Below are 57,671 nucleotides of genomic sequence, written 5' to 3' on the forward strand. Positions count from 1 at the left end.
ATTTTTGTATATCCTTAGACAAAAATTGTGCCTTGGAGAAATCTAAAAGTATTGTTATTCTTTTTATATGTTATCTATTTCTAAATTGCTTTACAGAATTTGTCATGCACATAAAAGATGATACTTCATCATTGTTCTACGCAATCATTCTTGTTTATCATACTTATTAGCGACAATAGGTTTGATAGACACAGATTGTTAGCAGCCGATTCATAAAGATATCGGTTTTTAGAGAGTTTTAGAGAGTGTACCCATTTCATGATACAGTTATCTACTGTTACAATGGATTTAAATAAAAATTAGGAGAAAAAAACATGGTTAATCAAAATTTGTTGAAGTTCGAGGACGCTTGGGATATAGTGAAGCACGAACCAACGGTATGGGAATTCATTGAAATCAAAAATGATTCTTTCTACTACAAAATAAATCAGGAAGAACTGTTTTTAAGTAGTTTTAAAAGTAAAAATCTACCGTCATCTCCTTATACATTAACATTTTTGGGCAAAGTACTGACAAAGTTGAGTCCTTTAGCGAATATCATGTCACGACGCCCAGGAACAGAAGAAGTTACTTTTTATGTTTTACTTAATACACCACAGTCGGGTCTTTTTGGAAAAAAAGTAGACAAAAAAATGTTAGAGGTTGCCGCTCCACCTCTTGTTTGGAGGAGACAACAAATCAAAGAAGGAATAAGGGAAAATATCAAAGAGTACATAGAAAAAAATGAATCCTTCTATTTTCTTGATATTGGCTCAGGAGCAGGTTTTGATAGTCTAGAGATTGAACGCCTAATACATAGAATCAATGACTTAACAAATAATTGCTTTAATAAGCCTTATGGAAGTCTAAATATCGATATTGACTCAAAATGGTTGGGAAATAATCAATTAATAGCAGAAAAATTATTTGGTTCGAATCATTTTATAACAAGAGAAAATATATCTATTTTTGATTTTTGGGAAAAATATCCAAAGGCAATGCTTGGACAATATGATCATTTAATTATTTCTTGTAATGGTTTTGCGGAATTTTTATCTGACGTAGAACTTCGAAATCTATATGAAAAAATATTTCTGTTTGCACAAACATTTAATGGAACTGTTGATATTATCTTGCCTTTTGCGAATAAAAATAAAAAACAAGAATCTCTTGGGCATAAGATTGGTTTCAAATTCAAGGCAAAAGAGAAACAGGAAATAATCAAGATGATCAAAGAGATTTTTATAAAGTACAAAGTGAAATCTTGTGAGAAATATAGCCATATTGTCATGACTGTACAAAAAGATAGTGATTAATTGAATACATCAAAAGCATGAAATCCAGATCATAGCCTAAGGGATATGTTCTGGATTTTATGCTTTTCTCCATTGTTTTAGTCCATTTTTTACGATCGATTTTAAGATGGAAGTATCAGTGAGAAACAATGGATTAACTTTCACAAATGCTAAACACCGATTTTCTGAGCATTGTTTAACTAGGAAGATATGTAGCATTAAGCTCGAATAGCTTATACTTAAAGTAAGCACCAGAAAATTACTTGAAGACGAGCTGAAGACATTCAGCGAAAGTTCAGTAGCTACAATGATTGTAAAAAGAAATAGCTTTTGTGAAGGAGTGTTCGAATGAATTTATTACTTAAAGAGGTCGACGAATCTAATTGGCGAGATGTAATTGCGCTATCTGTTTCAGAAAATCAACTAAATTTTATAGAAACGAATGCAGCTTCTTTACTGGAAGCCGCCTATGATGTATCACTAGGGTGGCGACCGTTAGTCATGTATGATGGTCAGAAACTTGTCGGTTTTTCGATGATTGGTGCTCAAAAGGAGCAATCTATGTGGTTAGATCGATTGATGATTGAAGCGAGCTCACAGGGAAAAGGATATGGTAGTTTATTTTTGCCTTTACTTATTGACTTGATGAAAGAACAATATGCTGTTGAGCGTATTTATCTAAGTGTGCATGACGAAAACGAAAAGATCATCCCTTATTATCAACGCTTCGGATTTGTTGATAGTCAAAGGTATGATCCAGAAAATGGTGAACGAATCATGTATTTAGATATGTAGGTTAAGACGTTCAAATTTTATTTATTTTTTTGTTAGCTTTTTGATAACGAGTATCAAGGTTAAAATCACTAACACAACTATCAAGAAGGCAAACAACATTTCGAATAGCAGGCCTACTTCGACGATCAAATCACCCATGGGCAGTCTCCTCCTTTCTCTAACAAATAAAAATGAGCTCGACGTGCATTTATCTCTGTTTATACTTAAAATAGCGATACTATGTAAAATCAGAATTTCTTGTTCAGTGATTAGAAGACTACAAGAAAAATGATTTATTTTCCTCTTATCTATTGTTTATGTTTAGAAATTCAATCGATTCCGCATTTTTTAGTAGAAAGTTCCCATTTTGTCCCCACAAAAGATTGCTTAGTAAAAAGTAATCTTTGTGAGGATTTTTGTTTGTTCAGTATTTTCAAAAGTTTAATAGGATGATCAAATTAGCTTTTGTGCTTTTTGCGTATTAGCAAAATGGAGTTTTGCATAATTGGCTAATAAAGGTAGACCCCCTTTTTTTAAAACACGCGCTGCTACGAGATCTGATTTTGAACCGGCACCAGACGGTAAAGTTATTCCAAGTTCAGCAGAAGCTTTATCTAGTTCTTCTAGAAAGCTTGCGCGACTAATGATAGAAGCTGCAGCAACTGCTAGATGATATTGTTCACCTTTCGTTACAAAATATAGTTTTTCTTGAATTTTATTTTTTTCTAGCCGTGCGTATTTTTGGAAATTTGCTTCGGGCGTAAATTGATCAATCAAAATCGCTTCAGGCTTGGTGGGTGAAAGTTTTTGTAAAAGCAAATAAATTGCTTGGTTATGCAATGCAACTTTCATCCTAACAGCATTATATTCAGGTTGTATTTCATTATATTTTTTTGGTGTAAGTACCAATAGTTGATAAGGAATCGTTTCCTTCAAAATTTTGGCTAACTGAATGATTTGAGCATCTTTCAATTCTTTTGAATCTCTGACGCCTAAGTTTCTCAAAATTTCTAAGTGTTTTCGATCAACGTAAGCGGCACAGACAGTGACGGGTCCGAAATAGCTTCCGTTTCCCACCTCATCACTGCCTAGGACGGAAAGCTGACTAATATTATTGGGTAGTGAAGAGGAAGATTTGACCTTCGTTTTTTTTACAGGTGATGACGCATTAGAGGATTCCCAACGACGGGCTTCTTGCTCGGCGTTTGCGCCTTGAAACATGACTTTTCCAGAAGTATAGGCAGTGATTGTTGTACCATTTTTTTTAGCAGAGAAAGTTGTATAAGGGATTTTTTTTTGTAGCAAGTTTGCTTGATAAGCATTTTTCATTTCATCCATTTTTGATTCAGAAACTTTGATTATTACATTACTCATTTTAGTCCTCCACTATTTGCTGTGACCATGAGGTTTTGATACATTGACAGGATCAAGGTGTCCCTGATGAGACATAGCATTTTTTAAAATTTTATCATATAATAGTAAAGTATGTTTAAGAAAAATGTGCGAAGTACACACGTATAAAAACTTCGTGGTACACTAAATAGGAATTTTATTATGGGAAGGAAATGGTTCGTATGGCGCATGAAAAAACACGCTATAAAGCAGTGATTGCCAATCAGACGTATACGATTATTGGTCGTGAAACGAAGCATCATATGGATATCGTTACAAAATTAGTGAATGACCAATTGATGGAATTAAAACAATTATCGCCACAGATGGATAACGAGCAAGCCGCAATTTTAATGGCGGTCAATGCGCTTTCGGATCAATTGAAGAAGCAAGAGAGACTCTTGGAATTAAATGAAGAAGTTGCGCAATTGAAGAAAAAAATGATTAAGTTTACTGAGTTAGAAAATCGTGTGAAACGGATGGAAGCTATCGAAAATGAAGCACGTGAAGTTTTGAAAGAAAATGGTCAACCTGATCGTGAAATCAAAAATCCTGTTGAAGCACAACAAATTTTGAACGAGAAGCGTAAAGGCCAAATCAAGCAGAAGTCTTCTACTTAAGCAGAAGTTTTTGAGTAGAGCTAGAGGAGAAAGGAACATGGCATGCTAAGTTTATTGATTATTCTTTTTTTACTGATTGCCTTTTTTTCTGGTGCGAAAAGAGGATTTGCTTTACAAGTCGTCTATACTGTTGGCTACTTGTTATCTTTTCTTGTCGCACAACATTTTTATAAGCAGTTAGCGAATCATTTGGAATTATACATTCCTTATCCGGCTGTAACGCCAACATCGAAGTTGGTCTTTTTCGATCAAACGATTTCTTTTAGTTTAGATCAAGCATTTTATGCGGGTATCGCATTTCTTCTTATTTTGATGGCAGGTTGGTTGATTACACGTTTTGTTGGCATTTTTGCTCACAGTCTAACTTACCTACCAGTGTTGAAGCAAGTCGATTGGTTAGCCGGTGGTCTTTTGTCAGTTGTTGTAACTTTTGTCATGATTTTCTTGCTTTTAAGCTTGCTTTCATTTGTCCCTGCAGATTTTATCCAAAACCAATTTAGAAATAGTGGACTTGCTCGCTATATTGTTGAAAATACACCAATATTAACAAATAAAATCTATGATTTATGGGTTACGAGAGTGATTGGATAAGGTTGTGACGCAAAGCGTTCAGCTTCAAACAATAAGGTGTACTTTCTAAAAATAGCAGTTAGCTGTATATTTTTGTATTATTTTGAGAAAAAGTTTATGACATAAAAGTTAGTCTCAAAGTGAAAAAACTACTGGCTTTTGAATGTAGCTAGTTGCATACGAGTTAAAATATGTGAACAGTCTGGGGGACTAGTTGATCCCAGACTCCTTTTTATAGTTAAAGTGAAGTAGGTGAAAAAATGAATAAGCGAATTTTAGAAACATTAGAATTTGAAAAAGTAAAACAGATGATCCAGCAATTTGTTGTGACAGCCCAAGGAAAAGAAGAGCTTGCGCGATTAGTTCCAGAAAATCAATTGACAAAGATTAGTAATGCTCTTCAAGAAACAGAAGATGGGCTAAAAGTGCAACGATTACGTGGGGGGATTCCAATTCCAAAATTAGAAAATATTCGACCACATATGAAACGAATTGAAATTGGTGCGGATCTGAATGGATTGGAGCTGGCACAAGTTTCTCGTGTGTTATCTACAACGAGTGAACTAACCCGTTTCATCGATGATTTAAAGGACAGTGAGATTGCGTTTAATCGTTTGTACATGTGGACAGAGCAATTAGTAACAATCCCTGTTTTAAGCCGTCGATTAAAAGAAGCAATTGATGAAGATGGTCGAGTAACAGATGATGCTTCGCCAGAATTAAAAATGATTCGTCAAAATATTCGTCGCAGTGAACAAACAGTCCGCGAACAATTAGATAGCATCGTACGTGGGAAAAATGCCAAATATCTAAGTGATGCAATTATTACTATGCGTAATGATCGTTATGTTATTCCTGTTAAGCAAGAGTACCGTGGTGTTTTTGGGGGTGTGGTACATGACCAAAGTGCCTCAGGACAAACCTTATTTGTTGAACCGAAGCAAATCGTTGATCTAAATAACCGGTTACGTCAATATCAGATTGCGGAACGAAATGAAGTGCAACGAATCTTAAGTGAATTGTCTGCAGAATTAGTCCCATATCGTCAAGAAATCATTCATAATGCGTATGTTATCGGGCAATTGGACTTGATGAATGCAAAAGCACGATTTGGGAAAGAAATCAAAGCAATTGTGCCAACAATCAGTGAAGAAAACTTTGTTGTTTTGAAACAAGCACGTCATCCTTTGATTGATCAGGAAAAAGTAGTGCCAAATGATATTTCCATTGGTGAAGGATATCAGGCAATTGTTATCACTGGACCAAATACCGGTGGGAAAACCATCACGTTGAAAACGCTTGGATTACTTCAATTAATGGGACAAGCAGGTCTTCCAATTCCAGCTGAGGAAGAAAGTCAAATCGGTGTTTTTGAAGAGATATTTGCGGATATTGGAGACGAACAATCCATCGAACAAAGTCTTTCTACTTTTTCTTCTCATATGACAAACACTGTAGAAATTTTGTCAAAAGTGAATGAAAAAAGTTTGGTGCTTTTCGATGAATTAGGTGCTGGGACAGATCCGCAAGAAGGGGCAGCCCTTGCGATTTCAATCTTGGATGACTTGGGTAAAAAGTCTGCCTATGTTATGGCAACGACTCACTATCCTGAATTAAAAATTTATGGTTATAATCGAGCAAATACCATAAATGCGAGTATGGAGTTCAATGTTGATACTTTGAGTCCGACCTATCGGTTATTAATTGGCGTTCCCGGTCGAAGCAATGCATTTGAGATTTCCAGCCGTTTGGGGTTATCATCAGAAGTAATTGAGGAAGCAAAACAATTAATGGATGACGAAAGCCAAGATTTAAACGAAATGATTTCTGACCTAGAAACGCGTCGAAAAATGGCTGAAACGGAATATTTAGAAATGCGCCATTATGTTGAAGAAGCAGAAGCACTTCAAGCAAACTTGAAAGAAGCATATAGTTATTTCTTTGAAGAACGCGAAAAAGAATTGGAAAAAGCGAAGAAAAAAGCAAATGAAGTGGTTTCTGAAGCGGAAGAAAAAGCAGAGAAAATCATTGCTGACATTCGCAAAATGCAACAACAAATTGGACAAACCAATGTGAAAGAACACCAGTTGATTGATGCTAAATCACAATTAGCTGACTTACATCAAGAAGAAACTCTTAGAAAAAATAAAGTATTACGCAAAGCAAAACAACAGAAGACCTTAAAAGTAGGAGACGAAGTTTTAGTTACTACTTATGGTCAAAGAGGAACTTTGTTGAAGAAAAATGGAAATCAATGGCAAGTTCAAATTGGTATTTTGAAAATGAACGTGTCAGAAGAAGAACTAACACCTGTTGCGCCTGAAAAAGAACCAAAACAACGAGTAGTTCACGCTGTCCGTTCTGAATCAAGTAGTCATGTGCCAAATCAGTTAGATTTACGGGGAAAACGTTATGAAGAAGCGTTAAACGAAGTGGATCAATATTTGGATTCAGCGATTTTAGCTGGTTACCCACAAGTGACGATCGTTCATGGAAAAGGAACTGGTGCGTTGCGTCAGGGAATCACAGAGTATTTAAAAAATCATCGTAGTGTGAAAAGCTTTGAGTTTGCACCCGCAAATCAAGGTGGAAATGGCGCAACAATTGTTAAGTTTAAGTAAGACTTACTAATGGTAAGCAAATTATTCGATGGATTGAGTTTCAGGTGTTATACTAGCCAGAGATTAATAAAAAACGGAGGTCTTTTTTATGTCACGTGAAATCACAGATCAAACATTTAACCAAGAAACAGACAAAGGATTAGTTTTAATCGACTTTTGGGCAACTTGGTGTGGCCCTTGTCGAATGCAAGCACCAATTTTGGAACAATTACAAGAAGAATATGATGAAGATGAATTCCGCATTGTAAAAATGGATGTTGACGAAAATCCTGAAACACCACAACAATTCGGAATCATGAGCATTCCAACACTACTTTTGAAAAAAGATGGTCAAGTAGTAGAAAAAGCAGTGGGTGTTCATTCAAAAGAACAATTGCGTCAAATGGTTGATCAATACTTGTAAGAAGTAAACATCAAAATAAACAATTGTGAGAGGTCGGCAAATAGTCGACCTCTTCTTTTTGATGTTAATTGACAAAAGGGGAACTTTTGTTCTTGACAACCATGTTATAATAAATAAAAGAATGACGAAGAGGGGAGTACCTGATGAACGAAAGAATTAAGAACAAATTAGCTTTACTTCCTGACCAACCGGGCTGTTACTTAATGAAGGATAAGAATGGAACGATTATTTATGTTGGTAAAGCAAAAATTTTAAAAAATCGAGTTCGTTCATATTTTACTGGTAGTCATAATACAAAAACAGAACGATTAGTCAGTGAAATTGAAGACTTTGAATATATCGTTACAGAATCAAATATTGAAGCATTGCTTTTAGAAATTAATTTGATCAAAAAAAATGATCCTAAATATAATATTATGCTAAAGGATGACAAAACGTATCCCTTTATCAAAATTACGAATGAGAAGTATCCACGTTTGGTTATTACACGAAAAGTTCTCAAAGATAAAGCAACATATTTTGGTCCCTATCCTGATGTTGGTGCGGCTAATGAAACTAAAAAAATTTTAGATCGATTGTTTCCTTTACGTAAATGCAAACCAAGTCAGACAAAAGAACCTTGCTTGTATTATCATCTGGGGCAATGTTTATGTCCGTATTTTTTTCATGTTGATCCGGCTGTTTACACAGAAATCGTGGACGAAGTCAAACGATTTCTAGGTGGCGACTATGCAGCGATTGAAGCAGAAATCCAGCAAAAAATGGAAATAGCAGCTGAAAATATGGAATTTGAAAAAGCTGCAGAGTATCGAGACCAAATTCGAGCAATCGATACTGTGATGACACGCCAAAAAATGACAAATACCGACTTGAAGAACCGTGATGTTTTTGGTTATGCAGTTGATAAAGGCTGGATGTGTGTGCAAGTGTTTTTTGTTCGTCAAGGAAAGTTGATTGAACGTGATGTATCCATGTTTCCATTTTATAATGAACCAGAAGAAGATTTCTTAACCTATATTGGACAATTCTATCAAGAAAACGAACACTTCATTCCACAAGAAGTGCTTATACCAGATACTATTGATAAACCAAGTGTGGAGGCGTTGCTTTCAACTAAAGTTTTACAACCGCAAAGAGGAGAAAAGAAAAAGTTGGTTGAATTAGCAAATAAAAATGCTCGCGTGGCATTAAATGAACGTTTCGATCTTATTGTTCGAAAACAAGAACGAACAATTGGTGCTGTAGAAAAATTAGGTAATGCCATGAATATTCCAACACCGATTCGCATCGAAGCTTTTGATAACTCAAATATAATGGGAACATCACCTGTTTCGGCTATGGTTGTGTTTATTGATGGAAAACCTGCTAAAAAAGAATACAGAAAGTATAAAATCAAAACAGTTCAGGGACCAGATGATTATGCATCGATGAAAGAAGTGATTTATCGCCGTTATTCTCGTGTGCTGAAAGAAGGCTTACCGCTTCCTGACTTAATTTTGATTGATGGCGGTAAGGGCCAAGTGGATGTTGCCAGAGATGTATTAGCGAATCAGTTAGGTGTTGATATCCCGATTGCTGGATTGGCAAAAAATGATAAACACAAAACAAGTGAGCTTTTGTTTGGTCCTGAACTTTCTGTGATTCCATTAGAGCGAAATTCTCAAGAATTCTTTTTACTTCAACGAATCCAAGATGAAGTACATCGATTTGCGATTACGTTTCATCGACAATTACGCAGCAAAAATAGTTTTGCTTCTCGTTTGGATGGAATTGACGGACTTGGTCCTAAGCGAAAGAAAGCCTTACTCAAAGAATTCAAATCTTTAAAAAATATCACTGCAGCATCAATTGAAGACTTGCAATCAATTGGTCTACCAAAGAACGTTGCTCAAAATGTACACGACAAACTAAGTCAAAACTAAGATGAGGATACTTTACAAACCTTGTAAAGTGTCCTATTATTTTTTATATAAAGAAAAAAATGAATTGAAACAAGTTTTTTTTGACCAATATATTTAAGTCAAGAAAGCTTGTCTCTTTTTGTATCTGCTTTAACTTTTTTTATGAATGGAATGAAAAGCAACACTTAGGGAAGAAAAGGAGTGAAATGATGTTAGAGGTTACAGACTTAGTTAAGACATTTGGCGACTATACCGCAGTCGACCACGTATCTTTTCGGATACCAGATGGAAAAATCATGGGGTTGATTGGACAAAATGGTGCCGGGAAAACGACCACGTTTCGTTTGATTTTAGATTTTTTGACTCAAGATCAAGGAGAAATTTTGTGGAATGGTAAACCCTTAGGGGAAAAAGAATATGATATTATTGGTTATTTACCTGAAGAACGTGGGCTATATCCAAAAGTTACGATTCAAGATCAATTGATTTATTTTGCAGAATTACGTGGGAAAACACGAAAAGAAATCGAACCTAAGATTGATTTTTGGATGGAAAAATTTCAAGTCAAAGGAAAGAAAACCGATAAAGTGAAGTCTTTATCTAAAGGAAATCAACAGAAGGTACAATTGATTGCTACATTGATTCATGAACCAAAATTGATTATTTTAGATGAACCGTTTAGTGGGTTAGATCCAGTGAACGCAGAATTGTTAAAAGATGGCATACTTGAACTAAAAGCAAAAGGGTCATGTGTTATCTTCTCTAGTCATAATATGGATAATGTGGAAAAAATCTGTGATCATTTGATTATGTTACGAAACGGGAAAATGGTTCTAAATGGTAAGGTCCATGAAATTCGCGAATCTTTTGGTCGAACAAAATTATTTTTAGAATCAGATTTAACACAAGCTGAAGTTGCTGAAGTTGAAGGTGTCGAAAAAGTCGTTATACGTGAAGATGATTCACTTGAAATTACTTTGTCAGATCCAGCGGCGGGGAAGGAAATCTTTACTCGTGCGACGCAATTTGGCTATATTCCAATGTTTAATCAACAGCCACCAACGCTTGAAGAGATTTTTAAACTGAAGGCAGGTGAGTTCGATGCGTAAATTTTGGATTATTACAAAAGATGTTTATTTGAAAAATGTCAAATCGATTTCTTTTCTAGTGATGATTTTGGTACCATTTATTATGATGGGGATCATGTATGTAGCTGGAAACTTTGCACAGAATAATAGTGAAGTAAACAAAATCGGTATCTTATCAGAAAATCCTCAACTGAGTGAACAGTTGAGCCAGCTAAAATCAGATGAATTTAGTTTTGAAAAAGTAGATTCTGAAAAGGATGCACAGAAACAACTTGAAGATGAAAAAATTGACGCGTATCTAGTGGTTGCAATTGATAACAATGAGGTCAAAGGAACATTATACAGTGAAAATTCATTGGGACAAAGCACCCAATTGTTGATTCAACAACAATTGACAGGTATTCAATCAACTGTTCGTGCTAGTCAACTTGGCCTTTCTGGAGAAGAAGTGGCAAGTTTAAGTGAAATGGCTGGTTTGACTAGACAAAAAGTGAGCTTCGACGATCAAGGGAAGATGACTACTGGCGAGGATAACTCACTAGTGCAATATGTCGTAAGTTACGTGGTTACTATTACGCTATTTATTATTATTTTGACGTATGCACAAATCATTGCACAAGAAATTGCGTCGGAAAAAGGGACAAGAATCATGGAAGTTATTTTGTCTAGTACCACGGCACAAAAACATTTTTATGGGAAATTAACAGGTGTTTTGTTGGTAGCTTTGACACAGATGGGCTTGTATGGCGTTATCTTTGGGGTAGGGTATCAACAATTTAAAAATATGGATATGGTCAAAGAAATCTTGTCAGGTATTTCTTTAACGAATATCTTTGGTCCATTCTTGTGGTTCTCATTAGCGTTCATGATTTTAGGGATTCTGATTTTCTCTGTGTTGGCAGCATTATGTGGTTCATTAGTTAACAAAGCAGAGGATACGGCAAAAGCTATTCTACCTGTGACTTATCTTTCATTAGGTGGTTATCTTTTGGGCTTGATTCTTGGAGCATCAGATCCTAATAATATTGTGATTCGGATTACTTCTTATATCCCGTTCCTTTCTTCTTACGTTATGCCGATTCGTTTGGCAAATGATACAGTGGGTTTAGGTGGTGCATGGATCTCGTTGATTGTTTTAATCTTAATAACTATTTTCTTAACAATCGTTTCAGCGAATATGTATAAATCAAATGTTCTTGTATATAGTGAAGGTGGTATTTGGAGTTCATTGAAACAATCTATTTCAATTATGAGAAATGAACGAAAAAAAGGGTAATTTATACTCATGAAAGAAAAGGCAGTTCATATTTCTTTAACCGAATGTAAATCAAGACTCAGACAAGTTTGTCTGAGTCTTTTTTTGAATAGACCAATTTTTTTATTTTTATTTATTTTAACTGTTTTAAACTTGTTTAAAAAGATCGTTGGTAATAGAATATGAACTATACCGATTAAGGAGGGCCATTGATGGATCCGTATCTAGAATTATTGTCAGAAAAATTTCCAACGACTGAAGCTATTTTAACTGAAATTATTAATTTGGAAGCAATTTTACAGTTGCCTAAAGGAACGGAATTATTTTTAAGCGATATTCATGGTGAATTTCCGGCTTTCGATCATATTCTGCGAATTGGTTCAGGAAACTTAAAGGAAAAAGTTCGCGAATTATTTGGTAATCAATTATCAGAAGAGGAAAGAAATCAGTTAACTTTGTTTGTTGCTTACCCAGAATACGTGCAACAAACAACTTGGTATACACAACAAGAAAAAGAACGACTAGTTGTACAGTTGATTGATCTCTTAGGATTTACCTCAGTCAAGTATACTCGATCTAAAGTTAGAAAAAGTTTACCTAAAGAATACAGTTACATTATCGAAGAACTTTTATATTTGGATAATCGACTACAGGGAAAAAAGGCTTACGCGCAAAAAGTGATTGAACAACTTGTGCGTTTAGGCGAAGTCGATCGTTTTTTAGAAAAACTTACGTTAACGATTCAAACGCTAGTAATCGATCATTTACACATTGTGGGGGATATTTTTGATCGTGGAACCCAAGCAGCAAGGGTAATGGATCGACTAATGGCACAATCGTCCATTGATATTCAGTGGGGAAATCATGATATTTTATGGTTAGGTGCATTTTATGGATCAAAAGCTTGTTTGTTGACTTTACTTCGTATTGCAACACGCTATAATTATTTGTTTGAGCTAGAAAAAGAATACGCCATTAATTTACGACCATTATTTTCATTTGCCCATCAAACCTATAAGAAAAATCCTGTATTTACCCCTAAAAATAGCGAAAATGTGACTGACTCTGAACGAACGGAACTGGAACAAGTCCATCAGGCATTAGCAATCATGCAATTCAAAGTTGAAGAGCAATTGCTCATGCGACGCCCAGAATTTGAAATGGATGAGCGTCAACTGTTACACAAAATTGATTATGAAAAAGAAATAATCGATTTAGAAGGAGCAAGTTATTCGATTAAAGGGGGATGCTTTCAAACAATTTCTTCCCAAGCACCTGAACAATTGACCAAAGAAGAGGAGCAGATAATCGATAGTCTGATGTATTCCTTTCAGCACTCATTACGAATGAAAAAACATATGGAGTTCTTATTGAAAAAAGGAGCGATGTATCTCACGTACAATGACCATTTATTGTTTCATGGGTGTATTCCAGTGGACGAAAAGGGCAATTTTTTAGCTTTAGAGCAAGAAAAAGTTAGTGGAGGAGTTGAATTGTTAGCATTTTTTGAAGAAAAAATTCGAGAAAGTGCAAAAACACCGGGCATTGGAGAAGACTTAGCAACAGATTATATTTGGTATGCTTGGAGTGGAAGAGTTTCACCTTTGTTTGGAAAAAGCAAAATGGCAACTTTTGAGCGCTATTTTTTAGAAGAAAAACAGACACATGTGGAAAAGAGTAATGCCTACTATCGTTTAAGAAATGAGTTATGGTTTAGTCAAAAGGTCTTGTCCTCATTTGGCATAAAATCAGCTGGCTCAGTTATTATCAATGGGCATACTCCTGTGAAAGTTTGCAAAGGTGAGTCACCAGTTAAAGCGGAGGGAACGGTTTTTGTGATTGACGGAGGTTTGTCTAAAGCATATCAGAAAACAACAGGAATTGCAGGTTATTCACTGCTTTTGAATTCTTATGGTTTCCAGTTAGTTACGCATTATCCATTTGTATCAGTCGAACAGCAATTGGCACAAGCAAATGAAGGAACCTATGTGAAAAAGGTGATCGATCAAAAGGTACCACGTCGTTTAAACCGAAATACGACAAAGGGAAAAGTCCTCCAACAAGAGATCAATCATTTGCATCAATTATTAGCTATTTATTCAATTCGATAACTGACGTAAAAAAAGCCAGAAGCAATTTGTCCATTGCTTCTGGCTTTTTTGATAGAGGATTCAATTTTTTATAATTCATTAACGAAGTAATCAAAGAGACTTTGATCTAGTGGATTGACTTGGTGAGTCAATTCAGGATGCCATTGAACACCCAAAATTTTTTCTTCAGGATTTTTGCTTTCGACTGCCTCGATGATTCCATCATTAGCAATAGCAATTGCTCTCAATGAGGGGGCTAAGTCTTTGATTATTTGATGATGGTAAGAATTGACAAAATAAGATTCTGGTAACAAAGACCCCAGCAGACTATTAGCAGAAACCTTTACTTCATGAGTAGCAAAAGTTGGAACCGTTGGTTGTTGTTCATGTTTGACTGCCCAATTGGGATAGAGGGAAAGGTCTTGATACAAGGTTCCACCTAGTACGACATTCACTAATTGTGTGCCGCGGCAAACAGAAAAAATCGGTTTTTTTTGTTTGATTGCTTCTTTGATCAAGGATTGTTCAAAAAGATCACGACTGATATTTGTTTCTTGTAACTTTGGATGTGGCTCTTCTCGGTACAATCGAGGGCTGATATCTTGTCCCCCGGCTAATAATAATTTATCGATACGGCTGATAAAGGCAGCGGCATAGCTTGGTTCAAGTATAGGAAAGACAAGCGGTAACCCACCTGCTTGTTTGACTGCTTGAACAAAGCCATGTGGGGTGTAGGTAACTTCATTTCCTTGAAAAGTATCTGTTGCTTTATTTAAATGATTACCGGCAATTCCAATAATAGGTTGCATAGTTGTTCCTCCAGACTGTAACTAAATTGATTGTAACAACTTTTGAAAAAAAGTGGAAATACTTTGAATTTTTTTTGTCATCCTGAAACCCTGATACTATTAGGGTTAGTTAGACTTTTTTCGTAAGAAGTCAGTATAAAACGCTCGAAAATGGTTGAACATTTACCCCGTTTTGCTATAATAAAAGACAAATTAAAATAAAAAAGGTTGGGCGTAAGCTTTCAAGGATCAAGTTCTTCAAGGGGTGAGAAGAACAGTTGTTGAAAGTAGCTTGATTACTAGACAGATATCGTTAGAGGTAGCTGACTTTCAATGAACTTGAAAGGCAGCTACTTTTTTTATCGAAAGGATGTGAACGATTTGTTAGAGATTTTAGAAAAGATTCGTAAAGCAGAAGAAAAAAATGAAGAACAGATGCAAGTTTTACGTACTGAGATGCAGGAGTTAACAAAGCAAAAAGAAGACGAGCTTCACACAATTGAAGAAAGAAAGCGCCAAGAACAAACTCAGCTTCTTTCGGAAAAAAAACAAATCAAAGAAGCAACACTTAAAAGCAAACAAAAGCAGCTAGATGAAGAAGTTCAGCAGGTTCAACAAACACTAGCTGAACAGTATGACAAACATCAAGAACAAGCAATTGATCTAATTATTGAAAGGGTGAAAGAATATGTCCGTCACTAAGATGGAAAAAGTCACGCTCATTTCAGATCAAAAGAACCAAGAAACGATTTTACAAGCCATTCAAGGAATCCAACAAGTCGAATTTCGCGATTTATTTCAAGAAACGACAAATAATCATTGGGTCGAAACTTACTTTCCGCAGGTCAAGATTTTTTCTGAGGATACGAGTAAACATGAATTAGAGCAACGACTGCAATCAATACGTGAAGCGGTTCAATTTATTGGACATCATGGTCATTCTCAACAAAAGTTGGTCCATTTAAAGCGGACGGAACTTTCTTTACATGAGTTAGAAGCTGCTTATTCAGAAACTGATTTTTTGAGAAAGTTACAAGAAGTCTTGGACTTGAAAAAACAGTGGGAGAAGCTAAGTGAACAACAAAAAAAACTAATGGAGGAAGAGGAATGGCTTTTAAAGTGGCAATATTTGGATGTCATTCCTGCAACTTTCGATAGTCAAAAAACAGTTCTTGTTTTAGGAAGCATGGGAACGAATAGTTTGGCGCTTTTCCAAAATGCTGTGGCACAATTACCTGTTTATATGAAAGAAATTTATTCTACAACAAAATCTGTTTACTTGGCGTATATTACTTTGCAGGAAGCAGCGGAACAAGTAGCAGAAATCGCCAGTCGACAAGGCTTAACGGTAATGAACTATCCTTATGATGACGTGCCAAGTAAGGTTTTAACTAAAATCAAAGAACAATTGTCAGAAATACAAGTAGCTCAAAAAGAACTGGCCAACAAGATTGGTTCATTCCAAGAATTGATTCGTGAGTTTGAATGGGTGGAAGAAGTGACATTGGCACTGATTGAACGTGAAAGAGTTAAACAACAATTTGTTCGTTCAAAACAGTTACTTGTTCTACAGGGGTGGATTGGAATAGATGCAAAGACAGATTTGATGACTGCTTTAGCCGAAAAACTCCCAGCTTCGGCTGTTCATGTTCAGTTTGAACTACCGACTGTCGAAGAAATCCAGACAGAAGTGCCAACAAAATTAACCAATCATCCACTGATTGAGCCATTTGAATTACTGACAGAGATGTATAGTTTGCCAAAATATGAAGAAGTTGATCCAACTCCTTGGTTCATGCCATTCTATCTTGTCTTTTTTGGCATGATGGTTGCAGACGTTGGATATGGGCTATTGTTATTGATTGGTTCGGTTCTGTTGCAAAAATGGGTTGTTTTGCCACGTGGATTGGCAAGATTTGTTAAATTTTTTGAGATTCTATCTATCCCAACGATTATCTGGGGGTTGGTTTACAGCTCATTTTTCGGGGAGGCATTACCAAAAAGTATCTTTGGTATACCACTGCCATTTCCTATTTTATCAACAACAGAAGATGTGAATACGATTTTGATTTTGTCAGTTATTTTTGGCTTGATTCAAATTTTAGTTGGTTTATTTGTTTCAGCAAAAGAAAATTTGAAAAGAAAAGCGTATTTAAATGCGATTAGCGAAGGCTTTGCTTGGCAAGGTATCCTGATTGGGATCGTTTTTGCTGCAGTCGGGGTAATTGTTTTAAAACAGAAACAATTTTTATACCTTGGTGGCGGTATCGCGATGTTGTCGGCACTTTGCATTGTGATTATTCCAATCATTCAGTCTACTTCAAGGGTAAAAGGTGCTGCTAAAGGCGTATATAACTTATATGGATTAACGAGTTATATTGGTGATCTAGTTAGTTATACTCGTTTGATGGCACTTGGGATTTCTGGTGGCAGTATCGCCGCCGCGTTTAATATGTTGGTAGCATTCATGCCGCCAGTAGCACGATTTAGTGTTGGGTTGCTTTTGATTGTTCTCTTACATGCATTAAATCTATTTTTAACATTGTTGAGTGCGTATGTTCATGGTGCTCGATTACAATATGTCGAATTTTTTGGCAAGTTTTATACAGGTGGCGGGCGAGCATTTCAACCACTTAAAACCGCAGAAAAATATGTCAATATCAATCATCGAAAACGAAAAAAATGAATAATGGAGGAATTTTAACAAATGATGGATTACTTAATTACAAATAATGGTGGAATTGTTTTTGCAGTATTGGCGATGGGCGTGGCTACGATTTTTTCAGGAATTGGCTCGGCTAAGGGTGTTGGAATGACTGGTGAAGCAGCAGCTGCATTGACAACCAGCCAACCAGAAAAATTTGGGCAGGCACTGATTTTACAATTGCTACCAGGAACACAAGGACTTTACGGCTTCGTAATTGCTTTCTTGATTTTTATCAATCTAAGTGGTGACTTATCAGTGGTTCAAGGAATGAATTATCTAGGTGCGTCTTTACCAATTGCATTTACAGGCCTATTTTCTGGTATCGCACAAGGAAAAGTGGCAGCAGCAGGTATTCAAATTTTAGCGAAAAAACCAGAACATGCAACGAAAGGAATTATTTTTGCTGCGATGGTTGAGACCTATGCGATTTTAGGCTTCGTGATTTCTTTCTTATTAGTTTTAAACGCGTAAATATGAAGGAGGAGAATCAATGGATGCCATTGAACAAATCATTAAACAAATGAATGAGGACGCAGCAAATGAACGTGCTGCTTTTGAAGCGGCAGAGCGCAAAAAAATCGAGCAAGACTTCAAACAAAAATCGGAACAACTAATGGCTACTTTTCAGCAACAAGAGCGTAAGCAACTCGAGTCGTTGGAGCGACATTATCGACAATTAGAAAATCGTCAACAAGTTGAAGCTCGACAAGAAATGCTGAATAAAAAACAAGTTTTTTTAGATAAGCTATTTGATGAAGCAATTGAGAAAATGGAAGCGTGGAAACAACAAGATACTCTAGCATTTGTTCAAGCAGCCTTGGATCCATTGGCATTAAAAGGAGAAGTTACTTTTCGGGTAGGAGAAAAATCAGCAGATATTTTTACAGAAGAGAGAATAAACAATCTATCGCAAAAATTACCTTTTACCTTAGTCAAAGATCCGAAGGTGATTCCCAATGAGGCTGGCTTTGTATTAGACAGTGACGGAGTTCAATATAACTTTTTATTTAGTCGTTTAGTGACAGAGTTAAGAGGTACGATGGGATACGAATTAGCACAGCAATTGTTTACTTAAGGAGGGGAACGATGAACTATCACGAATTAAATCCTTTGATTCGCGGGAGAGAGCTTGAATTATTGACGAATGAAGATTTCGAGCGGTTGATTCAAGCCCCTTCAATTGACTCATTTGGCGAACAATTAAAAACAACGATTTACCAACCTTATGTTTATGAAGGATTTGAATATGAACTGGAGCAAAACTTAGCGAAGGAGCAAAGTGAATTATTTGCATGGTTGAAAGAACGAGTCCCTGAGCCAGAAATTCTCTGGATCTATACGATGCGTTTTACTTTTCATAACTTGAAAGTGTTGACTAAAGCGGAACTTACCGGGAAAAACTTAGATCATTTATTTATTGATGATGGTTTCTATTCATTGGATAAGTTGAAAGAAGCGATTCGGACACAAGATTCGATTGAACTACCGGAGACATTACTTGCTAGTATCCGTGAAGTATTTGATTACTTTGAGGGAGCAACTATTTTACAGGGAATCGATGTGATTTATGATCGTCATTTTCTAACGGAACAGCGCCGACTTGGCGAGAAGCTCGGTTACAAGGAGCTGTTGACGGAAATTATTGCATTGATTGATCTCACGAATATTACGACGATGGCGCGTGGACTGATCCAAGGTCGAACAAAAGGATTTATGACAACGGTTCTTTCAAGTGCGGGCGGCATCGAAAAGGAAATCTTTTTATCTTTTATTGGTCAAGATTTAGAAGTGTATAATCGTTTTTTATTAACGACCGACTATGCAGAAATTATTCGTCCTGCACTAAAAGAAACGAAAATTGATCTAATTACTTTAGAACGTTTGAAGGATGACTATCTTTCTTCACTTTATCAGGAGGCACAAACACAGGCTTTTGGACCATTACCTCTACTTGCTTTTTTAAATGCAAAAGAAGTAGAAGGCAAGAATTTGCGTTTGTTAGCAGTTGGTAAACGTAGTCAGTTTAGCCCAGAACAAATCAGAGAGCGGGTGAGAACAATCTATGGGGAATAAAATTGGAGTAATTGGCGATAAGGCGTCTGTTTTACCCTTTCAGTTAGTTGGTTTTGATGTTCACTTTGAAACAGATTCAAAAAAGGTGCGTCGACTCGTGGAAAAAATGGCAAAAGAGAACTATGGTGTGATCTATATCACAGAACAATGTGTGTCTTCTATCCCAGAGGTGATTGCTCGCTACCAAGAACAACTGATGCCAGCAATCGTGCTAATCCCTAATTATCAAGGAACAGAAAAGATTGGAATAACAGAAATTCAAAACAATGTTGAAAAAGCCGTAGGTCAAAATATTTTATAGTAGGGAAAAGGAGCGAATGATTTGCAAATTGGAAGAATTATCAAAGTGTCTGGACCACTTGTGATGGCTGAAAATATGAGTGATGCTAGCATTCAAGATATGTGTTTAGTAGGAGAGCTTGGTGTGATCGGCGAAATCATTGAAATGCGTGGTGATGTCGCTTCTATCCAAGTTTATGAAGAAACATCAGGAATTGGTCCAGGTGAGCCAGTACGTTCAACTGGCGAAGCATTGTCTGTTGAACTGGGACCAGGAATCATTTCACAAATGTTTGATGGTATCCAACGTCCGTTGGATACCTTCATGGAAATTACACAAAGTAATTTTTTAGGTCGAGGTGTACAACTGCCAGCTTTAGATCATGAGAAAAAATGGTGGTTTGAAGCAACAGCTGAAGTGGGCGAGTTTGTCGTTGCTGGTGACGTCATTGGAACTGTGGCTGAAACAAAAGTAATCCAACACAAAATCATGGTTCCAAATGGAATCAGTGGAAAAATCATCCGATTAGAATCAGGCAATTTCACGATTGATGAAGTTGTTTGTGTTCTTGAAACGGAACAAGGAAGTAAAGATCTCACGATGATGCAAAAATGGCCAGTGAGGCGAAGCCGACCAATTAAGGAAAAATGCAACCCAGAAGCGCCTATGATTACTGGACAACGAGTGATTGATACTTTCTTCCCGGTGACAAAAGGAGGGGCTGCGGCTGTTCCAGGACCGTTTGGAGCTGGAAAAACAGTTGTTCAGCATCAGATTGCTAAATGGGCAGATGTTGATATGGTTGTTTATGTTGGTTGTGGCGAGCGAGGAAATGAGATGACCGATGTCTTAAATGAATTTCCTCAATTGATTGATCCAAATACTGGTGAATCCATCATGGAGCGAACAGTTTTAATTGCAAACACATCGAATATGCCAGTTGCAGCACGAGAAGCATCGATTTATACAGGGATTACAATTGCTGAGTATTTTCGTGATATGGGATATGACGTGGCAATCATGGCAGATTCTACTTCTCGCTGGGCGGAAGCTTTAAGAGAAATGAGTGGTAGGTTAGAAGAAATGCCAGGAGACGAGGGATATCCTGCTTATCTCGGTTCACGTTTAGCTGAATATTATGAGCGGTCAGGGCGAGTAATGACTCTTGGTTCCGTGTCTAGAGAAGGAAGTATTACAGCAATCAGTGCCGTTTCTCCTTCGGGGGGAGATATCTCTGAACCAGTGACACAGAATACATTGCGTGTAGTAAAAGTTTTCTGGGGATTAGATGCAAATCTAGCACAACGACGCCATTTTCCATCAATCAACTGGATGCAAAGTTATTCTTTGTATTCGACGGAAGTTGGGCAATATTTAGATCAAGTATTGCAAGCAGATTGGTCACAAATGGTTACAGAAGGAATGCGTATATTAAAAGAGGAAGAACAATTAAATGAAATCGTTCGTTTAGTTGGGATCGATTCACTTTCTGATAACGATCGTTTGACTTTGGAAGTTGCAAAGTCACTTCGAGAGGACTACCTTCAGCAAAATGCTTTTGATGACGTTGATACGTTTACGTCAAGAGAAAAACAATTCAAAATGTTGAAACTGATTTTAACATTTGGCCAAGAAGCGCGTCGTGCGCTGTCTTTAGGGTCTTATTTAACTGAAATTATGGAAGGAACGGTTGCTCTTCGTGATCGGATTGCTCGAAGTAAATATATACCAGAAACTGAAATCGAACAGCTTGATACACTCTTAAGTGAAACGAAAGAAACAATCCAAAAAATCATTGCGGAAGGAGGAATGACGGTTGATTAAAGAATACCAAACGATTGGTGAAGTAGTGGGCCCTTTGATGGCAGTGGAAAAAGTAGCAGGCGTAAAGTATGAAGAACTGATTGAAGTTCGTATGCAAAATGGTGAGATTCGTCGTGGACAAGTATTAGAAGTTCAAGAAGACAAGGCTATGGTTCAGATTTTTGAAGGAACTAGTGGTGTCAATCTTCGTGATTCCGCAGTACGATTTCTTGGTCATCCATTAGAGCTAGGTGTTTCTGAGGACATGATTGGTAGAGTCTTTGATGGCTTGGGTCGCCCGAAAGATCATGGCCCAGAAATTTTAGCAGAGAAAAAAGTCGATATCAATGGAGAAGTGATCAATCCAGTTGCACGAGATTATCCTGATGAATTTATCCAAACAGGTATTTCAGCAATCGATCATTTGAACACACTAGTTAGGGGGCAAAAGTTACCTGTCTTCTCTGGTTCGGGACTCCCACATAAAGAATTGGCTGCTCAAATTGCACGACAAGCAACCGTGCTAAATGAAGCGGAAGATTTTGCTGTTGTTTTTGCAGCAATTGGGATAACATTTGAAGAGGCAGAGTTTTTTATGGAAGACTTCCGTCAAACTGGAGCAATCGATCGAAGTGTGATGTTTATGAATCTGGCTAATGATCCTGCGATTGAGCGGATTGCTACGCCACGAATGGCATTGACAGCAGCAGAATATTTGGCTTATGAAAAAGGGATGCATGTTTTAGTTATTATGACAGATATGACTAATTATGCGGAAGCGTTACGAGAAATTTCTGCTGCGCGACGCGAAGTCCCAGGTCGTCGTGGGTATCCAGGATATTTATATACAAATTTAGCGACATTATTTGAACGTGCAGGTCGAATTCGTGGCCTAAAAGGTTCTGTCACTCAGATTCCGATTCTGACGATGCCTGAAGATGACAAAACACACCCGATTCCTGATTTAACAGGATACATTACTGAGGGACAAATTATTTTATCACGTGAATTGTATAAGAGCGGAATTCAGCCACCGATTGATGTGTTGCCTTCGCTATCTCGGTTAAAGGATAAAGGGACAGGTGCCGGAAAAACAAGAGCGGATCATGCTGCTACGATGAATCAATTATTTGCAGCGTACGCGCAAGGAAAACAAGCGAAAGAACTTGCAATCGTATTAGGTGAATCAGCTTTATCTGATGTGGATAAAATCTATGCAAAATTTGCTAACCGCTTTGAAGAAGAATATATCAATCAAGGATTTACCACAAATCGATCAATTGTCGAAACACTTGATCTAGGTTGGGAATTGCTTTCGATGTTACCAAGGACGGAATTAAAGCGAATTAAAGAAGAATTGCTAGAGGAATATCTGCCTGAAAAGGAAGTGTGATCATGGCAAGACTAACGGTGAATCCAACACGCATGGAGTTTACTCGTTTAAAAAAACAACTAACGACAGCGACCCGTGGCCATAAATTATTGAAAGACAAGCAAGATGAATTAATGCGCCAGTTTATTTTATTAGTTCGCAAAAATCATCAACTTCGTCAAGAAATGGAAGCTGAACTACAAGCTGCCATGGCAAATGTTGTTCTAGCGAATGCGTCTATCAATGAAGCGTTCATCGAGGAACTGTTTGTTTTACCCACCGAAACGATGGAATTAGCAGTGACTGAAAAAAATATTATGAGTGTCAAAGTACCAGTGATGAACTTTCAATATGATGATCAACTGGGAGAGGCTCCGTTAGAGTACGGTTATTTAAACTCCAATGCAGAATTAGATCAAGCAATTGAGCAGTTTACAAAGGTTTTGCCGAAATTGTTGGCGTTAACGGAAATCGAAAAAACGTGCCAATTGATGGCAAGCGAAATTGAAAAAACACGTCGCAGAGTAAATGCCTTAGAGTATATGACGATTCCTCAATTGGAAGAGACAATTTATTACATTCAAATGAAACTCGAAGAAAATGAACGTGCCGAAGTGACTCGTTTAATCAAAATCAAAGACATGGGAAATGAACATTCATAGTAACTATATCCCCACGTATGCAAAAAAGAGATTTGATGAAAATCAAGTCTCTTTTTCTCAAAAATAAACTAATATAAGAAGAATAGGAAGGCAGTGAACTTGTTTGAAGATACGATTGACTCAACGCTTTCAAAAATTATCAGCAGTACAATTATTAGCTTTCGGTTTTTTTACGCTGATTTTTATCGGAGGAAGCTTATTGTCCTTGCCATTTTTTAGTCGAAGTGGAGAGGCAACCAACTATCTGGATGCATTGTTTACAGCAACATCAGCGATTTGCGTTACTGGATTAGCTACTTTAAATACTGTTGAACATTGGAATGGTTTGGGACAATTGGTCTTGCTGATTTTAATTGAAATTGGCGGATTAGGTTTTATGATGGTGCCAATCTTATATTTCACGCTTGTTCGAAAAAAGATTAGCTTGAGTACACGTATTGTATTAAAAGAAGCGTTGAATTTAGAAAAAATGGCTGGTGTGACTGATTTGATGCTCTATATTTTCAAGTTTGCTTTAGTCATTCAACTGGTAGGTGCCATCGCATTATCTATCGTGTTTATTCCTGAATTTGGTTGGCTCAAAGGAACTTGGTACGGCATTTTTCATGCGGTTTCTAGTTTTTGTAATGCAGGTTTTGATTTATTAGGTAAGAGCCTGGTCGCATATCAAACAAATAATTATTTGCTACTGGTGATTTCAATATTGATTATTGCTGGTGGATTAGGATTTATTGTTTGGCGTGACTTGTTGAACTTCCATCAAACGAAAAAAATCAGTTTACACTCAAAGATTGCTTTGAGTATGACGGGAATTTTATTAGTAGGCAGTTTTTTCGTTTTTCTTTTTACAGAAAAAAATGGCACACATTTTTCACAAGGCGATTTTAGTAATCGAATAGTTCACACGTTCTTTTTGAGTGTGACACCTCGCACAGCAGGCTATTCGTCGATTGACTATTCTAAGATGAGCCATGCTGGTCTGATTCTGACGATGTTTTTGATGTACATTGGTGGAACTTCTGGCTCTACTGCAGGGGGGCTTAAAACAACAACTTTAGGTGTATTGCTCGCGCAGATGCGTTCGATGTTTAAGGGAAGGACAAGAGCCGAAATTTTTGGACGTACGATACGACAACCAACTATTTTGCGCGCACTGACTTTATTTTTTTTAACACTCACTCTTTGCGTGGTGGCAGTAATGATATTATCAATTACGGAGTATGTGCCAGAAAAAATGGGACTTGAATATATTGCATTTGAGGTCTTTTCTGCTTTTGGCACAGTTGGCTTGTCAATGGGATTGACGCCAGATTTATCAGTTGTTGGCAAATTGTTGATTATGACGTTGATGTATACGGGGCGTGTCGGTGTGTTGACGATTGCTTTTTCGTTGATGAAGAAAGTTCATCAACAAGAAATAAAAATCAAATACCCAGAAGAAAGTGTGATGATTGGGTAAGTCAAAATAAAGATAGTTTTTTGACGGAACTCCAAGCAAAAAGCCCGATTCAAATTTTTTGAATCGGGCTTTTTAAGTGGGGGGATTATCCACGGATAACTTCGATTTTGTAACCATCAGGATCGATCACAAAGTAGTAAGAAGGAGCAGTTCCAGGTAATCCTTTTAAGTCAGTTATATTTAAACCAGCAGCTTGGTGTTTTTCATGCAATGCTTCCAGGTCATCTGCAGCAATTGCGATATGGCCATAACCGTTTCCTAGATCGTATGCCTCATGATCGTAGTTGTAAGTCAATTCTAATTCGTAATCATCTCCAGGCAAAGTTAAGTAAACGAGTGTGAATTTGTTTTCTGGAAAATCACGACGGCGACTTTCTTCAAAACCAAACGCGGTTTGATAAAATTCAAGAGATGCGTCAAGGTCTTTTACGCGGACGCAAGTGTGTGCCATTTTCATAAATAAAAACTTCCCTTCTTTTTTTATAATGATAGCAAAGAATAACAACAAAAATAAATATTGGTGCTTGTTCATGAGAAAACTCTCATGTAGAATAAAAAGAAAAAGGTGGGAAGATGAATGGATTATCCAGTTTTTGGAGAAAAAAAACAGTCAGCCAGCTACCAAACGCGATATGCTGCATATATCATTGTAGAAGAAGAAACAAAAATAGCTTTGGTTGAAGCACCAAATGGCGCATTTTTCCTACCGGGTGGAGAAATCGAAGGACAAGAAACGAAAGAAGAAGCCATCGCTCGAGAGATGATTGAAGAGCTTGGCATCACAGTAGTTATTGACTGCTTTTTAGGACAGGCAGATGAATATTTTTATTCCAACTACCGTGCGACTTATTATTATAATCCGGGTTATTTTTATGTTGCTAAAAGCTGGGAAAAAATCGGGGAGCCAACTGAAACAACCAATCGTATTTGGTGGGTCACTCCTGCGGATGCGATTGTCAAGCTGAAAAGAGGCAGCCATCAATGGGCAGTTAAAAAATGGTTGGAAAGTAAAGAAGAAGCTGAAACAAAAAGTTGAAATCGTCAGTACAGAATGAATTTTTTTGAACTTCAACAATGAAGTTAGAGGATGAGCTTTACAGAGGGTTATAAAAAATTTATCTCTAGCTGATAGTTGATTAATGGATGAAAGAGAAAGCAAAAAATGGAACAATCCCTGGTAAGGGGTTGTTCCATTTTTTTGTTAGTTAACTAGTAGTCTTTTTGAAATGGAAAGTATTCAAATAAATTGTGCAAATGGCTTTAGTTTAGCACATATTTTTTGATTGCTTCAGCTACACCATGTTCTTCGTTTGAAGTTGTTAATACGTTAGCTGCTTCTTTTACGATTGGGAGAGCATTTTCCATAGCTACTCCGAGACCTGCATATTCAATCATAGATAAATCATTTTCATTATCCCCAATTGCCATGACTTCGTCTTGCGTGATTCCAAGATGTTGTGCCAAGTTCGCAACTGCTGTTCCTTTGTTTGCTTGTTTATTCAAGACTTCAAAATAAAAAGGTGCGCTTTTAACAGTGGTATATTTGTCGCGAAATTCTTGAGGAAGACGAGCAATTGCTGCATCTAAGATTTCAGGTTCGTCGATCATCATCATTTTGACAATATTCATATCTGGTGTCATTTCTTCAGGTGTACGATATTTCAACGGCATTTTTACAAGACCCGATTCGTGGACAGAATAAGGGCTGATGTCTCGGTTAGGAGTATAGATGGCTTGTTCATCAATTGAGTGTAAGTGGCTGCCAACTCGGCGCGCCATCACTTCGATTTCTAAAAAGTCTTCGTGAGTCAACCCATGACGTGCGATAATGTCCCCTGTTTTTGTTTGTTGAACTAAAGCACCATTATAAGTGATGACATAGTCTGTATCTTTGAATAGTTCTAACTCTTCAAGTTGTTCCCTGACACCAGGTAATGGACGACCTGTACATAAAACAATGTTTACTCCTTGCTTGTCCGCCTGCTGAATTGCTTTTTTGACTTCCGCTGTTAATTCACGTTGATCGTTTAACAAGGTGCCATCGATATCGATAGCGATTAATTTGATAGACATAATTTCCTCCAACATTTTTCTTACTTATTTTCAATTAGAGCGCCATTTTGAATGTGACTGGCAAATTCTTGATAGGTTTCATCAAAGAGATCATAATGGTCTCTCAAAGTGGGATCAACCATTTCTTTTGGAAAAAAGAATCGTTCATCACCTTGTTCTTGACCAGCTAATGCTGCAACTAATTGGCTAACCTTGGATAATTCTATCAAAGTTCCGTCATTTCTCAAAATCTCAATTTGAGTGCGATGTCGGTTTTGCTCTGGGCGATAAAAATCATAAGGCAAATCATAACTGGAATTGATTGCTGTGTAGTACACAGGATTGTATCCCACTTTTTCAACTAGTAGAGTAAGTTCTTCAATCAGTGGTGAGTTGCGCTCACCAGAAAAAGTGGCAGATTTTAATGGTTTTCGATTTAAAAATCGTTTTGCTAAGTCACTTAAAATCGGATCAGCAGATTCTGTCCATTGTGTAAAGTAGGTTCCTAATACGCCATCATCAAGCTTCAAGTAATCATCCAGTGTAAATGATTCAGCCAAGAAAGGAAGTAGAAGTTGTGCATGCATTTCAAATGAAGCGGGGTCTTCTAGATAAAGTTCGTGTGCCCGATGAAGTAAATGTTCTAAAATGACTTCCATGCCACGAGAAACCGGATGAAAATAAACTTGGACATACATTTGGTAACGGCTAACAATATAATCTTCCACAGCATGCATACCATTCATTGAAAAGGCGATACCACCTTCATAGGGACGAATCACTCGTAAGATCCTAGTCAAATCAAAAGTTCCATATTCTGTCCCTGTGTAATAAGCGTCTCTCAATAGATAATCCATACGATCGGCATCAATTTGACTAGAAATCATTTGAACGACCTGTGGATTGGGATACGTTTTTTGGATCACACTTGCCACTTTTTCAGGAAAGCCGTCTTCGACTCGATTCAAGATTTGATACACTTCTGTTTCCGGAGAAGTAATGATTTCCACAGTGATTGCTTCGTGGTCTGTATGGAAAATGTGTTCAAAAGTGTGCGAGTAGGGACCATGACCGACATCGTGAAGAAGTGCCGCGCAAAGCGTAACCAATCGTTCTTTATCGTCCCAACCATTTTCACCAATTTTTTCTTTTGAATAGTTCCGTGAAAAAATATCGCAAATTCGACGGGAAATTTCATACACACCCAGTGAATGTGTAAAGCGACTATGTTCTGCGCCATGAAAAGTAAATGAAGCTGTCCCTAATTGTTTGATACGTCGTAGTCGTTGGACTTCTTTTGAGTTGATTAAATCCAAAATAACTTGATGCTGTACATGGATATAATTATGGACAGGATCACGAAACACCTTTTCAATAGGGAGAACTTGGTATTTATAAGGAATTGTCATACTATTGCTCCTTTAAGATAGAATTTCTGTCAGCCATTCTTGTTAGCTGTGTCTTCCATTCGTCTGCTGACACGTAGTTTTGTAACCAGTCAGTTGAAGGAAAGAAAGTGAGAGGCTCAGATTGCACCATGAGGTTTTGAAAAGCTGTTGCTAAGCGGAATTTAACTTCAGAAACAGTCAATTGTTGGTGCAAAAGGTCGCTAAGATTCGCCATTTTTTCTGGTTGGACAGCAGGATAGCCATCTGCACCAAAAGCTTCTTTTAATGAAATTTGATAAAAGGTTCGCATCAACTCGCCGCGTGCTAGTTGATTCCCAGTGACGCTTAAATACATCATGACTGCAATCCCATTTTTGATTCGACGTTGAGCAATTCCTGCAAACTTTTTCCCAGAAATACTTAAGTCATATGTTCCAGGACAATAGGAGTCAGAAATTTCAAATGCTTCAATTGTCGCTTCAGGAAAAGCTTTTCTGGTCAAAGTTAACATTCGTTCATAACCGTCATCAATTGAAATTTTTTTGTCATCTGTTTGTGGAAATAGTAAAGACACATTTAAAATGCCCGTATCAGAAACGATACCCAAGCCTCCCGAATTTCGTACCACAGGCGTATAACCAAATTCACGAATTGATTGAACACCTTCATCAAAGAAAGGTGTACGAGTATCTTTCATTCCAAAAATCACTGTCTTGTTATATTGCCAGAAATGAAGAAATGTTTGTTGTCGCTTCTTCGTCTCTGCGGTTAATAAATCGGTCAATGCAAAAGGGGAAAAGTCATTGCCTTGATAGATGTCTTGATCCAATAAAATAGGAGGATTCATTTCATCAACTCCTTGTTCAGTTAGTTCCCTTATTTCTCTTTCAGTATACCTCAAAAACAAGCAGAAGTTTTTAAGTACGCTTCTTATAAGAAAAACTGACAAGTGACTAAATTTGGGTAAAAAAAGTAAAAAAATAAAAAGTATACAAGTTGGTTGACAAAATAGCTGAAACTGGGAACAATAAGCCTATGAGAAGTAAAGGAGAATGCGAGATGGATTTATCACAAGGAACACCAATTTCAATAAAGCTACGCACAAAAGTGAAACAACAAGGTGAAGTTCAAGATTTTTATTTTGATTTAAATGGTCAAATGGTAAAAATTGGCGATACGTTATACATACGGTATAAAGAAGTTCAAGAAGAAACAGGGCAAGAAGTTCCTGTGACAATCAAAATCATTCCTGATGGCCATGTTCAATTGATTCGAGCAGGAGAAATGCGAATGCGCCTTAAATTTGGTTACAAAGAACGTTTAGAAACAGCTTATAAAACACCTTACGGAATGATCTTGATTCAAACATTTACGAATGAATTGCATGTTAGTCTAAAAGATCGACCAGCTTCAGGAAACATTGTGATTGCCTATGATTTATTTATGGGGGAAGAAAAATTAGGTGAATATTATTTAACCTTAGATTTTACAGCATAATTTAAAAGAAAAGTTTGATTTTTTATCGTTGATTTTGTATGATAAGGGATAGACTGTGAAAGGACGTGTCCTGATTGGAAATTAGTGTATTTGAAGGTGCAAACAAAAACGAATTATCAATGATCGAAGTTGCACATGCGATTTTAGAACAACATGGTGATGTGATGGATTTTTCTGATTTAGTTAATCAAATCCAAAACTATCTTGGCAAAACAGATGGAGATATTCGTGATTCATTAGCACAGTTTTATACTGACTTAAATATTGACGGCAGCTTTATTTCTTTAGGCGACAACCGTTGGGGCTTGCGCTCATGGTACGCAATTGATTCAATTGATGAAGAAGTAAATCATGGAATTGACGAAGAAGATGAAGATAAACCTCGTCGCCGCAAACGCAAAAAAGTGAATGCCTTTATCAATGATGATGAAGATGCAATTGACTATAACGATGATGACCCAGAAGATGCTGACTTGTCTGATGAAGATGATGATGATTTATTTGAAGATGATGATGACGACGATGAAGAAATCGCAGCATACAACTCTGATCTACAAGAAATCGGTGCGGATGACAATAGCGACGATGAAGAAGTATTACCAGGGAACATTGAAGAAGACTTAAGCATTATCGAAGACGATGAAGATGATGATGAAGAGTATGACAATGAAGAATTTTCTGAAAAAACAGAGTAATGACATCCTTTACTTGAAAAGCGCTACGTTCTAATTGAAGAAATGTATATGTAGGATCAGAACCAACTAGCTGGAAAATGGCTGGTTGGTTTTTTTGTCGATGGTAAAAGAGAACAAACAGAGGCTGTGACAATACTTTTGTCACAGCCTCTGTTTCAATACATGATGTTTCAGACGCGACTTCCTCGAAAGTAAGTCGAAACTCCACAAGGAAAGGAGAAGCCAACTGCTTCTGTCATAACCTCTTCTTTAAAATATAGAAAGCAAAGATACTTAAATTATGCTAAAATGGCTATTGAACGCGTCCTGAGGGAATCGAACCCCCGTCTCAAGAACCGGAATCTTACGTGATATCCACTACACTAAGGACGCAAGCACTGGCATAATTGTAACCAACCAAAAAATAATTTACAAGGGGATAAGGCAAAAAAATGAAATTTCAACAGAATTTTTCACAAAAACAACAACAAACGCAAAAATTGGCTATGACTCAGCAATTGCAGCAATCAATCCAAATCCTCCAATATAATAGTGAAGAATTATTAGCTTTTGTTGAAAATCAGGCGCTAGAAAATCCTTTGGTTGAAGTAGTCGAACCAGAATGGCAACCAGACTACAAAAAAACAAGCAACAATTATGATGGAGAAGAAACAAGCTATCTGAATCAAATTCCTGATACAAAGGGATCATTGTTTGAATCGTTGATTGACCAAGTACATTTGAACTACCGTGATACATTTTTACGTAAAATGATTTTGTATTTGATTGAATATATTGATTTAAATGGTTTTTTAACAATTGATCTAGCGGATGCGGCCAAAGATACAGGTGCATCAGCAATCCAACTATTAGATGCACTGACGTTGATCCAACAGCTAGAACCGGCAGGAGTAGGGGCTAGAAATCTTCAAGAATGTTTAATGTTACAAACAGAACGAGACGATTTTGCTCCAGCATTAGCTTACATCGTTTTGGAGGAATGCTTTGATGAACTAGTCCAACGAAAATGGAAAGAAATCGCACAAAAATTCTCAATTGAACTTAGCGAGGTCCAACATATTTTTGACTATCTTCAAACATTATCACCAAGTCCTGGTAGAATTTTCGACAACAGTCATGAACTTTATATAATTCCAGATGTGAAAGTTTTGGTCCACGACGACAATGAAGTTCAAGTGGTCTCAAATCGAACAAGTCAACCAACTATTCGTTTTCAAGAAAACTATTTCAAACAAATGAATCAAAAAGCAGATAAAGAAACAGCTACTTATTTGAAAGAGCGAAAACAAGAATTTGAGTGGCTACAAAAAACGATGGTGCAACGTGGTGATACGATTTTAAAAGTTGCGCAAGTAATCGTTTCACGTCAAAAAGATTTCTTTATCGATGTTAATCGGCCCATTAAGCCATTGACCTTAAAAGAAGTGGCTTCAGAAGTTGACGTTCATGAGTCAACTGTGAGTCGGGCTGTTCATGGAAAATACTTGGAAACAACTTTTGGTATTTTTGAACTGAAAAAATTTTTTACGACTCGCATAGCAAGTAACAACTCGGCTGGAACGGAAGACTTATCCGCCGAGATGGCAAAGAAGAGACTACAAGAGTTAGTCGACCAAGAAAATAAGGCGAAGCCTTTGTCGGATCAAAAATTAGTCGAGCTTCTAAAAAAAGAAGAAATTGTGATTTCAAGAAGAACCGTTGCAAAATACCGAGATCTTTTGGGAATCCCGAGTTCATCAAAAAGAAAACGGTATGATAAATAAAAAAAGAAAGGCTAGTAAAAGTATTTCACTTTTCTAGTCTTTTTTAGTTGAAAAGTTAGCCAGAAACTGTTAGACTAACGCATGTGAGGTTGAAGTTTTCCTTTTAATGAAAAAAGAAAGTAAAACAATCAATTTTATTTTTTATCGTACATGGGTCGTTTTGAGTCTACATTGGACATTTATAGTCCAACTAAGGAGATCGCTATGCTAGATGAATTGAAAATGATTGAATCCGTTGCACCAGATATTATTGAAGTTCTTCAAGAACGCTATAAAATTTTGCGGAATATTTATTGGATGCAGCCGATTGGTCGACGTAGCTTATCTGAAAGTATGGGGATGACAGAGCGAGTTTTGCGAACAGAAACAGATCTTTTGAAAAATCTTCAACTAATTGACACGTCAAAAAGTGGTATGACGTTGACCACAAAAGGTGAGGAAGTTTATCAAAGCCTTGAAAACTTCATGGATCAGCTTTTAGGAATGCATCAGACAGAAAAAAAGTTGGCTGAGTATTTTGGTAATCAACGTTGTATTGTCGTTTCAGGAAATAGTGACGCACAACCAAAAGTGACAGATGCTTTTGGAGATGCTTTAAACGAATCCTTGAACTTGCTTCTTCCAGAGGGTGAGAATATTATCGCCGTAATGGGAGGAACCACGATGGCTGTTGTCGCTGAACAGTTGACGAATTTGGAAAACAAGAAACGACATAACTTGTTTGTTCCTGCCAGAGGAGGAATTGGCGAGGCGGTTACCGTACAAGCAAATTCAGTTAGTGCTAGAATGGCAGCTAACACAAATGGGGATCATCGAGCATTGTATGTTCCAGAGCAACTAAGTTTAGCTACCTATAATTCTTTACTCAATGAACCATCTATTCAAGAAGTGTTAAACTTGATAAGTCAGGCGAATTGTGTTATTCATAGTATTGGACGTGCTTTGCATATGGCAGCACGCCGAAAAATGACTGAAAAAGAATTGATTATGTTGAAGCAGGCGAATGCTGTAGCGGAATCCTTTGGTTATTTCTTTAACGAAAATGGAGAAGTTGTTTACAAGGTTCCGAGAATCGGTATCGAACTGAAAGACTTGACACAGGTGCCAATCATTCTTGCGATTGCTGGTGGAAAAACAAAAGCCAAAGCAATCCGAGCGTATATGAAAAATGCACCAAAACAAACGTGGCTGATCACAGATGAGGCCGCAGCAAATGAGATTTTAAAAGGGGTAACCCTTTAAAATAAAAATTTTTTTGATTTTCATAAGGAGGAAATCTTAAATGACAGTTAAAGTAGGTATTAATGGTTTTGGACGTATCGGACGTCTAGCGTTCCGCCGTATCCAAGATGTAGATGGAATCGAAGTAGTAGCAATCAATGACTTAACAGATGCTAAAATGTTAGCACACTTGTTAAAATATGACACAACTCAAGGACGTTTCAACGGAACAGTTGAAGTTCATGAAGGTTCTTTCAACGTTAACGGTAAAGAAGTTAAAGTTTTAGCTAACCGTAACCCTGAAGAATTACCATGGGGCGAACTAGGCGTAGACATCGTTCTAGAATGTACTGGTTTCTTCACTTCTAAAGCAGCTGCTGAAAAACATTTAACAGCTGGTGCTAAACGTGTTGTTATCTCTGCTCCTGGTGGAGACGATGTTCCAACAATCGTTTATAACACTAACCACGAAACATTAACTGGTAAAGAAACAGTTATCTCAGGTGCTTCATGTACTACTAACTGTTTAGCTCCTATGGCTAAAACATTGAACGACAAATTTGGTGTTGTTGAAGGATTAATGACAACTATCCACGCTTACACAGGTGACCAAATGACTCTAGACGGACCACACCCTAAAGGTGACTTCCGCCGCGCACGCGCTGCTGCTGCAAACATCGTTCCTAACTCAACAGGTGCTGCTAAAGCTATCGGCTTAGTTATCCCTGAATTGAACGGTAAATTAGACGGAGCTGCTCAACGTGTTCCTGTTCCAACTGGTTCATTAACTGAATTAGTAACAGTTCTTAAAAAAGAAGTTTCAGTTGAAGAAATCAACGAAGCAATGAAAGAAGCTGCAAACGAATCTTACGGTTACAACACTGACGAAATCGTTTCTTCAGATATCGTAGGTATGACTTTCGGTTCATTGTTTGATGCAACTCAAACTAAAGTAATGACAGTAGGCGACCAACAATTAGTTAAAACTGTTGCTTGGTACGACAACGAAATGTCTTACACTGCACAATTAGTACGTACTTTAGAATACTTCGCTAAACTATAAGAAACACGTACGAGTGTAAATTTAAACAAGTACACTTAAAAGCGGGGAAGCAATCGCGCTTCTCCGCTTTTTTTGATAACAAAGTTTATTTAGGAGGAAACAAAATGGCTAAGAAAACAGTAAAAGATATCGACTTAAAAGATAAAAAAGTTCTTGTCCGTGTTGACTTTAATGTTCCTTTGAAAGATGGCGTGATCACTGACGATACACGTATCAAAGCTGCTTTACCAACAATCAACTACGTGCTTGAACAAGGCGGAAAAGCAATCCTTTTCTCTCATTTAGGACGTGTAAAAGCTGAAGAAGATAAAGCAGGAAAATCTTTAGCACCAGTTGCTAAACGTTTGGGCGAATTATTAGGTAAAGAAGTTACTTTCGTACCTGAAACTCGTGGGAAAGAATTAGAAGAAGCAATCAACAACATGAAAGACGGCGAAGTTGTTGTCTTTGAAAACACTCGTTTTGAAGATGTTGATGGTAAAAAAGAAAGCAAAAATGATCCAGAATTAGGAAAATACTGGGCTTCACTAGGTGATGTTTTTGTCAATGATGCTTTCGGTACGGCTCACCGTGCACATGCTTCTAACGTAGGAATCGCTTCAACTGGTATTCCAACAGTTGCTGGATTTTTAATGGACAAAGAAATCAAATTTATCGGCGAAGCTGTTGAAGAACCAAAACGCCCAATGATTGCAATCCTTGGTGGTGCTAAAGTTTCTGACAAAATCGGCGTTATTGAAAACTTGATTCCAAAAGCTGACAAAATCTTGATCGGTGGCGGAATGACTTATACATTCTACGCGGCAAAAGGAATTAAAATCGGAAGTTCTTTAGTTGAATCTGACAAAATCGAATTAGCCAAAGAATTGATTGAAAAAGCAGGCGACAAACTTGTATTACCAATCGACAACGTTTGTGCACCTGAATTCTCAAACGACGTAGAAACTCAAGTTATCGAAGGCGACATTCCTGATGGATTGATGGCTCTAGATATCGGACCTGCATCAGTTAAATTATTTGCTGATACATTGAAAGGTGCGAAAACTGTTGTTTGGAACGGACCAATGGGTGTGTTCGAAATGAGTAACTTCGCTAATGGTACAATCGGAGTTTGTGAAGCAATCGCAAATCTTGAAGGTGCTACAACAATCATCGGTGGTGGGGACTCTGCAGCTGCAGCTGAACAACTTGGCTTTGCTGACAAATTCACTCATATCTCAACTGGTGGGGGCGCAAGTTTAGAATTGTTAGAAGGTAAAGAATTACCTGGTCTAGCAGCAATTAACGATAAATAATCCACCTGTATCTAGGTGTGCGCTTTGAAACAAGTGTACCTTTAGACTTGTGTTTTGAAAAAGAAAAAGGAGTGTGTGTTCATCATGCGTAAACCAATCATCGCTGGTAACTGGAAAATGAACAAAACTGCATCAGAAGCAAAAGCATTTGCTGAAGCAGTAAAAAACAAAATCCCTTCAAATGAAGTAGTTGACTCTGTTATCGGATCACCTGCATTATTCTTACAAGAATTAATGGCTTCTGCTGAAGGTACTGAACTAAAAATTTCTGCACAAAACTGTTTCTGGGAAAACTCAGGCGCTTTCACTGGTGAAACTTCACCAGCTGCATTAGCAGATCTTGGTGTTCAATATGTTATCATTGGACATTCAGAACGTCGTGAATATTTCCATGAGACTGACGAAGATATCAACAAAAAAGCAAAAGCAATTTTTGCAAATGGTATGACACCTATCTTATGTTGTGGTGAAACTTTAGAAACATATGAAGCAGGAAAAACTGCTGAATGGATCGAAGGCCAAATCACTGAAGGTCTTAAAGACTTAACAGACGGACAAGTAAGCAATATGGTAATTGCTTATGAACCAATCTGGGCAATCGGTACTGGTAAATCTGCTGATGCACAAATCGCTGATGAAATTTGTGGCGTTGTTCGTCAAACAGTTGAAAAATTATATGGCAAAGAAGTTTCTGATGCTGTACGTATCCAATACGGCGGTTCTGTTAAACCAGAAAACATTGCGGAATACATGGCTAAAGAAAACGTTGATGGAGCTTTAGTTGGAGGAGCTAGCTTAGAAGCTGACTCATTCTTATCTTTATTAGACGCTGTAAAATAATTTTTGAAAATTTGTGAAAAAAAGCAATAAATGTTTGCACTTAGTCACAAAATTAACTAAAATCGTATATGAGGGAAATCCCTTAGGATAAAAACAAACTCAAAGGAGAGACAAAACATGTCAATTATTACTGATGTTTACGCTCGCGAGATCTTAGACTCACGCGGTAACCCAACAATCGAAGTAGAAGTATACACAGAAAGCGGAGCTTTTGGCCGTGGAATGGTTCCTTCAGGTGCTTCAACTGGTGAATACGAAGCAGTTGAATTACGTGATGGTGACAAAGCTCGTTACGGTGGTAAAGGTGTTACTAAAGCTGTTGATAACGTAAACAACATCATTGCTGAAGCAATCATTGGCTACGATGTACGTGACCAAATGGCTATCGATAAAGCTATGATCGCTTTAGACGGAACTCCTAACAAAGGTAAATTAGGTGCGAACGCTATTTTAGGTGTATCTATTGCTGTTGCTCGTGCGGCTGCTGACTACCTAGAAGTACCTTTATACCACTACCTAGGCGGATTTAATACAAAAGTATTACCAACTCCAATGATGAACATCATCAATGGTGGATCACATGCTGATAACTCAATCGACTTCCAAGAATTCATGATTATGCCTGTAGGTGCTCCAACATTTAAAGAAGCACTACGTATGGGTGCTGAAGTATTCCACGCTTTAGCTGCAATTTTAAAAGGTCGCGGATTAGCAACTTCTGTTGGTGACGAAGGTGGATTTGCTCCTAACCTTGGTTCAAACGAAGAAGGTTTCGAAGTTATCATCGAAGCAATCGAAAAAGCTGGCTATGTACCTGGTAAAGACGTTGTTCTTGCTATGGATGCTGCTTCTTCAGAATTCTACGACAAAGAAAAAGGTGTTTACGTTTTAGCTGACTCAGGCGAAGGCGAAAAAACAACTGACGAAATGATCAAATTCTACGAAGAATTAGTTTCTAAATATCCAATCATCTCAATCGAAGATGGCCTAGACGAAAACGACTGGGACGGATTCAAGAAATTAACTGACGTATTAGGCGACAAAGTTCAATTAGTTGGTGACGACTTGTTCGTAACAAACACTCAAAAATTAGCTGAAGGTATCGAAAAAGGAATTGCTAACTCAATCCTTATCAAAGTTAACCAAATTGGTACTTTAACAGAAACTTTCGAAGCTATTGAAATGGCTAAAGAAGCTGGTTACACTGCAGTTGTATCTCACCGTTCTGGTGAAACAGAAGATTCAACAATCTCTGATATCGCAGTTGCAACTAACGCTGGCCAAATCAAAACTGGTTCTCTTTCACGTACTGACCGTATTGCTAAATACAATCAATTATTACGTATCGAAGACCAACTTGGTGAAGTTGCTGAATACAAAGGTTTGAAATCTTTCTACAACTTAAAAAATAAATAATTTTTACGAATTAACTATTTTGAGACGTGAGGCTTGCCTCACGTCTTTTTTTGTTCATAAAATACTGTACAGTTAATTGTTTTACAAGCCGATCGAATTTTTATATGATAAATAGCATCAATAAGTATCAAAGGAGAGAAACAATATGCATCTTTTTTCAACGATAATCATCACGTTAGTAGCAATCGAGTTTTTTTATATTATGTATTTAGAGACGTTTGCAACCACCTCAGCAACCACTGGACGAGTATTTCATTTGTCAAAAGAAGAATTAGCACGTCCGTCAGTAACTGTTTTATTCAAGAATCAAGGAATTTATAATGGATTGATCGGCGTAGGTTTACTTTATGCGACATATGTCTCCTCTGTCGGTATTGAGCTCGCGAAGATCTTGTTACTATATATTATTTTAGTGGCTTTATATGGAAGCATAACAAGTGACAAAAAAATTATTGTTACACAAGGTGGATTGGCAATTATTGCTTTTATTTCTCTATTTTTTTAAGTTAAGTCTTTAAAAATTCCACAGTTTTTTTATTAGAATGGTACAATAAAAATAGAGTTTACTTGAATTTTTTTTAAAAGCAAAAATCAGCTTTGATTAATCGATCTCATGGTGCAAATTAATGATAACTGAGTAGTGGAGGTGTTGAATTGATCATTATGTTGTATATTGTTTTAGTAATTGCGATTTTTGCTATTATTTTTAATGTTATTTCTTATTCTTATGCAAAAAAGTTGATCAAGGTTGGTGTACAGCGAGGTCATAATTGGTATGAAACAACTGGACATCTCTTAATGGATCCTGCAGCGACTGAAGCTGTTGAAGCAAAACGACAACAACTAGAAGAATCAGCAGAGAGTTTTTGGCAAACAGGTGTGATTGAAACAATCAAAAGCTATGATGGATTAAAACTTGTAGGAAAATGGTTTATCACAGATCGGAGACAAAAAAATTGGGTGATTTGTATCCATGATTACCGAAGTACGGGGAAACGAGACATGTCTTTTATTGGGAAAAAATATGCGGAACAAGGATTTAATGTTTTGATTCCAGATTTACGTGCACATGGTGAAAGTGAAGGAGAAATCATCGGGATGGGCTGGTTAGATCGTCTGGATTTGATTGCTTGGATCAAACAGCTGATGAAAGAATATCCGGAGGCTTCAATCGTTTTGCATGGGGGTTCGATGGGGGCATCGACGATCATGATGGCTAGTGGCGAGAAGTTACCTTCTTCTGTGAAAGGTTTCGTCTTGGATAGTGGATATGTTTCTGTTTATGCAGAATTTCGTTATATGTTAAGCAAGCTAACTTCATTTCCAAAGTGGTTGATTATGCGGTACGCAAATTCTTACGCTCAAAAATATGCTGGATATTCTTTAAAACAGGCATCCGCTACGCGACAACTAGGTAGTAATCATTTACCATTGTTAATTATCCATGGGGAACATGATTATTTTGTACCAGTTGAAGCAGCATATACGGTGCAAAATGCAACAGCGGGGGAAAAAGAATTATTGTTGGTTCCAAATGCGGAACATTTAGCACCAGTATTGAATGAACCAAAGACTTATTGGACAGTTGTGTTTTCTTTTATCAACGAACGTATTTTAGTAGGTTAATAAAGCATTTTGCTTTTTCGGATCAGACGATTTGCGATAATTAATATAGAAGAAAAAATTTGCAATGTTTCATCTAAGCAATTTATATTGGGTTTCAGGTCGTAGGCTTGATTGAGTAAGTTGTGCCTGATTTATAAAACTGCTTTATTTGTTTATTCTCGTCTGCGAGGATAAATAGTTGCTGCTTCGAAGAGAGATTGGTAGAATAAATTATATAAAAACACGAGTTATTTTTAGGGGTGGTATGATGGGGCAACAGGTGAACAAGGAACATTTTTCAACCGAAGAAGAATTATTTGAAGCAGGTTATCGAAAATATTCGGGTGAAAAGATAGATATTTTTTATAACAAAGAGATTTGTATCCACAGTGGAAATTGTGTTCGCGGAAATGCAGCCGTTTTTGAAGTTGGCCGTAGACCGTGGATCATGCCAGATAGTGCAAGTGCTGATGAAAGTAGCAACATTATTCAAACATGTCCAAGTGGTGCGTTGAAGTTTATTCGAAAGGATGAAGTGTAAAATGGAAATCAAAGAAGAAAAAAATCGCTTTGCTTTATACAATGATGAACAACAAGAAATTGGAGAAATGACTTGGTCGGATGCTGGACCAGATATTATGATCATTGATCACACGTTTGTCGAACCTGCTTATCGTGGACAAAAATTGGCAGAAAAGTTAGTGAATAGTGGTGTTGAACTAGCTCGTCGTGAAGGAAAAAAAATTATTCCGCTATGCCCGTTTGCTAAAAAAGAATTTGATACAAAACCGGAATATGGAGATGTATTACGTAAATAAATAGAAATAAAAAAAGAGTGACGTTTTTGACGTCACTCTTTTTTTATAGATAGATTGACGAGACTTGATTTTTATCTGGTGTTCAGAGTAGAAAGATGACGTTGATTGAATGTAAATATGTTAGCGAAAACTGTACTCTCGATATGTCCAAAGTAACACCTCAAAATAATTTTGATTAGTTTCCTCTTACTGTTGAAGAGTGTTGTTTGTCGTTAGAACTTTCCTTTACAACCTTTTTTTGAATTTATTTTTATTCTATGGTAAAGTTAAAGAGATGATATTTTTCAAAGAAGGAGGAGCTGACGCATATGTATAATTTAATTTTAGGAATCGTGATTGCCTTATCGATCGTCATGATCATTGCAATTATGATGCAGCCAAGTAAACAAAATAGTGCGGCGAGCGCATTTACTGGTGGAGCGGATCAGTTGTTTGGAAAGCAAAAGGCACGTGGCTTTGAAGCTGTGATGCAACGAACAACTGCTGCGCTAGGAGCCGTTTGGATGATCTTATTGTTTGTCCTAGCGTTTTTATCTTCAAACTAATCAAGAGAAACCTCTCGCCGATTTGCGAGGGTTTTTTTTATTGGTCGAGTAGGTGAAAACAAGAAGTTTCTGAGAGTAACTATGGTAAAATGAAGAACGAGAGGTGATAGAATTGAAAGGAAGTTTACCAAAACCATTTTATGCGGAGCATGGAAAGCCAGCGGTCTTACTTTTGCACGCATATTCAGGTAGTTCAAATGATGTCCGAATGCTTTGTCGTTTTTTGGAAAAAGCAAATTATACTGTTTATGCTCCGATGTTTTCAGGCCATGGGACATTGAACCCAGAAGATATTTTGCATCAAGATGCTAATACTTGGTGGGAGGATGCAAAAGCAGCACTTGAATTTTTAAAAGCTAAAGGGTTTACCGAAGTTGCTGTTTTTGGCTTGTCTATGGGTGGTATTTTTGCGACAAGATTACTTGAAGAAGAAAATGTGATTGGCGGTGGCTTTTTCTGTTCACCAATTTCACCAGTAAAAACGAATGTACCAGAAAACTTTCTCATTTATGCACAACAAGTGTTGAATGCAGCAGGAAAATCAGAAAAAGAAATTCAGCAACAACTTGAAATCTATCGTCCCTTAGTTAAGGAACAATTAGCAAATATACAAGAACAAGCAGCTTATGCAAATGAAAAGCTGTCAAAAATTCAAGCACCAATCTTTCTAGCTCAAGCAGGTCAAGATGAAATGATTGATCCTATGGGTGTTTATGAAACGGCTCGCCGTTTGCACAAACAGCGAGTGACTCTTCAATGGTATCCGAAAAGCAAGCATGTGATTACGGTTGGAAACGCTAGACGTGAGCTAGAACAAGATGTCCTAGAATTTTTAGAGAAATTACCCTGGAATGAGGAAACTAAATGACAAAAGAAACAATTAAAGAAAAAATTATTTTTTTTATGGAAAGTAGCCGTAAAAAGAGCTTTTCAATGGAAGAAATTGCAGAAGGATTGGGATTTCAAAAAAGTGAAGACTTTAAACTATTAGTCCAAACAATTGCTCAAATGGAAAGAGAGCAAAGTATCGTTTTTAACAAAAAAGGTAAAGTGAAATTGCCATTACAACCATTACTGATTGAAGGAACATTTCGTGGAAATGAACGTGGTTTTGGATTTGTAACAATCGATCCAGAAGAAGATGATATCTATATTCCAAAGGAAGCTACTGGTTATGCAATGGACGGGGACATCGTGGCAATCGATATTATTAAAACGGCAGATACGGCGCTCGATCGAGGCGCAGAAGGAAAGATCGTTGAGATTCGAGAGCGTGGAACAACGCAACTAGTGGGTGAATTCGTTGCTTATTCACCTGAGGAAGAAGCAGAAACTGATCTTTATGGCGTGGTGATTCCCAAAGATAAAAAATTAACGAGATTTAAAGTATATGCAGCCGCAGAAGGTATTCGTCCAGTAGATGGAAGTATCGTGATCGTAGAATTGACCCATTATCCAGAAAATGGTTATGCTACTAGCTTAGAAGGAATTGTCAAACAAGTAATTGGTCATAAAAACGATCCCGGTATGGATATTTTATCGATCGTTGTAGCAAATGGGATTCCAACGAAATTTCCTGATGATGTATTAGAAGAAGCAGATAAAGTCCCTGATCATATCAATGAAAAAGATTTGGTTGGACGACGTGATCTGCGAGACCAACTAATAGTAACGATTGATGGCGAAGACGCGAAGGACTTAGATGATGCAGTAACTGTTCGCAAACTAGCAAATGGCAATTACTTCTTAGGGGTTCATATTGCAGACGTTTCGTATTATGTAACACAAGGAAGCCAATTGGATCGTGAAGCTTATGATCGTGGAACAAGTGTCTATTTGACTGATCGTGTGATTCCTATGATTCCACAACGATTGTCAAACGGAATCTGTTCCTTAAATCCACACGTGCCAAGATTGACGATGAGTTGTGAGATGGAAATTGATCCAAATGGAACTGTTGTGAGTCATGAGATTTTTCAAAGTGTTATTCAAACAACCGAACGAATGACTTATACTGCTGTAAATGAAATTTTAGAAGACGAAGACCCAGAAACAATGAAACGCTATGAACAACTAGTGCCGATGTTTCGGGCGATGAAAGAATTACATGAAATATTGGAAAAGATGAGAATCCGTCGTGGGGCGATTTCTTTTGAAGATCGCGAAGCCAAGGTATTAGTGAACCCAGAAGGACATCCTTTAGATATTTTATTGCGGACACGTGGTGTAGGAGAACGATTGATTGAATCATTTATGCTTGCAGCTAACGAAACAGTGGCACAACATTATCATGATCTTCATTTACCCTTCATCTATCGAATTCATGAACAACCTAAAGAAGAAAAAATGCAACGTTTCTTTGACTTTGCTTCAGCACTAGGAATCTTAGTTAAAGGAACAAAAGGAACAATTACACCGAAAGATTTGCAAAAAGTAATCGAAGACGTAGAAGAAAAGCCTGAATCTGCAGTAATCAATACGATGCTATTGAGAAGTATGCAACAAGCGCGTTATTCAGAAGAAAACTATGGTCATTATGGCTTAGCAGCTGAGTATTATACACACTTTACCTCACCAATTCGCCGTTATCCGGACTTAATCGTTCACCGTTTAATTCGTTCTTATAGTGAGGATCGTAGTGAAGAAAAACAAGCAATCTGGTCTGCTGAATTGCCAGACATCGCTGAACACAGTTCAAAAATGGAACGCCGAGCAGTTGAGGCAGAACGTGAAGTTGATGCAATGAAGAAAGCAGAATACATGATGGATAAAGTTGGAGAAGAGTTCGATGGCATCATTAGTTCAGTGGTAAAATTTGGTTTATTTATTGAACTGCCTAATACGATTGAAGGTCTGATCCATATCAATGATTTGAAACAGGATTATTTTCACTTTATTGAAAATCATTTAGCGTTGGTGGGTGAACGGACAGGACTAACTTTCAAAATTGGACAAAAAGTCCGAGTGAAAGTGGTCAAAGCAAGTCCAGATGAACGAGCAGTAGACTTTGAACTAGTTTCAGCAGAAGAAGTCGCACAACTTGAACGGCCAAAAACTAAACAAAAAGGTAGAGCAGGTAATCAAAATCAAAATCGTGGACGCAAAGCAAATCAACGAAATAAAAAAAATGGTGGGAAGAAAAATGACTTCCAACCGACTAAGAAAAAAGGAAAAGGTGGTAAAAAACCTTTTTATAAAGGAATCAAGAAAAAGAAAAAATAAAATAGTTTGGGGGAACTAGAATGCCAAAAGGCGAGGGAAAACTAATTGCACAAAATAAAAAGGCTCGCCATGACTACTCGATTATTGACACGATGGAAGCAGGCATGGTTTTACAAGGCACCGAAATCAAATCGATTCGGAACAGCCGAATCAATCTAAAAGATGGATTCGTGCGTGTTCGAAATGGCGAGGCCTTCCTATATAATGTTCACATTAGTCCGTATGAACAGGGGAATATTTTTAATCATGATCCGTTACGGACACGTAAGTTACTCTTGCACAAAAAGCAAATTGCCCGACTAATCGGTGAAACAAAAAATGCAGGGGTAACGATCGTCCCTTTGAAAGTGTATATCAAGAATGGGTATGCAAAAGTGTTGATTGGTTTAGCCAAGGGAAAGAAATCGTATGACAAACGGGAAGACTTGAAACGAAAAGATGTCGATCGTCAAATTGATCGAACATTGAAAAATTTCTCCAGATAATTTCAATATCCTTTTTCGCATATTCGGTGCTTTTACTTTTACTTAATGATAAAATTTGGTAGCATTTAATCTGATAAAGCACGATTACTAAAGGTTTTCCTAGAAAATCGCCACTATAATTTAAATGAAAACTTCATCAAATTAGACTGAAACGAAAAAGTGTCTAATTTTCATGAAAATGTTTTGTATTTTCTGTTTCATGGTGGTATGATACCGATTGGTTATGATCAGATTTTTTCAGAAAAACCAAATGCGCACTTGAAAGTTATTTCATGTGAATTTCAGGGAAAAGAGAAAAGAGGTGAAATGAATTGGATGAACGCTCGCTAACGTTCCACATTGGACCTGTGTGGTTTGATGGTACTGTTTGTATGATGGTGTTATTGACTTGTCTAATCGTTTTCTTTCTAGTGTACTTCTTTACGCGTAACTTAAAGATGAAACCAACTGGAAAACAAAATGCGATTGAATGGGTAATAGATTTCAGTCGAGGAATCGTCACAGATAACTTGCCTAGAAAAGAACTAAGTAATTTCCATTTACTAGCATTTACCTTATTCTTATTTGTTTTTATTGCAAATAATATCGGTCTAATGACAAAAATCGTCCTACCAAATGAAACGACACTTTGGAAAAGTCCAACAGCTGATCCATTTGTGACATTAACATTGGCATTTATGATGATTTTACTTACTCATTTGTTTGGGGTAAAACGATTTGGATTGAAAGGCTATTTTGTAAATTCATTCTTGAAGCCTTATAGTTTCATGTTACCAATGAAGATCATTGAAGAATTTACAAATTTATTAACACTTGCTTTACGTCTTTATGGGAATATTTACGCGGGGGAAGTTTTGCTAACCTTGATTGCAAAAATGATGACAAGCCTAGGCTGGCTGTCACTACCATTAGCAATTCCATTAGAGATGGTCTGGATTGCATTTTCATTGTTTATCGGAAGCATCCAAGCATTTGTCTTTGTCACTTTATCAATGGTTTATATGAGCCATAAGATTGAAGTAGAAGAGTAATATTTGTTTTAGAAAACTACTATTTATTTACTTTAGGAGGAAAAAATATTATGAATTATATCGCAGCAGCAATCGCAATCATGGGGGCAGCAATCGGTGCCGGTTATGGTAACGGTCAAGTAATCTCAAAAACTATCGAATCAATGGCTCGCCAACCTGAAATGTCTGGTCAATTACGTACAACAATGTTTATTGGGGTAGCCCTAGTTGAAGCTGTTCCTATTCTTGGTGTGGTTATCGCCTTAATTCTAGTTTTTGCCGTTTAATAAATGTAAGTAAACTGGCAGAAACAACTTGGTTTGTTCCTGCTTTTTTACATGGAAACTAGAGAAACCTCAAAGAAAGGAAGGCTAGCTTATGCTGAATCAATTGGCAATTGCAGAAGTTGGCAATCCGATGTTAGGTAATATCATCGTTGTCAGCGGCTCATTTTTGATCCTACTTGCTCTTTTAAAGCATTTTGCTTGGGGACCAATTAGTGAAATTTTGAAGAAACGTGAAGATAAGATCGCCAATGATTTAGATTCTGCAGAACAATCTCGCATCAAATCAGCAAAAATGGAACAAGAACGCGAACAACAATTGTTAGCTTCTCGTTCTGACGCAGCTGAAATTATTAAAAATGCGAAAGAAAGTGGAGAACTTAGCCGCCAAAATATTTTGAAGGATACACAAGATGAAGTTGTTCGTCTAAAAAACAAAGCTAAAGCAGACATCACATTAGAACGTGACAATGCATTGAACTCTGTTAAAGATGATGTTGCTGATCTTTCACTTCAAATTGCGGAAAAAATCTTGAATAAAGAATTATCTCCAGAAATGCATGAATCATTAATCAACCAATATATTGAAGGTCTAGGTTCTTCAAATGAAACTAGATAAATATACTGTGGGTAGACGCTACGGAAAAGCTTTGTTTGAACTGGCGATCGATTCAAACAATAGCGAAGAAATCTATCAAGAACTATTGAGCTTACGTAAAATTTATGAAAAAGTCCCTGAATTAGGGGGAGTGCTCAGTGATGCTCGTTTAGAACCACATGAAAAACGACTTATCATGGATAAGTTAATTGGTGGGTATGACGGTATTGTTAAAAACTTTTTAGAAGTGGTCTACAATTACAATCGGATGGATGATCTATTATTCATGATTGACGAATATGAACATCGTTATAATGAAAGTAATGGGTTATTACGTGGAACAGTTAAGACTGCCGTTCCTTTATCTGGTGAACAGTTAGAAAAATTAGAACAGAATGTAGCAAAAACAATGAACTATCAAACAGTTGAATTAGAAACAATCGTTGATTCTTCTATTCTTGGTGGCGCAATTGTTGAAGCCGACCATCGAGTGATCGACGGTAGCATTCGAACGCAATTGGAAACAATGCGTAATCAATTAAATAGATAGTACAAAGAGGTAGGTGAATCGAATGGCCATCAAAGCAGAAGAAATTAGTGCCTTGATTAAAGAACAAATTGAACATTATCAAAGCGTGCTTTCAGTTGAAGAAATTGGTACTGTCACATACGTCGGTGACGGAATCGCTCGTGCGCATGGATTAGAAAATGCAATGAGTGGTGAGTTGCTTGAATTTTCAAACGGCTCATACGGAATGGCGCAAAACTTAGAATCAAATGATGTAGGGATTATTATCCTTGGTGATTTCGAATCCATTCGTGAAGGAGATAAAGTAAAACGTACAGGCAAAATCATGGAAGTTCCAGTTGGAGATTCTTTGATCGGACGTGTCGTAAATCCTTTAGGTCAACCTATCGATGGACTAGGAGAAATCGTTACTGATAAAGCTCGTCCTGTAGAAGCAATGGCACCAGGTGTTATGCAACGTAAATCAGTTAATGAACCAATGCAAACAGGTCTAAAAGCAATTGATGCTTTGGTCCCAATTGGTCGTGGACAACGTGAATTAGTCATCGGTGACCGTAAAACAGGTAAAACATCCATTGCAATCGATACAATTATCAACCAAAAAGGTCAAGATATGATTTGTATCTACGTTGCGATTGGACAAAAAGATTCAACTGTCCGTACACAAGTTGAAACATTGAAAAAATATGGCGCTATGGACTATACAATCGTAGTCAATGCGGGTGCTTCCCAACCAGCACCATTGCTTTATATCGCACCTTATGCTGGTACAGCGATGGGTGAGGAATTCATGTATAATGGCAAACATGTTTTGATTATCTTTGATGATTTATCAAAACAAGCTGTTGCTTATCGTGAACTTTCCTTACTATTACGCCGTCCACCAGGTCGTGAAGCATATCCAGGGGATGTTTTCTACTTACATTCACGTTTGCTAGAACGTGCAGCAAAATTAAGTGATGAATTAGGTGGCGGTTCAATGACTGCCTTACCATTTGTTGAAACACAAGCAGGGGATATTTCTGCATATATTCCAACAAACGTTATTTCAATCACTGATGGACAAATTTTCTTGGAAAGTGATTTATTCTACGCAGGAACACGTCCGGCCGTTGATGCTGGGTTATCTGTATCCCGTGTTGGTGGTTCTGCACAAATCAAAGCAATGAAAAAAGTTGCCGGAACGCTACGTCTTGACTTAGCAAGTTATCGAGAACTTGAAGCATTTACGCAATTTGGTTCAGACTTAGATGCAGCAACACAAGCCAAATTAAATCGCGGTCGTCGTACTGTAGAAATCTTGAAACAAAAATTACATGCACCACTTGCTGTAGAAAAACAAGTCATCATTTTATATGCGTTGACTCATGGTTTCTTAGACAGTATTCCTGTGGATAGCATTCTTGACTTTGAAAGTGAATTATTTGAATACTTGGATACAAATCATCCAAATATCTTTGAAATTATCCGTACAACACAAGATCTTCCAGAAGAAGAAGCGTTGAACAGTGTAATCAAAGAATACAAAGACATTTTCTTAGCTTCTAAAGGTAGTACATCCTCGACAGAAGACAAATTGAAATCCATTCAAAATGCATAGTGAGGTGAGATGAATGGGTGCTTCACTAAATGAAATTAAGACACGTATTGCTTCAACGAAAAAAACAAGTCAAATTACGCGTGCCATGCAAATGGTTTCTGCTTCGAAGCTAACGAAATCGGAATCTTCTTCTAAGAAGTTTCAGGTTTATGCGAACAAAGTAAGAGAGATCGTTACGCATTTAACAGCGACTCAATTAAGTGATATTGCTTCTTCAAACACAAATAATGATATCAACTATAATTCAATGTTGATTAGTCGCCCTGTTAAAAAGACAGGCTATATTGTGATCACAGCTGACGGTGGTTTAGTTGGTGGTTATAATAGTTCAATTTTGAAACAGACGATGTCGATTTTGGAAGAAGATCACCAATCAACCGATGAGTATGTGATGATTGCAATTGGGGGGACAGGTGCGGACTTTTTCAAAGCTCGTGGCATTGACCTTGCCTATGAATTGCGTAACTTATCTGACCAACCAAGTTTTGATGAAGTGAGAAAAATCGTGAACATGGCAACAACAATGTATCAAAATGAAGTCTTTGACGAATTATATGTATGCTACAACCATCATATAAATTCATTAACTAGTCAATTTCGTGTAGAAAAGATGTTACCAATCTCAGATTTAGATCCAGAAGAAGCAACAAGTTTTGAGCAAGAATACATTTTTGAACCTTCAAAAGAAGAAATCCTAGCTCAATTATTGCCTCAATATGCTGAAAGTTTGATTTATGGTGCAATTGTAGATGCTAAAACTGCCGAACACGCAGCAGGCATGACTGCAATGAAAACAGCAACTGATAATGCCGCAAACATTATTGACGACTTGACGGTTTCTTATAACCGTGCAAGACAAGGGGCTATTACCCAAGAAATTACCGAAATTGTTGCCGGAGCTTCGGCACTAGAATAGTATTGAGATTGGAGGAAAAAAGATGAGTTCAGGCAAGATTGTTCAAGTAATCGGTCCCGTTGTCGACGTGGAATTTTCTTTAGACCAATCCTTACCAGATATCAACAACGCATTAGTTGTTTATAAAAAAGATGAAAAAAAATCAAAAGTTGTTCTTGAAGCAACCCTAGAACTAGGGGACGGTGTGATCCGTACGATCGCAATGGAATCAACTGATGGTTTACAAAGAGGGATGGAAGTTGTCGATACAGGCAAAGCAATCTCTGTTCCAGTTGGTAAAGAAACATTAGGTCGTGTATTCAACGTATTAGGGGATACTATTGATTTAGAAAAACCTTTCCCAGAAGATGCTGAAAGAAGCGAAATTCATAAAAAAGCACCTAATTTTGATGAATTAAGCACAAGTACTGAAATTTTAGAAACAGGGATCAAAGTTATTGACTTACTAGCTCCTTACCTTAAAGGTGGGAAAGTTGGTTTATTCGGTGGTGCCGGTGTAGGTAAAACCGTATTGATCCAAGAATTGATCCACAATATCGCGCAAGAACATGGTGGTATTTCAGTGTTTACCGGTGTTGGTGAACGTACACGTGAAGGGAATGACCTTTACTATGAAATGAAAGATTCTGGCGTTATTGAAAAAACAGCGATGGTGTTTGGACAAATGAATGAGCCACCCGGTGCACGTATGCGTGTTGCCTTGACTGGTTTAACAATTGCTGAATACTTCCGCGATGTTGAAGGTCAAGACGTACTATTGTTTATTGATAACATTTTCCGTTTCACACAAGCTGGTTCAGAGGTATCTGCCTTACTTGGTCGTATGCCTTCTGCCGTTGGTTACCAACCAACTTTAGCAACAGAAATGGGTCAATTACAAGAACGTATTACTTCAACGAAAAAAGGTTCAATTACTTCTATCCAAGCTATCTATGTACCAGCGGATGACTATACTGACCCTGCGCCAGCTACAACATTTGCTCACTTAGATGCAACAACCAACTTGGAACGTAAATTAACTGAACAAGGGATTTATCCAGCGGTGGATCCATTGGCATCATCTTCAAGTGCACTTGCACCTGAAATCGTTGGTGAAGAACATTATAAAGTGGCTACTGAAGTCCAACACGTTTTACAACGTTACCGTGAATTGCAAGACATTATTGCAATCTTAGGAATGGATGAATTATCTGACCAAGAAAAAGTTTTAGTTTCTCGTGCACGTCGAATTCAATTCTTCTTATCACAAAACTTTAACGTTGCAGAACAATTTACTGGTCTTCCAGGATCTTATGTTCCTGTTGAAGAAACAGTTAAAGGTTTCCGTGAAATCTTAGAAGGTAAATATGATGATCTTCCTGAAGAAGCTTTCCGAAGCGTAGGTCGAATTGAAGATGTCGTTGAAAAAGCGAAAAAACTAGGCTACTAGAAAGGGGTGCCCCATGGATCAATTTTTAACAGTTAATGTGGTAACACCTGACGGCTTGGTCTATGATCACCATGCAGCAATTGTCGTTGCACGTACAACTGCTGGAGAATTGGGGATTTTACCGAAACATGCTCCAATTATCGTTCCTTTAGCCATTGATGAAGTTCGCATCAAGAGAACGGACTCTGATACGCACGTTGACTGGATTGCCGTTAACGGAGGAATCATGGAAGTTCGTGATAATCTAGTTTCCATCGTCGCAGATACTGCGGAACGTGAGCGCGATATTGACGTTTCTCGTGCTGAAAGAGCAAAACAACGAGCAGAACGTCAAATCGAAGAAGCAAAACAAAAAGAAGATACGAATGAATTGAAACGTGCGACAGTTGCATTACACCGAGCAATCAATCGGATCAATGTTTCTAAGCATACGTAGATTCAAATGAACTTATTTTTTGATAAAAACTGTGCCAAAGTCACTTATTGATTTTGGCACAGTTTTTTTTTATTGTATTTGTTTTATGTAAAAAAGCACAGTTATTTTTCCTTTTAGAAAATTTATGGTATTATCGTTTTATTGAGTTTACAGTAAACAGATGCAAGAAAGGACGTTATGATGCAAGTCTATGGAATTGACGCGATTATTCGAATTGTGAGTCATTTAGCGTTTATTTATTTAGCTTTTTGGTCTTTGCGTTCTTTGCGTACGGAAACGTTTTTTAGATATATGCAAAACACTACGCAAATCAGAATGGTAATTGTCTTTTTTTCAATTTTTTTAGGATACACTGCTAGCAATTTTTTTCTAGAAATCATGGCGTTATGTCGAAATCTTTTTGTTAGTATCTAATTTCAAAAAAAGGTACTATTTTAAAAGAAGAAATGCTATAATGAAAAAGATTTTGAGTAAGAGTATGCTCATTGGAATTTTTTTGGGGGGAACAACATGGAAGAGATCATCGTACAAGGTGGCAATCAATTAACTGGAACTGTCAAGATTGAAGGAGCTAAAAATGCTGTACTGCCAATTTTAGCTGCTAGTTTATTAGCGGAAGAAGGAACAACAACATTAACCAACGTTCCAATTCTTTCAGATGTATTTACAATGAATCAAGTGATTCGTCATTTGAATGTAGACGTTGACTTTGATGAAGAGCAAAATCAAGTGACACTTAATGCATCACGACAATTAGAAATCGAAGCACCTTATGAGTATGTTAGTCAAATGCGCGCATCAATCGTTGTTATGGGTCCATTGTTAGCTAGAAATGGCCATGCAAAAGTAGCAATGCCTGGGGGCTGTGCCATTGGCAAACGCCCGATTGATTTGCATTTAAAAGGATTTCAAGCGTTAGGTGCGAAGATTATCCAAAAAAATGGTTATATCGAAGCAATCGCTGATGAATTGATTGGTAATACAATTTATCTAGACTTTCCAAGTGTAGGTGCAACACAAAATATTATGATGGCTGCTGTGAAAGCAAAAGGTACAACGATTATCGAAAACGTTGCTCGTGAACCCGAAATTGTTGACTTGGCAAATATCTTAAATAAAATGGGCGCAAATATCTATGGCGCTGGTACAGAAACAATGCGTATTGAAGGTGTTGAGCATTTACACGCAGTGACACATTCAATCGTGCAAGATCGTATTGAAGCAGGAACATTCATGGTTGCTGCAGCAATGACTGAAGGAAATGTTTTAATTGCTGATGCAATTTCTGAACACAACCGTCCTTTGATCTCTAAATTAACAGAAATGGGTGCGACAATCACTGATGAAGAAGGTGGCGTTCGTGTAGTTGGACCAAAACATGTACTCCCAACGGACGTGAAAACAATGCCTCATCCTGGTTTTCCAACAGATATGCAAGCACAAATGACTGCTATTCAAATGGTCGCTGAAGGTACAAGCGTCGTAACTGAAACAGTCTTTGAAAATCGTTTCCAACATTTGGAAGAAATGCGTCGTATGAATGCACATGTTAAGATTGATGGAAATGTTGCAATGATTGAAGGCGCACATGAATTACAAGGTGCAGAAGTATATGCTACGGATTTACGTGCTGCTGCTGCGTTGATTTTAGCTGGATTAAAAGCAAATGGTGTGACACGTGTTCGTAATTTGAAATATTTAGATCGTGGCTATTACAATTTCCATTTGAAATTACAACAACTTGGTGCAAATATTGAACGTGTTGAAATGGATCAAACACCAACAGAAAAAACTGCACAAACTATCGCTTAAGGACGTGTTTGAATGAGTAACCATCGTTATATTTTAGTCAGTTTGATGAAGATACTAATTGTGATCATCTTGCTTTTTCTTCTTTTTATTGCCGGTACAATGATTGGTTACGGCGTAATCGGTGGTGGAAACCCGTTTCGAGTTTTCCAACTTGATTTATGGCTCCATATTCGAGACTTTTTTAACTGAGATTTAAGGGGTTGTGGCAAACTTTTGTCGCAACTCCTTTTTACATAGACTGATTAGTGAGGCAGAGAAAATGAAAAAATTCTTGATTTATTTAGTAAGAGGTTATCAACGATTCATTTCACCCGCATTTCCACCGAGTTGCCGTTATTATCCGACATGCTCAAATTATATGATTTGTGCGATTCAAGTGCATGGTGCTGTGAAAGGAACGCTGATGGGAACGGCACGAATTTTACGTTGTCATCCATTTGTAAGAGGCGGCATTGATTATGTGCCAAAAAAATTCAAATTAACGAGGAATACAGTTGACAAGGAGCAGCCAGATTATGATGGACGAAAGTAAGAGGTAAAAATTTACTTTTTTTATCAATGAAAGGAGAACTATTACCGATGATTGAAAAATTAAAGGCAAATGAACTTCCATGGGCGTTACTACTAGATGCTGATCCTGAAAAAGAAAAAGTGCTTGCTTACCTTGAACAAGGCGAAGGGATTGTTTGGAAAGAAAATGGAGAAACACTGGGCGTCTTGATTTTTGTCGCCACAAAAGATGAATTTGAAATCATGAATGTTGCGGTAGCTCCCCAAAGTCAAGGGAGAGGAATCGGTGGTTTATTATTGGAAGCCGCATTCCAACAAATTGTGGAAGAAACAGAAAATCAAACGCAAGTAATCATTCGCACGGGTAGTATTACTTCCGCGGCTTTACATTTGTATCAAAAAAAGGGGTTTAGTGAAATTTCTCGAGAAAAGGATTATTTTATCAAAAACTATGCAGAGCCTATTTATGAAGAGGGTATTTTATTAAGAGATCAAGTGACATTAGCCAAAAGTATCCAAACATTTCGCTAGATTTAGCTGGTCATTTCGGAAAAGGCTTTCAAAAACCAAGGGATTGTTTTACAATATTTTTAGGAAGCAAAAAGGAGCGAAAATAGTTATGGGAATTCTTGTATTTGATTTTGGTGGTTCAGCAGTAAAATATGGTTATTGGAATGGTCGTCAATTAGAAGCAACCAATCAATTTCCAACACCTGCTACTTGGGAAGAAATGAAACAAAAACTAAGCGAAACATACCAAACTTTTGTTGAAACAAACGCGATTGAAGGCATAGGGATCAGCGCTCCCGGTGTAGTTAACAGCGAACGCCAAATCATTGAAGGGATTAGTGCAATTCCTTATATTCATGGATTTAATATTTTCAAAGAATTAGAAGAATTGTTTGGGTTACCAATTACTATCGAAAATGATGCGAATTGTGCTGGAATGGCAGAATTTTATGAAGGCGCAGCGCGAGATTACCAAGATGTCGCGTTTGTCGTTATTGGAACAGGGATTGGTGGCGCGATGTTCACGAAGGGACAAATGAACAAAGGTGCGCATCTTTATGGCGGAGAGTTTGGGATGATGTTTTTAGATGGTGATCAAACATTCAGTCTTTTGGGAACGGCTGTGCAGATGGCTTGGCGGTATTGTGAGCGTCTTGGTCTAGATAAGATGACCTACTCTGGAAAAGAAGTCTTTGAAATGGCAGAGTCAGGCGATGTGATCGCTCAAGAAGAAGTTGAAAAATTTTATGATTACTTAGCAAAAGGACTTTTCAGTATCCAATTTTCATTTGATCCAGAAGTGATCGTACTTGGTGGTGGGATCTCTGCAAAAGAGGGCTTGATTGACGAATTGAATCAGCGTATCGAAAAATTAATGGACAAGCTAGATTTACATGATTTTGTTCCAGAAATCTTATTATGTGACTATCGTAATGATGCGAATTTAGTTGGTGCTGCTGCAAATTATTATGCAGTAAGTCAAAGAGAGGCTTAAGAGTTTGAAGAGAATCAGATTATATACCCTGTTAAGTAAACAGGGTATATTTTATTGTAGAGAGTATGATAAAATAGGTGGGAGGTGAGAATAATGTCAAAAAAGAATAAAGATATTGAAGTACGAGTAGAAGAAATCCAAAAAGTAATTAATGGCAAAAATTATGAGGTCACTCAGTTATTTATTGGCAAAAAAAATATTGGTGAAATTTTAGCATATGGACCAAAAGAATTTGAAATATTTTTTGGTGAAGAGGACTTTGGAAAAGAAAAAAGTCTTGAAAACGCGATAGAAACGGTAATCCGTCATTGGAATTTACAAGACTAAAAAAATATCAAAAAAGTTTTCAATAAAGGGTTGCAAAAATCTGTGAAATTAGGTATTATAACTAAGTCAGGTTGATACAGACCTTTCGGAGGAGTAGCGAAGTGGCTAAACGCGACGGACTGTAAATCCGTTCCTTAGGGTTCAGTGGTTCGAATCCACTCTCCTCCATTTTTTTATTGGGGTATAGCCAAGCGGTAAGGCAAGGGACTTTGACTCCCTCATGCGTTGGTTCGAATCCAGCTACCCCAGTTCTTAGATAGACGTTCACGAGATGACAGTTGCTGTTATCTCGTTTTTTTTTGACCTACAGTGGCTTGATTCTTGAAGTATTTAAAGAATTAAGCTAGAGTTAAATTAGGTACTCAAACAGAAAGGATGAAGAGAATGAAGTGGAAAGAAAAAGTCGATGAAACTGCTGAAAAATTATATGATTTGGTTAAATCTGGAAAATATGATGTAGAAGTTGGACTTCCAAAAAATGCAAAAAAAGCAGTCCAAATCAAGACGAAACGTCCAACCAAGCACACCAAAAAATGGTTAGCAAAAAACCGCTAATAATAACAAAAAACTGCCAAACGCTAAAAAAAGCGAATTGGCAGTTTTTTGTTATCTTTCGACTTCAATCCCTAAAACAGTCAGGTGACCATTTCCAACTAATTTCACGACTAAAGCAGCCAGTTGTTCGGCTGACATGTTTGTGTCACTAGTAATCCACCAGTGCAGCGTCCCAATGAAGATCGAAGTCATGTATTCGATAATAAAATCAATAGGGACCTCCAGTTCATTTTCGGTGATTTTTAACCGATTGAAGATATTTGCGTATTTATTGTATAAAAGCTCTTCTAGTTTTTTACGCAAAAGTTCGTTAGACGAACCATCCATGATGGTCAAAAAGAAAGTTTTTTTTTCTTGGATATTTTTGTAAATATTTGTTAATGCAGCAATGATTTGTTTCACTTTGATTCGATTGCCATGAACAAGTTGTTCTAAATCCAAAACGGAAGTAAAGGCATTGATCGCCATTTCAAAAATTTGTTCGTAGAGATCTTGTTTGTCTTTAAAATGAGCATAAAAGGTAGCACGATTGATCATTGCTTCATCGGCAATGTCTTGTACGGTGACGTTATCGTATCCTTTTTCTTCGACCAAGCGAATAAATGCCTCGATAATCATTTTGTGTGTTCGTTTCACTCGAAGATCAGTTTTCTTAACCATAAAAAATTCCTCGCTTGTTATTCGACATTTTTAATTTGTTTGTTGCTTATCTCACAAATAAGGGGTGTTTGCCAGTTGCAAAACCAGCAAATTGTTTCTAAAATATACATAAGTAGTATAACAGACACTTTGTTAGATAATCAACAAACTGTCTGTTTGAGGAGGAGAACAGATGAACTTACGAGCGGGAATCGATGTTGGATCCACGACAGTCAAATTAGTATTACTAGATGAGCAAAATCAAACAATCTTTTCCAAATATGAACGTCATTATTCAGATGTCAAGAAAGCAACAGCCAAGACTTTACGGGAAGCACAAGCATTGGTTCGCGATCAACCAATTGCCATGGCAATCACTGGATCAGGTGGGATGGGACTAGCAGATGTGTTGAGCATTCCTTTTGTTCAGGAGGTCATCGCGTGTACACGCACAGTGGAAGAAATAATTCCTGAAACAGATGTTG

Annotated in this window: 61 protein-coding genes, 3 tRNA genes and 1 other annotated feature (1 of these 65 running past the window's edge); of the genes, 56 read left to right on the top strand and 8 right to left on the bottom strand. The window is 37.2% G+C overall.

From position 1 onward, the window contains the following. Positions 1–314 precede the first annotated feature (314 nt). Entirely contained in the window at positions 315–1,295 is a 981-nt protein-coding gene (locus tag AC4BC3_RS02835) for a hypothetical protein (RefSeq protein ID WP_206907075.1), read from the top strand. 327 nt (positions 1,296–1,622) lie between these two features. Further along, complete coding sequence (locus AC4BC3_RS02840; protein WP_490466928.1) at positions 1,623–2,069, top strand: GNAT family N-acetyltransferase; 447 nt, start codon at positions 1,623–1,625, stop codon at positions 2,067–2,069. A 432-nt stretch (positions 2,070–2,501) separates the two neighbouring features. Here AC4BC3_RS02840 and rnhC read toward each other — a convergent pair whose 3' ends face one another. Then, positions 2,502–3,422 carry a ribonuclease HIII gene (gene rnhC, locus AC4BC3_RS02845; RefSeq protein WP_206907078.1) on the bottom strand — a complete coding sequence of 307 codons (921 nt, stop codon included), beginning with the start codon at positions 3,420–3,422 and terminating at the stop codon, positions 2,502–2,504. Positions 3,423–3,622: 200 nt separating this feature from the next. Between rnhC and zapA the strand changes: the two genes are divergently transcribed. The 8 genes from zapA (at position 3,623) to AC4BC3_RS02885 (ending at position 14,009) form a co-directional block, all read left to right on the top strand. Continuing rightward, positions 3,623–4,060 (top strand): cell division protein ZapA, encoded by a 438-nt coding sequence (gene zapA, locus AC4BC3_RS02850; protein ID WP_206898384.1) that lies wholly within the window; start codon positions 3,623–3,625, stop codon positions 4,058–4,060. 42 nt (positions 4,061–4,102) lie between these two features. Beyond that, positions 4,103–4,651 carry a CvpA family protein gene (locus AC4BC3_RS02855; protein WP_490466929.1) on the top strand — a complete coding sequence of 183 codons (549 nt, stop codon included), beginning with the start codon at positions 4,103–4,105 and terminating at the stop codon, positions 4,649–4,651. A 239-nt stretch (positions 4,652–4,890) separates the two neighbouring features. Beyond that, positions 4,891–7,251 carry an endonuclease MutS2 gene (locus AC4BC3_RS02860; RefSeq protein WP_206907082.1) on the top strand — a complete coding sequence of 787 codons (2,361 nt, stop codon included), beginning with the start codon at positions 4,891–4,893 and terminating at the stop codon, positions 7,249–7,251. A gap of 88 nt (positions 7,252–7,339) precedes the next feature. After that, the gene (gene trxA / locus AC4BC3_RS02865; protein WP_206907085.1) at positions 7,340–7,654 is read left to right on the top strand and encodes a thioredoxin; all 315 of its coding nucleotides are present in this window, start codon (positions 7,340–7,342) and stop codon (positions 7,652–7,654) included. Between the two features lie 143 nt (positions 7,655–7,797). Further along, the gene (uvrC, locus tag AC4BC3_RS02870) at positions 7,798–9,576 is read left to right on the top strand and encodes an excinuclease ABC subunit UvrC (protein ID WP_206907087.1); all 1,779 of its coding nucleotides are present in this window, start codon (positions 7,798–7,800) and stop codon (positions 9,574–9,576) included. A 188-nt stretch (positions 9,577–9,764) separates the two neighbouring features. Next, entirely contained in the window at positions 9,765–10,664 is a 900-nt protein-coding gene (locus AC4BC3_RS02875; protein ID WP_206907088.1) for an ABC transporter ATP-binding protein, read from the top strand. Beyond that, positions 10,657–11,919: an ABC transporter permease gene (locus AC4BC3_RS02880; RefSeq protein WP_206907091.1), complete on the top strand. Its 1,263-nt coding sequence runs from the start codon at positions 10,657–10,659 to the stop codon at positions 11,917–11,919. Before AC4BC3_RS02875 ends, AC4BC3_RS02880 begins: the two co-directional genes overlap by 8 nt. 191 nt (positions 11,920–12,110) lie before the next feature. Continuing rightward, entirely contained in the window at positions 12,111–14,009 is a 1,899-nt protein-coding gene (locus AC4BC3_RS02885) for a fructose-1,6-bisphosphatase (protein WP_490466930.1), read from the top strand. A 68-nt stretch (positions 14,010–14,077) separates the two neighbouring features. On the opposite strand, the gene AC4BC3_RS02890 is transcribed toward AC4BC3_RS02885, so the two are convergent. Beyond that, a complete protein-coding gene (locus tag AC4BC3_RS02890; RefSeq protein WP_490466931.1) occupies positions 14,078–14,797 on the bottom strand; it encodes a gamma-glutamyl-gamma-aminobutyrate hydrolase family protein in 720 nt (239 codons plus the stop codon). Positions 14,798–15,002: 205 nt separating this feature from the next. Beyond that, positions 15,003–15,051: a sequence feature (sodium ion sensor (DUF1646 type); this cis-regulatory element may regulate processes involved in with the transportation of sodium ions), on the top strand. Positions 15,052–15,157: 106 nt separating this feature from the next. Here AC4BC3_RS02890 and AC4BC3_RS02895 point away from each other — a divergent pair. The 10 genes from AC4BC3_RS02895 (at position 15,158) to AC4BC3_RS02940 (ending at position 25,132) form a co-directional block, all read left to right on the top strand. Continuing rightward, complete coding sequence (locus AC4BC3_RS02895; protein WP_490466932.1) at positions 15,158–15,478, top strand: hypothetical protein; 321 nt, start codon at positions 15,158–15,160, stop codon at positions 15,476–15,478. After that, a complete protein-coding gene (locus AC4BC3_RS02900; RefSeq protein ID WP_206907100.1) occupies positions 15,465–17,462 on the top strand; it encodes a V-type ATP synthase subunit I in 1,998 nt (665 codons plus the stop codon). Before AC4BC3_RS02895 ends, AC4BC3_RS02900 begins: the two co-directional genes overlap by 14 nt. Before the next feature lie 21 nt (positions 17,463–17,483). After that, complete coding sequence (locus tag AC4BC3_RS02905) at positions 17,484–17,954, top strand: V-type ATP synthase subunit K (RefSeq protein WP_206907102.1); 471 nt, start codon at positions 17,484–17,486, stop codon at positions 17,952–17,954. A 19-nt stretch (positions 17,955–17,973) separates the two neighbouring features. Beyond that, positions 17,974–18,558: an ATPase V gene (locus AC4BC3_RS02910; RefSeq protein ID WP_206907104.1), complete on the top strand. Its 585-nt coding sequence runs from the start codon at positions 17,974–17,976 to the stop codon at positions 18,556–18,558. Positions 18,559–18,569: 11 nt separating this feature from the next. Beyond that, entirely contained in the window at positions 18,570–19,556 is a 987-nt protein-coding gene (locus AC4BC3_RS02915) for a V-type ATPase subunit (RefSeq protein ID WP_490466933.1), read from the top strand. Then, positions 19,546–19,857 carry a V-type ATP synthase subunit F gene (locus AC4BC3_RS02920; RefSeq protein WP_490466934.1) on the top strand — a complete coding sequence of 104 codons (312 nt, stop codon included), beginning with the start codon at positions 19,546–19,548 and terminating at the stop codon, positions 19,855–19,857. The genes AC4BC3_RS02915 and AC4BC3_RS02920 overlap by 11 nt, the downstream gene beginning before the upstream one ends. Before the next feature lie 21 nt (positions 19,858–19,878). Continuing rightward, the gene (locus AC4BC3_RS02925; RefSeq protein ID WP_206907110.1) at positions 19,879–21,660 is read left to right on the top strand and encodes a V-type ATP synthase subunit A; all 1,782 of its coding nucleotides are present in this window, start codon (positions 19,879–19,881) and stop codon (positions 21,658–21,660) included. After that, positions 21,653–23,032, top strand: a complete 1,380-nt coding sequence (locus AC4BC3_RS02930) for a V-type ATP synthase subunit B (RefSeq protein WP_490466935.1) — start codon at positions 21,653–21,655, stop codon at positions 23,030–23,032. The genes AC4BC3_RS02925 and AC4BC3_RS02930 overlap by 8 nt, the downstream gene beginning before the upstream one ends. A 2-nt stretch (positions 23,033–23,034) precedes the next feature. Continuing rightward, positions 23,035–23,673 carry a V-type ATP synthase subunit D gene (locus AC4BC3_RS02935; protein WP_206907113.1) on the top strand — a complete coding sequence of 213 codons (639 nt, stop codon included), beginning with the start codon at positions 23,035–23,037 and terminating at the stop codon, positions 23,671–23,673. 115 nt (positions 23,674–23,788) lie between these two features. Beyond that, entirely contained in the window at positions 23,789–25,132 is a 1,344-nt protein-coding gene (locus tag AC4BC3_RS02940; protein WP_490466936.1) for a TrkH family potassium uptake protein, read from the top strand. Between the two features lie 85 nt (positions 25,133–25,217). Here AC4BC3_RS02940 and gloA read toward each other — a convergent pair whose 3' ends face one another. Next, positions 25,218–25,589: a lactoylglutathione lyase gene (gene gloA / locus AC4BC3_RS02945; protein WP_067484141.1), complete on the bottom strand. Its 372-nt coding sequence runs from the start codon at positions 25,587–25,589 to the stop codon at positions 25,218–25,220. 120 nt (positions 25,590–25,709) lie between these two features. On the opposite strand from gloA, the gene AC4BC3_RS02950 reads away from it, so the two are divergent. Next, positions 25,710–26,168 carry an NUDIX hydrolase gene (locus AC4BC3_RS02950; protein ID WP_206907117.1) on the top strand — a complete coding sequence of 153 codons (459 nt, stop codon included), beginning with the start codon at positions 25,710–25,712 and terminating at the stop codon, positions 26,166–26,168. A gap of 224 nt (positions 26,169–26,392) precedes the next feature. Here the strand turns inward: AC4BC3_RS02950 and yidA are convergent, their stop codons facing one another. From yidA to AC4BC3_RS02965, 3 genes are read right to left on the bottom strand one after another with little or no spacing between them, the layout of a single operon-like run. Then, a complete protein-coding gene (gene yidA / locus AC4BC3_RS02955) occupies positions 26,393–27,205 on the bottom strand; it encodes a sugar-phosphatase (protein ID WP_206907119.1) in 813 nt (270 codons plus the stop codon). 20 nt (positions 27,206–27,225) lie between these two features. After that, on the bottom strand, positions 27,226–28,593 hold the full coding sequence (locus tag AC4BC3_RS02960) for an HD domain-containing protein (protein WP_206907121.1): 1,368 nt from the start codon (positions 28,591–28,593) through the stop codon (positions 27,226–27,228). A 1-nt stretch (position 28,594) separates the two neighbouring features. Next, entirely contained in the window at positions 28,595–29,419 is an 825-nt protein-coding gene (locus AC4BC3_RS02965) for a lipoate--protein ligase family protein (RefSeq protein WP_490466937.1), read from the bottom strand. A 212-nt stretch (positions 29,420–29,631) separates the two neighbouring features. On the opposite strand from AC4BC3_RS02965, the gene AC4BC3_RS02970 reads away from it, so the two are divergent. Next, positions 29,632–30,069, top strand: a complete 438-nt coding sequence (locus AC4BC3_RS02970; protein WP_206907125.1) for a YwiB family protein — start codon at positions 29,632–29,634, stop codon at positions 30,067–30,069. A 74-nt stretch (positions 30,070–30,143) separates the two neighbouring features. Continuing rightward, positions 30,144–30,764, top strand: coding sequence for a DNA-directed RNA polymerase subunit delta (gene rpoE / locus AC4BC3_RS02975; RefSeq protein WP_490466938.1), 621 nt, complete (start codon positions 30,144–30,146; stop codon positions 30,762–30,764). Between the two features lie 300 nt (positions 30,765–31,064). Here rpoE and AC4BC3_RS02980 read toward each other — a convergent pair. Next, positions 31,065–31,136: transfer RNA gene (locus AC4BC3_RS02980), tRNA-Arg, on the bottom strand. Positions 31,137–31,195: 59 nt separating this feature from the next. Here AC4BC3_RS02980 and rpoN point away from each other — a divergent pair. From rpoN to AC4BC3_RS03140, 32 genes are all read left to right on the top strand, one after another. Continuing rightward, the gene (rpoN, locus tag AC4BC3_RS02985; protein ID WP_206907130.1) at positions 31,196–32,527 is read left to right on the top strand and encodes an RNA polymerase factor sigma-54; all 1,332 of its coding nucleotides are present in this window, start codon (positions 31,196–31,198) and stop codon (positions 32,525–32,527) included. A gap of 150 nt (positions 32,528–32,677) precedes the next feature. Beyond that, positions 32,678–33,769 (top strand): sugar-binding transcriptional regulator, encoded by a 1,092-nt coding sequence (locus AC4BC3_RS02990; RefSeq protein WP_206907132.1) that lies wholly within the window; start codon positions 32,678–32,680, stop codon positions 33,767–33,769. Positions 33,770–33,809: 40 nt separating this feature from the next. After that, positions 33,810–34,811 carry a type I glyceraldehyde-3-phosphate dehydrogenase gene (gene gap, locus AC4BC3_RS02995; protein WP_490466939.1) on the top strand — a complete coding sequence of 334 codons (1,002 nt, stop codon included), beginning with the start codon at positions 33,810–33,812 and terminating at the stop codon, positions 34,809–34,811. 104 nt (positions 34,812–34,915) lie between these two features. After that, positions 34,916–36,106, top strand: a complete 1,191-nt coding sequence (locus AC4BC3_RS03000) for a phosphoglycerate kinase (RefSeq protein ID WP_206907134.1) — start codon at positions 34,916–34,918, stop codon at positions 36,104–36,106. Positions 36,107–36,190: 84 nt separating this feature from the next. After that, positions 36,191–36,946 carry a triose-phosphate isomerase gene (gene tpiA, locus AC4BC3_RS03005; protein ID WP_206907136.1) on the top strand — a complete coding sequence of 252 codons (756 nt, stop codon included), beginning with the start codon at positions 36,191–36,193 and terminating at the stop codon, positions 36,944–36,946. Between the two features lie 117 nt (positions 36,947–37,063). Next, entirely contained in the window at positions 37,064–38,362 is a 1,299-nt protein-coding gene (eno, locus tag AC4BC3_RS03010; protein WP_067483744.1) for a phosphopyruvate hydratase, read from the top strand. A 145-nt stretch (positions 38,363–38,507) separates the two neighbouring features. Beyond that, positions 38,508–38,867, top strand: coding sequence for a DUF1304 domain-containing protein (locus AC4BC3_RS03015; protein ID WP_206907138.1), 360 nt, complete (start codon positions 38,508–38,510; stop codon positions 38,865–38,867). 158 nt (positions 38,868–39,025) lie between these two features. After that, entirely contained in the window at positions 39,026–39,988 is a 963-nt protein-coding gene (locus AC4BC3_RS03020) for an alpha/beta hydrolase (RefSeq protein WP_242589826.1), read from the top strand. A gap of 244 nt (positions 39,989–40,232) precedes the next feature. Beyond that, positions 40,233–40,508, top strand: a complete 276-nt coding sequence (locus AC4BC3_RS03025; RefSeq protein ID WP_490466940.1) for a (4Fe-4S)-binding protein — start codon at positions 40,233–40,235, stop codon at positions 40,506–40,508. A gap of 1 nt (position 40,509) precedes the next feature. Next, entirely contained in the window at positions 40,510–40,785 is a 276-nt protein-coding gene (locus tag AC4BC3_RS03030; protein WP_206907139.1) for a GNAT family N-acetyltransferase, read from the top strand. A 308-nt stretch (positions 40,786–41,093) separates the two neighbouring features. After that, positions 41,094–41,330, top strand: a complete 237-nt coding sequence (gene secG, locus AC4BC3_RS03035) for a preprotein translocase subunit SecG (protein ID WP_206907141.1) — start codon at positions 41,094–41,096, stop codon at positions 41,328–41,330. 112 nt (positions 41,331–41,442) lie between these two features. After that, positions 41,443–42,198: an alpha/beta hydrolase gene (locus AC4BC3_RS03040; RefSeq protein WP_206907207.1), complete on the top strand. Its 756-nt coding sequence runs from the start codon at positions 41,443–41,445 to the stop codon at positions 42,196–42,198. Beyond that, a complete protein-coding gene (gene rnr, locus AC4BC3_RS03045) occupies positions 42,195–44,552 on the top strand; it encodes a ribonuclease R (RefSeq protein ID WP_490466941.1) in 2,358 nt (785 codons plus the stop codon). Before AC4BC3_RS03040 ends, rnr begins: the two co-directional genes overlap by 4 nt. 20 nt (positions 44,553–44,572) lie before the next feature. Beyond that, positions 44,573–45,037, top strand: a complete 465-nt coding sequence (gene smpB / locus AC4BC3_RS03050; protein ID WP_206907150.1) for an SsrA-binding protein SmpB — start codon at positions 44,573–44,575, stop codon at positions 45,035–45,037. Between the two features lie 311 nt (positions 45,038–45,348). Beyond that, positions 45,349–46,068, top strand: coding sequence for a F0F1 ATP synthase subunit A (gene atpB / locus AC4BC3_RS03055; protein ID WP_206898417.1), 720 nt, complete (start codon positions 45,349–45,351; stop codon positions 46,066–46,068). A gap of 50 nt (positions 46,069–46,118) precedes the next feature. Next, the gene (atpE, locus tag AC4BC3_RS03060; protein ID WP_010718599.1) at positions 46,119–46,334 is read left to right on the top strand and encodes an ATP synthase F0 subunit C; all 216 of its coding nucleotides are present in this window, start codon (positions 46,119–46,121) and stop codon (positions 46,332–46,334) included. Positions 46,335–46,425: 91 nt separating this feature from the next. Then, positions 46,426–46,950: a F0F1 ATP synthase subunit B gene (atpF, locus tag AC4BC3_RS03065; protein ID WP_206898418.1), complete on the top strand. Its 525-nt coding sequence runs from the start codon at positions 46,426–46,428 to the stop codon at positions 46,948–46,950. After that, positions 46,937–47,479 (top strand): ATP synthase F1 subunit delta, encoded by a 543-nt coding sequence (atpH, locus tag AC4BC3_RS03070; RefSeq protein WP_490466942.1) that lies wholly within the window; start codon positions 46,937–46,939, stop codon positions 47,477–47,479. The genes atpF and atpH overlap by 14 nt, the downstream gene beginning before the upstream one ends. A gap of 22 nt (positions 47,480–47,501) precedes the next feature. Continuing rightward, complete coding sequence (gene atpA / locus AC4BC3_RS03075) at positions 47,502–49,058, top strand: F0F1 ATP synthase subunit alpha (protein ID WP_206907154.1); 1,557 nt, start codon at positions 47,502–47,504, stop codon at positions 49,056–49,058. 13 nt (positions 49,059–49,071) lie between these two features. After that, positions 49,072–49,974 carry a F0F1 ATP synthase subunit gamma gene (locus AC4BC3_RS03080; protein WP_490466943.1) on the top strand — a complete coding sequence of 301 codons (903 nt, stop codon included), beginning with the start codon at positions 49,072–49,074 and terminating at the stop codon, positions 49,972–49,974. A 22-nt stretch (positions 49,975–49,996) separates the two neighbouring features. Next, a complete protein-coding gene (gene atpD / locus AC4BC3_RS03085) occupies positions 49,997–51,403 on the top strand; it encodes a F0F1 ATP synthase subunit beta (RefSeq protein WP_067483770.1) in 1,407 nt (468 codons plus the stop codon). A gap of 13 nt (positions 51,404–51,416) precedes the next feature. Next, positions 51,417–51,839, top strand: coding sequence for a F0F1 ATP synthase subunit epsilon (locus AC4BC3_RS03090; protein WP_067483772.1), 423 nt, complete (start codon positions 51,417–51,419; stop codon positions 51,837–51,839). Between the two features lie 180 nt (positions 51,840–52,019). Beyond that, positions 52,020–52,253, top strand: a complete 234-nt coding sequence (locus AC4BC3_RS03095) for a DUF1146 family protein (RefSeq protein WP_206907157.1) — start codon at positions 52,020–52,022, stop codon at positions 52,251–52,253. 96 nt (positions 52,254–52,349) lie between these two features. Continuing rightward, positions 52,350–53,651, top strand: coding sequence for a UDP-N-acetylglucosamine 1-carboxyvinyltransferase (gene murA / locus AC4BC3_RS03100; RefSeq protein WP_206907159.1), 1,302 nt, complete (start codon positions 52,350–52,352; stop codon positions 53,649–53,651). A gap of 12 nt (positions 53,652–53,663) precedes the next feature. Next, positions 53,664–53,840, top strand: a complete 177-nt coding sequence (locus AC4BC3_RS03105; RefSeq protein WP_067483778.1) for a DNA-directed RNA polymerase subunit beta — start codon at positions 53,664–53,666, stop codon at positions 53,838–53,840. A gap of 70 nt (positions 53,841–53,910) precedes the next feature. Beyond that, a complete protein-coding gene (gene yidD, locus AC4BC3_RS03110) occupies positions 53,911–54,183 on the top strand; it encodes a membrane protein insertion efficiency factor YidD (RefSeq protein ID WP_206907160.1) in 273 nt (90 codons plus the stop codon). A 47-nt stretch (positions 54,184–54,230) separates the two neighbouring features. Then, positions 54,231–54,692: a GNAT family N-acetyltransferase gene (locus AC4BC3_RS03115; RefSeq protein WP_490466944.1), complete on the top strand. Its 462-nt coding sequence runs from the start codon at positions 54,231–54,233 to the stop codon at positions 54,690–54,692. Positions 54,693–54,780: 88 nt separating this feature from the next. Beyond that, positions 54,781–55,665: an ROK family protein gene (locus AC4BC3_RS03120; RefSeq protein WP_490466945.1), complete on the top strand. Its 885-nt coding sequence runs from the start codon at positions 54,781–54,783 to the stop codon at positions 55,663–55,665. 93 nt (positions 55,666–55,758) lie between these two features. After that, positions 55,759–55,992 (top strand): DUF2969 domain-containing protein, encoded by a 234-nt coding sequence (locus AC4BC3_RS03125; RefSeq protein ID WP_067483785.1) that lies wholly within the window; start codon positions 55,759–55,761, stop codon positions 55,990–55,992. An 87-nt stretch (positions 55,993–56,079) separates the two neighbouring features. Beyond that, positions 56,080–56,160, top strand: a tRNA-Tyr gene (locus tag AC4BC3_RS03130). Between the two features lie 9 nt (positions 56,161–56,169). Then, positions 56,170–56,241, top strand: a tRNA-Gln gene (locus tag AC4BC3_RS03135). 135 nt (positions 56,242–56,376) lie between these two features. Beyond that, positions 56,377–56,547 (top strand): hypothetical protein, encoded by a 171-nt coding sequence (locus tag AC4BC3_RS03140; RefSeq protein WP_490466946.1) that lies wholly within the window; start codon positions 56,377–56,379, stop codon positions 56,545–56,547. 51 nt (positions 56,548–56,598) lie between these two features. Here the strand turns inward: AC4BC3_RS03140 and AC4BC3_RS03145 are convergent, their stop codons facing one another. Beyond that, positions 56,599–57,207 carry a TetR/AcrR family transcriptional regulator gene (locus AC4BC3_RS03145; RefSeq protein ID WP_490466947.1) on the bottom strand — a complete coding sequence of 203 codons (609 nt, stop codon included), beginning with the start codon at positions 57,205–57,207 and terminating at the stop codon, positions 56,599–56,601. Positions 57,208–57,379: 172 nt separating this feature from the next. Here AC4BC3_RS03145 and AC4BC3_RS03150 point away from each other — a divergent pair, with 172 nt between their 5' ends. After that, positions 57,380–57,671, top strand: the 5' portion of a protein-coding gene (locus AC4BC3_RS03150; RefSeq protein WP_490466948.1) for an acyl-CoA dehydratase activase-related protein. Its footprint extends 3,950 nt past the window's final position; the window shows 292 of its 4,242 coding nt (coding positions 1–292); it begins with the start codon at positions 57,380–57,382; its stop codon lies off the right edge, out of view.

The sequence above is a fragment of the Enterococcus sp. AAFC-DPL-6103 genome (assembly GCF_058216595.1).

Bases quoted from the DNA above. Each gene is read 5' to 3' on its own strand.
- AC4BC3_RS03125 (WP_067483785.1), top strand. From the start codon at position 55,759: ATGTCAAAAAAGAATAAAGATATTGAAGTACGAGTAGAAGAAATCCAA.
- AC4BC3_RS03015 (WP_206907138.1), top strand. From the start codon at position 38,508: ATGCATCTTTTTTCAACGATAATCATCACGTTAGTAGCAATCGAGTTT.
- AC4BC3_RS03020 (WP_242589826.1), top strand. From the start codon at position 39,026: ATGTTGTATATTGTTTTAGTAATTGCGATTTTTGCTATTATTTTTAAT.
- gap (WP_490466939.1), top strand. From the start codon at position 33,810: ATGACAGTTAAAGTAGGTATTAATGGTTTTGGACGTATCGGACGTCTA.
- murA (WP_206907159.1), top strand. From the start codon at position 52,350: ATGGAAGAGATCATCGTACAAGGTGGCAATCAATTAACTGGAACTGTC.
- atpH (WP_490466942.1), top strand. From the start codon at position 46,937: ATGAAACTAGATAAATATACTGTGGGTAGACGCTACGGAAAAGCTTTG.
- zapA (WP_206898384.1), top strand. From the start codon at position 3,623: ATGGCGCATGAAAAAACACGCTATAAAGCAGTGATTGCCAATCAGACG.
- AC4BC3_RS03000 (WP_206907134.1), top strand. From the start codon at position 34,916: ATGGCTAAGAAAACAGTAAAAGATATCGACTTAAAAGATAAAAAAGTT.
- AC4BC3_RS03080 (WP_490466943.1), top strand. From the start codon at position 49,072: ATGGGTGCTTCACTAAATGAAATTAAGACACGTATTGCTTCAACGAAA.
- atpD (WP_067483770.1), top strand. From the start codon at position 49,997: ATGAGTTCAGGCAAGATTGTTCAAGTAATCGGTCCCGTTGTCGACGTG.
- AC4BC3_RS03145 (WP_490466947.1), bottom strand. From the start codon at position 57,207: ATGGTTAAGAAAACTGATCTTCGAGTGAAACGAACACACAAAATGATT.
- AC4BC3_RS02900 (WP_206907100.1), top strand. From the start codon at position 15,465: ATGTCCGTCACTAAGATGGAAAAAGTCACGCTCATTTCAGATCAAAAG.
- rpoN (WP_206907130.1), top strand. From the start codon at position 31,196: ATGAAATTTCAACAGAATTTTTCACAAAAACAACAACAAACGCAAAAA.
- AC4BC3_RS02835 (WP_206907075.1), top strand. From the start codon at position 315: ATGGTTAATCAAAATTTGTTGAAGTTCGAGGACGCTTGGGATATAGTG.
- AC4BC3_RS02935 (WP_206907113.1), top strand. From the start codon at position 23,035: ATGGCAAGACTAACGGTGAATCCAACACGCATGGAGTTTACTCGTTTA.
- AC4BC3_RS02890 (WP_490466931.1), bottom strand. From the start codon at position 14,797: ATGCAACCTATTATTGGAATTGCCGGTAATCATTTAAATAAAGCAACA.
- AC4BC3_RS02960 (WP_206907121.1), bottom strand. From the start codon at position 28,593: ATGACAATTCCTTATAAATACCAAGTTCTCCCTATTGAAAAGGTGTTT.
- AC4BC3_RS02965 (WP_490466937.1), bottom strand. From the start codon at position 29,419: ATGAATCCTCCTATTTTATTGGATCAAGACATCTATCAAGGCAATGAC.
- atpA (WP_206907154.1), top strand. From the start codon at position 47,502: ATGGCCATCAAAGCAGAAGAAATTAGTGCCTTGATTAAAGAACAAATT.
- AC4BC3_RS02910 (WP_206907104.1), top strand. From the start codon at position 17,974: ATGGATGCCATTGAACAAATCATTAAACAAATGAATGAGGACGCAGCA.
- rnr (WP_490466941.1), top strand. From the start codon at position 42,195: ATGACAAAAGAAACAATTAAAGAAAAAATTATTTTTTTTATGGAAAGT.
- uvrC (WP_206907087.1), top strand. From the start codon at position 7,798: ATGAACGAAAGAATTAAGAACAAATTAGCTTTACTTCCTGACCAACCG.
- AC4BC3_RS02905 (WP_206907102.1), top strand. From the start codon at position 17,484: ATGATGGATTACTTAATTACAAATAATGGTGGAATTGTTTTTGCAGTA.
- eno (WP_067483744.1), top strand. From the start codon at position 37,064: ATGTCAATTATTACTGATGTTTACGCTCGCGAGATCTTAGACTCACGC.
- AC4BC3_RS02970 (WP_206907125.1), top strand. From the start codon at position 29,632: ATGGATTTATCACAAGGAACACCAATTTCAATAAAGCTACGCACAAAA.
- atpE (WP_010718599.1), top strand. From the start codon at position 46,119: ATGAATTATATCGCAGCAGCAATCGCAATCATGGGGGCAGCAATCGGT.
- AC4BC3_RS03120 (WP_490466945.1), top strand. From the start codon at position 54,781: ATGGGAATTCTTGTATTTGATTTTGGTGGTTCAGCAGTAAAATATGGT.
- AC4BC3_RS02875 (WP_206907088.1), top strand. From the start codon at position 9,765: ATGTTAGAGGTTACAGACTTAGTTAAGACATTTGGCGACTATACCGCA.
- AC4BC3_RS02885 (WP_490466930.1), top strand. From the start codon at position 12,111: ATGGATCCGTATCTAGAATTATTGTCAGAAAAATTTCCAACGACTGAA.
- AC4BC3_RS03115 (WP_490466944.1), top strand. From the start codon at position 54,231: ATGATTGAAAAATTAAAGGCAAATGAACTTCCATGGGCGTTACTACTA.
- secG (WP_206907141.1), top strand. From the start codon at position 41,094: ATGTATAATTTAATTTTAGGAATCGTGATTGCCTTATCGATCGTCATG.
- yidA (WP_206907119.1), bottom strand. From the start codon at position 27,205: ATGTCTATCAAATTAATCGCTATCGATATCGATGGCACCTTGTTAAAC.
- atpF (WP_206898418.1), top strand. From the start codon at position 46,426: ATGCTGAATCAATTGGCAATTGCAGAAGTTGGCAATCCGATGTTAGGT.
- AC4BC3_RS02920 (WP_490466934.1), top strand. From the start codon at position 19,546: ATGGGGAATAAAATTGGAGTAATTGGCGATAAGGCGTCTGTTTTACCC.
- AC4BC3_RS03095 (WP_206907157.1), top strand. From the start codon at position 52,020: ATGCAAGTCTATGGAATTGACGCGATTATTCGAATTGTGAGTCATTTA.
- trxA (WP_206907085.1), top strand. From the start codon at position 7,340: ATGTCACGTGAAATCACAGATCAAACATTTAACCAAGAAACAGACAAA.
- AC4BC3_RS03030 (WP_206907139.1), top strand. From the start codon at position 40,510: ATGGAAATCAAAGAAGAAAAAAATCGCTTTGCTTTATACAATGATGAA.
- AC4BC3_RS03090 (WP_067483772.1), top strand. From the start codon at position 51,417: ATGGATCAATTTTTAACAGTTAATGTGGTAACACCTGACGGCTTGGTC.
- AC4BC3_RS02990 (WP_206907132.1), top strand. From the start codon at position 32,678: ATGGGTCGTTTTGAGTCTACATTGGACATTTATAGTCCAACTAAGGAG.
- rnhC (WP_206907078.1), bottom strand. From the start codon at position 3,422: ATGAGTAATGTAATAATCAAAGTTTCTGAATCAAAAATGGATGAAATG.
- AC4BC3_RS02880 (WP_206907091.1), top strand. From the start codon at position 10,657: ATGCGTAAATTTTGGATTATTACAAAAGATGTTTATTTGAAAAATGTC.
- yidD (WP_206907160.1), top strand. From the start codon at position 53,911: ATGAAAAAATTCTTGATTTATTTAGTAAGAGGTTATCAACGATTCATT.
- AC4BC3_RS03105 (WP_067483778.1), top strand. From the start codon at position 53,664: ATGAGTAACCATCGTTATATTTTAGTCAGTTTGATGAAGATACTAATT.
- AC4BC3_RS03140 (WP_490466946.1), top strand. From the start codon at position 56,377: ATGAAGTGGAAAGAAAAAGTCGATGAAACTGCTGAAAAATTATATGAT.
- AC4BC3_RS02915 (WP_490466933.1), top strand. From the start codon at position 18,570: ATGAACTATCACGAATTAAATCCTTTGATTCGCGGGAGAGAGCTTGAA.
- AC4BC3_RS03025 (WP_490466940.1), top strand. From the start codon at position 40,233: ATGATGGGGCAACAGGTGAACAAGGAACATTTTTCAACCGAAGAAGAA.
- AC4BC3_RS02860 (WP_206907082.1), top strand. From the start codon at position 4,891: ATGAATAAGCGAATTTTAGAAACATTAGAATTTGAAAAAGTAAAACAG.
- smpB (WP_206907150.1), top strand. From the start codon at position 44,573: ATGCCAAAAGGCGAGGGAAAACTAATTGCACAAAATAAAAAGGCTCGC.
- AC4BC3_RS02950 (WP_206907117.1), top strand. From the start codon at position 25,710: ATGGATTATCCAGTTTTTGGAGAAAAAAAACAGTCAGCCAGCTACCAA.
- tpiA (WP_206907136.1), top strand. From the start codon at position 36,191: ATGCGTAAACCAATCATCGCTGGTAACTGGAAAATGAACAAAACTGCA.
- gloA (WP_067484141.1), bottom strand. From the start codon at position 25,589: ATGAAAATGGCACACACTTGCGTCCGCGTAAAAGACCTTGACGCATCT.
- AC4BC3_RS02840 (WP_490466928.1), top strand. From the start codon at position 1,623: ATGAATTTATTACTTAAAGAGGTCGACGAATCTAATTGGCGAGATGTA.
- AC4BC3_RS02855 (WP_490466929.1), top strand. From the start codon at position 4,103: ATGCTAAGTTTATTGATTATTCTTTTTTTACTGATTGCCTTTTTTTCT.